At 43.2% G+C, this 57,671-nt stretch carries 40 protein-coding genes and 1 tRNA gene; 21 read left to right on the forward strand and 20 right to left on the reverse strand.

Annotated elements, in window-relative coordinates; all coding sequences use genetic code 11:
• The first annotated feature begins 213 nt into the window (after nt 1-213).
• Nucleotides 214-711, forward strand: a complete 498-nt coding sequence (rimI, locus tag JFC08_RS07985; protein WP_198330336.1) for a ribosomal protein S18-alanine N-acetyltransferase — start codon at nt 214-216, stop codon at nt 709-711.
• A 63-nt stretch (nt 712-774) separates the two neighbouring features.
• Here the strand turns inward: rimI and JFC08_RS07990 are convergent, their stop codons facing one another.
• The 3 genes from JFC08_RS07990 to trxB all read right to left on the reverse strand — a co-directional run bounded on the left by JFC08_RS07990 (nt 775) and on the right by trxB (nt 3,138).
• Entirely contained in the window at nt 775-1,209 is a 435-nt protein-coding gene (locus JFC08_RS07990) for a MerR family transcriptional regulator (RefSeq protein ID WP_045447676.1), read from the reverse strand.
• 96 nt (nt 1,210-1,305) lie between these two features.
• Nucleotides 1,306-2,115, reverse strand: a complete 810-nt coding sequence (gene aat, locus JFC08_RS07995; RefSeq protein ID WP_198330337.1) for a leucyl/phenylalanyl-tRNA--protein transferase — start codon at nt 2,113-2,115, stop codon at nt 1,306-1,308.
• On the reverse strand, nt 2,116-3,138 hold the full coding sequence (gene trxB / locus JFC08_RS08000) for a thioredoxin-disulfide reductase (protein WP_045456114.1): 1,023 nt from the start codon (nt 3,136-3,138) through the stop codon (nt 2,116-2,118).
• Between the two features lie 589 nt (nt 3,139-3,727).
• Here trxB and JFC08_RS08005 point away from each other — a divergent pair.
• Together JFC08_RS08005 and JFC08_RS08010 are read left to right on the forward strand one after the other, a co-directional pair.
• Entirely contained in the window at nt 3,728-7,099 is a 3,372-nt protein-coding gene (locus JFC08_RS08005) for a DNA translocase FtsK (RefSeq protein WP_198330338.1), read from the forward strand.
• Nucleotides 7,100-7,314: 215 nt separating this feature from the next.
• A complete protein-coding gene (locus JFC08_RS08010; RefSeq protein ID WP_198330339.1) occupies nt 7,315-8,808 on the forward strand; it encodes an amidase in 1,494 nt (497 codons plus the stop codon).
• Nucleotides 8,809-8,945: 137 nt separating this feature from the next.
• Here the strand turns inward: JFC08_RS08010 and JFC08_RS08015 are convergent, their stop codons facing one another.
• The 8 genes from JFC08_RS08015 to dapC form a co-directional block, all read right to left on the reverse strand.
• Nucleotides 8,946-9,761 carry a DODA-type extradiol aromatic ring-opening family dioxygenase gene (locus JFC08_RS08015; protein ID WP_244656514.1) on the reverse strand — a complete coding sequence of 272 codons (816 nt, stop codon included), beginning with the start codon at nt 9,759-9,761 and terminating at the stop codon, nt 8,946-8,948.
• Between the two features lie 206 nt (nt 9,762-9,967).
• A complete protein-coding gene (rlmH, locus tag JFC08_RS08020) occupies nt 9,968-10,456 on the reverse strand; it encodes a 23S rRNA (pseudouridine(1915)-N(3))-methyltransferase RlmH (RefSeq protein ID WP_198330341.1) in 489 nt (162 codons plus the stop codon).
• Nucleotides 10,457-10,585: 129 nt separating this feature from the next.
• Nucleotides 10,586-11,134 carry a DUF421 domain-containing protein gene (locus tag JFC08_RS08025; RefSeq protein ID WP_198330342.1) on the reverse strand — a complete coding sequence of 183 codons (549 nt, stop codon included), beginning with the start codon at nt 11,132-11,134 and terminating at the stop codon, nt 10,586-10,588.
• A 147-nt stretch (nt 11,135-11,281) separates the two neighbouring features.
• Nucleotides 11,282-11,797: an ABZJ_00895 family protein gene (locus tag JFC08_RS08030; RefSeq protein WP_198330343.1), complete on the reverse strand. Its 516-nt coding sequence runs from the start codon at nt 11,795-11,797 to the stop codon at nt 11,282-11,284.
• A gap of 43 nt (nt 11,798-11,840) precedes the next feature.
• Nucleotides 11,841-13,850 carry a D-alanyl-D-alanine carboxypeptidase/D-alanyl-D-alanine endopeptidase gene (gene dacB, locus JFC08_RS08035; protein WP_227697702.1) on the reverse strand — a complete coding sequence of 670 codons (2,010 nt, stop codon included), beginning with the start codon at nt 13,848-13,850 and terminating at the stop codon, nt 11,841-11,843.
• A gap of 119 nt (nt 13,851-13,969) precedes the next feature.
• The gene (locus JFC08_RS08040) at nt 13,970-14,575 is read right to left on the reverse strand and encodes a 3'-5' exonuclease (RefSeq protein ID WP_198330344.1); all 606 of its coding nucleotides are present in this window, start codon (nt 14,573-14,575) and stop codon (nt 13,970-13,972) included.
• 34 nt (nt 14,576-14,609) lie between these two features.
• A complete protein-coding gene (locus JFC08_RS08045; protein ID WP_198330345.1) occupies nt 14,610-16,550 on the reverse strand; it encodes a DUF294 nucleotidyltransferase-like domain-containing protein in 1,941 nt (646 codons plus the stop codon).
• A 157-nt stretch (nt 16,551-16,707) separates the two neighbouring features.
• Nucleotides 16,708-17,964 carry a succinyldiaminopimelate transaminase gene (dapC, locus tag JFC08_RS08050; protein ID WP_198330346.1) on the reverse strand — a complete coding sequence of 419 codons (1,257 nt, stop codon included), beginning with the start codon at nt 17,962-17,964 and terminating at the stop codon, nt 16,708-16,710.
• Nucleotides 17,965-18,221: 257 nt separating this feature from the next.
• Between dapC and JFC08_RS08055 the strand changes: the two genes are divergently transcribed.
• On the forward strand, nt 18,222-18,893 hold the full coding sequence (locus JFC08_RS08055; protein WP_198330347.1) for a hypothetical protein: 672 nt from the start codon (nt 18,222-18,224) through the stop codon (nt 18,891-18,893).
• A 108-nt stretch (nt 18,894-19,001) separates the two neighbouring features.
• On the opposite strand, the gene glnD is transcribed toward JFC08_RS08055, so the two are convergent.
• Both glnD and map read right to left on the reverse strand, forming a co-directional pair.
• Nucleotides 19,002-21,764, reverse strand: a complete 2,763-nt coding sequence (gene glnD / locus JFC08_RS08060) for a [protein-PII] uridylyltransferase (protein ID WP_198330348.1) — start codon at nt 21,762-21,764, stop codon at nt 19,002-19,004.
• A gap of 215 nt (nt 21,765-21,979) precedes the next feature.
• On the reverse strand, nt 21,980-22,771 hold the full coding sequence (gene map / locus JFC08_RS08065; protein ID WP_372815769.1) for a type I methionyl aminopeptidase: 792 nt from the start codon (nt 22,769-22,771) through the stop codon (nt 21,980-21,982).
• 298 nt (nt 22,772-23,069) lie between these two features.
• On the opposite strand from map, the gene JFC08_RS08070 reads away from it, so the two are divergent.
• The 9 genes from JFC08_RS08070 (at nt 23,070) to JFC08_RS08110 (ending at nt 37,554) form a co-directional block, all read left to right on the forward strand.
• A complete protein-coding gene (locus tag JFC08_RS08070) occupies nt 23,070-24,146 on the forward strand; it encodes an esterase/lipase family protein (protein WP_198330349.1) in 1,077 nt (358 codons plus the stop codon).
• 74 nt (nt 24,147-24,220) lie between these two features.
• The gene (locus JFC08_RS08075; protein WP_198330350.1) at nt 24,221-25,333 is read left to right on the forward strand and encodes a lipase secretion chaperone; all 1,113 of its coding nucleotides are present in this window, start codon (nt 24,221-24,223) and stop codon (nt 25,331-25,333) included.
• Nucleotides 25,334-25,645: 312 nt separating this feature from the next.
• Nucleotides 25,646-26,134 carry an META domain-containing protein gene (locus tag JFC08_RS08080; RefSeq protein WP_055125201.1) on the forward strand — a complete coding sequence of 163 codons (489 nt, stop codon included), beginning with the start codon at nt 25,646-25,648 and terminating at the stop codon, nt 26,132-26,134.
• A 270-nt stretch (nt 26,135-26,404) separates the two neighbouring features.
• The gene (locus tag JFC08_RS08085) at nt 26,405-27,409 is read left to right on the forward strand and encodes a PD40 domain-containing protein (RefSeq protein WP_198330351.1); all 1,005 of its coding nucleotides are present in this window, start codon (nt 26,405-26,407) and stop codon (nt 27,407-27,409) included.
• Between the two features lie 182 nt (nt 27,410-27,591).
• On the forward strand, nt 27,592-28,257 hold the full coding sequence (locus tag JFC08_RS08090; RefSeq protein WP_193007860.1) for a DUF1449 domain-containing protein: 666 nt from the start codon (nt 27,592-27,594) through the stop codon (nt 28,255-28,257).
• 217 nt (nt 28,258-28,474) lie between these two features.
• On the forward strand, nt 28,475-30,487 hold the full coding sequence (locus JFC08_RS08095; protein ID WP_198330352.1) for a flotillin family protein: 2,013 nt from the start codon (nt 28,475-28,477) through the stop codon (nt 30,485-30,487).
• A gap of 301 nt (nt 30,488-30,788) precedes the next feature.
• On the forward strand, nt 30,789-36,914 hold the full coding sequence (locus JFC08_RS08100) for a DNA repair ATPase (protein WP_198330353.1): 6,126 nt from the start codon (nt 30,789-30,791) through the stop codon (nt 36,912-36,914).
• 271 nt (nt 36,915-37,185) lie between these two features.
• Nucleotides 37,186-37,356, forward strand: coding sequence for a DUF2256 domain-containing protein (locus JFC08_RS08105; RefSeq protein ID WP_010196547.1), 171 nt, complete (start codon nt 37,186-37,188; stop codon nt 37,354-37,356).
• 51 nt (nt 37,357-37,407) lie between these two features.
• Complete coding sequence (locus JFC08_RS08110; protein ID WP_198330354.1) at nt 37,408-37,554, forward strand: DUF2256 domain-containing protein; 147 nt, start codon at nt 37,408-37,410, stop codon at nt 37,552-37,554.
• A 146-nt stretch (nt 37,555-37,700) separates the two neighbouring features.
• Here JFC08_RS08110 and JFC08_RS08115 read toward each other — a convergent pair whose 3' ends face one another.
• The 4 genes from JFC08_RS08115 to metH form a co-directional block, all read right to left on the reverse strand.
• Nucleotides 37,701-38,147 carry a hypothetical protein gene (locus JFC08_RS08115; RefSeq protein WP_198330355.1) on the reverse strand — a complete coding sequence of 149 codons (447 nt, stop codon included), beginning with the start codon at nt 38,145-38,147 and terminating at the stop codon, nt 37,701-37,703.
• Nucleotides 38,148-38,261: 114 nt separating this feature from the next.
• Nucleotides 38,262-40,262, reverse strand: coding sequence for a hypothetical protein (locus JFC08_RS08120; RefSeq protein ID WP_198330356.1), 2,001 nt, complete (start codon nt 40,260-40,262; stop codon nt 38,262-38,264).
• A 358-nt stretch (nt 40,263-40,620) separates the two neighbouring features.
• The gene (locus tag JFC08_RS08125) at nt 40,621-41,550 is read right to left on the reverse strand and encodes a bile acid:sodium symporter family protein (protein ID WP_198330357.1); all 930 of its coding nucleotides are present in this window, start codon (nt 41,548-41,550) and stop codon (nt 40,621-40,623) included.
• Nucleotides 41,551-41,758: 208 nt separating this feature from the next.
• The gene (gene metH, locus JFC08_RS08130) at nt 41,759-45,547 is read right to left on the reverse strand and encodes a methionine synthase (RefSeq protein WP_198330358.1); all 3,789 of its coding nucleotides are present in this window, start codon (nt 45,545-45,547) and stop codon (nt 41,759-41,761) included.
• 572 nt (nt 45,548-46,119) lie between these two features.
• On the opposite strand from metH, the gene JFC08_RS08135 reads away from it, so the two are divergent.
• From JFC08_RS08135 to JFC08_RS08145, 3 genes are all read left to right on the forward strand, one after another.
• Nucleotides 46,120-46,674 (forward strand): fasciclin domain-containing protein, encoded by a 555-nt coding sequence (locus JFC08_RS08135; protein WP_198330359.1) that lies wholly within the window; start codon nt 46,120-46,122, stop codon nt 46,672-46,674.
• A gap of 356 nt (nt 46,675-47,030) precedes the next feature.
• Entirely contained in the window at nt 47,031-47,981 is a 951-nt protein-coding gene (locus JFC08_RS08140) for a fasciclin domain-containing protein (RefSeq protein ID WP_198330360.1), read from the forward strand.
• Nucleotides 47,982-48,164: 183 nt separating this feature from the next.
• The gene (locus JFC08_RS08145) at nt 48,165-48,770 is read left to right on the forward strand and encodes a fasciclin domain-containing protein (RefSeq protein WP_087814347.1); all 606 of its coding nucleotides are present in this window, start codon (nt 48,165-48,167) and stop codon (nt 48,768-48,770) included.
• Nucleotides 48,771-49,128: 358 nt separating this feature from the next.
• On the opposite strand, the gene JFC08_RS08150 is transcribed toward JFC08_RS08145, so the two are convergent.
• Entirely contained in the window at nt 49,129-50,676 is a 1,548-nt protein-coding gene (locus JFC08_RS08150; RefSeq protein WP_055125213.1) for an alanine/glycine:cation symporter family protein, read from the reverse strand.
• Between the two features lie 1,199 nt (nt 50,677-51,875).
• Here JFC08_RS08150 and JFC08_RS08155 point away from each other — a divergent pair.
• The 4 genes from JFC08_RS08155 to JFC08_RS08170 all read left to right on the forward strand — a co-directional run bounded on the left by JFC08_RS08155 (nt 51,876) and on the right by JFC08_RS08170 (nt 55,726).
• Nucleotides 51,876-52,508: a LemA family protein gene (locus tag JFC08_RS08155; RefSeq protein ID WP_045456163.1), complete on the forward strand. Its 633-nt coding sequence runs from the start codon at nt 51,876-51,878 to the stop codon at nt 52,506-52,508.
• A 261-nt stretch (nt 52,509-52,769) separates the two neighbouring features.
• Entirely contained in the window at nt 52,770-53,930 is a 1,161-nt protein-coding gene (locus JFC08_RS08160; RefSeq protein ID WP_198330361.1) for a TPM domain-containing protein, read from the forward strand.
• Nucleotides 53,931-54,004: 74 nt separating this feature from the next.
• Complete coding sequence (locus JFC08_RS08165; RefSeq protein ID WP_045456157.1) at nt 54,005-54,529, forward strand: TPM domain-containing protein; 525 nt, start codon at nt 54,005-54,007, stop codon at nt 54,527-54,529.
• Between the two features lie 198 nt (nt 54,530-54,727).
• Entirely contained in the window at nt 54,728-55,726 is a 999-nt protein-coding gene (locus JFC08_RS08170; RefSeq protein ID WP_198330362.1) for an adenosine deaminase, read from the forward strand.
• Nucleotides 55,727-55,868: 142 nt separating this feature from the next.
• On the opposite strand, the gene JFC08_RS08175 is transcribed toward JFC08_RS08170, so the two are convergent.
• Nucleotides 55,869-56,669, reverse strand: a complete 801-nt coding sequence (locus JFC08_RS08175; protein WP_198330363.1) for an NAD-dependent deacylase — start codon at nt 56,667-56,669, stop codon at nt 55,869-55,871.
• 35 nt (nt 56,670-56,704) lie between these two features.
• Here JFC08_RS08175 and JFC08_RS08180 point away from each other — a divergent pair, with 35 nt between their 5' ends.
• Nucleotides 56,705-57,073, forward strand: coding sequence for a hypothetical protein (locus JFC08_RS08180; RefSeq protein ID WP_198330364.1), 369 nt, complete (start codon nt 56,705-56,707; stop codon nt 57,071-57,073).
• A 162-nt stretch (nt 57,074-57,235) separates the two neighbouring features.
• Here JFC08_RS08180 and JFC08_RS08185 read toward each other — a convergent pair.
• A tRNA-Arg gene (locus JFC08_RS08185) sits at nt 57,236-57,312 on the reverse strand.
• Between the last annotated feature and the right edge of the window lie 359 nt (nt 57,313-57,671).

The following is a 57,671-nucleotide window of genomic DNA, read 5'->3' on the forward strand; positions in this document are numbered from 1 at the left end:
AGGCGCTGGTGTTGTTGCTAACGTACTAAACTAATCTATCCGTCTCAGTAATGAGCTTGTAAGTTAGTCATAAAAAGCCATCCTTGTTTAAGGGTGGCTTTTTTTTAGCTATAAAAAGGTAATGGTATAATCAATATTATAATGATAAATATTTGAAATACAGTAAGTACTATGGTATTTGGGTTTGTATAAATAATAATAAGAGGATACATAATGTTGATGATAAAGGTTTTATCAACCCATAGTGCAGATTTTGAGCAAGTGCTGCAAGCAGTAGCGGATATTGAAGCCATCGTTCAACCGCAAGATGCTTGGGGCTATCAGACATTGGTGGAATCACTCAAACAAGATAGCATGCATCTGCTGATCGTTTATGAGCAAAAAGACAATATTATTATTAATACTACTGTGACAGGCTATTGTTTATATCAAGTGATTTTTGAACAAGCGGAGATTTTACGTATTGGCACTCATCCTGATTATCAACGCCAAGGTATTGCCTCACAAATTTTTGCCAGATTGAATACAGAATTGAGAACGCATCAGGTGGAGAGCCTTTTATTAGAGGTGCGCGCAGATAATACGCCTGCGATAGCCTTATATGAGCAGCAAGAATTTGCTCTAATTCATAAGCGTAAAGGGTATTACCAAACTCCTCATCAACCAGCTATGGATGCACTGATTATGCAGCGTCTTTACGTCCGAGAATAATGAATGGTATCGAATGGAACCAAATAAACCCACAAAATAGTAGATGGGTCGGCATTTTTATCATTATTGAGTGGGTATTTTCTTTTTGCAGATTTCAATATTGAGTTTATAGTCATTATCTACTTTCATACGCTCAAGAACATCGATACGTTCGCTTAATAGCTCTACCATGAGGCTGATATTGGCTTGCTGTTTCTGTATTTGCGCCAATTTTTGCTGAGTAAGCATCAGTTGTAAATCAACATCCAATTGACCGTCGTAATAATCATTCAAGCTGTCTCTGATTTCAGTGAGTGTAAAGCCAATCGCTTGCGCACTTTTGATTAGCTCAATACGTTCGATACATTCTGGATGAAACTCGGTATATAAACGCGAGCCTGCCTGACGCTTACGAGATTTTAGCAAGCCCAGTTGGTCATAATGACGCACGGTGTCTTTGGTTGTTTGAGCTTTTGTTGCCAGTGTTCCAATCAGTAAGAACGATGTGTCGGGTGCCATGATAACCTCGTCGGTAGGTAGCAGTTGATAAGGTACGAGTTAATAAAGTAGCGATTAACAAACAGACATAAGCCATCAATCACTTCGTCATCGTATTTATTTTAAGATAAGCTGCCAAGGTTCTATGGTATCAAGTAACGATACGGCGAGTGGTTTATGAGAGTTATTTTGCCATTTGACAATATTATTAGCCGTTAAGAGATCCAATTGAGTGAGAAATTCAGCACGCGGTAGCGTGGTTGCACCCAAGCTCATCAAATGCTCATTTGGTAGCTGACAGTCGACCAGCGCCACATGGCTTTGTTCACATAAGCGCATTAAACCCCAAAATGCGAACTTTGAGGCGTTAGAGGCGATATGAAACATCGATTCGCCAAAGTAAATGCTACCTATTTTTAGACCATAAAGCCCGCCAATGAGTTGCCCTTTATCATTCCAAACTTCAATGCTATGTGCAAATCCTTGTGCATGCAGTTCGGTATAAGCCTCAATCATTTCATCATGAATCCAAGTATGTTCGCCCTCGGGCTGTTCATTATTGAGGCGATCACTGCGCGGTAAACTACAGGCATGAATAACGTCATCAAAAGCTTGATTCAAGGTTAATTGCCAACGCTCGCGGATGGCTTGCTTACGCAGCGACTTGCTTGGCTTATAATTGGTTGGCACCATCACACAGCGCGGTTCAGGGCACCACCATGCAATTGGTTCATCTTCATTAAACCAAGGAAACAGACCCTGCGCGTAAGCAGAAATCAATGTTTCGGCTGCCAAATCTCCTCCGACAGCGACGATACCAATGCCGTCAGGATCAACCATCAAAGGGTCAGGAAAGTCATAACGCCCAAGACTTTTTAAGGTCTCAGGCGTGATGCGCTCATTGTTATATTGAGAGAAATTACCCATTTAGGCTTCTTTATCAGCAGTCAATGTTGACGCATAAGTATGGTCAGCGGCTGTAGCTTCGCCAATCGCATCCAAGTATTTTTCAGCATCTAGCGCGGCCATACAGCCCGTACCAGCAGAAGTGATTGCTTGACGATAGACATGATCTGCGACATCACCTGCGGCAAATACACCTTCGATGCTGGTTTGTGTGGCATTGCCGTCTAAGCCGCTTTTGACAATAAGATAGCCGTCTTTCATATCCAGCTGACCTTTAAATAAGTCTGTATTCGGCTTATGACCAATCGCGACAAACATGCCGAACACGTCTAATTGTTTAGTGCTGCCATCAATCATAGATTCGATGATTACGCCATTGACGCCCATGTCATCGCCGACGACTTCTTTGACTTTATGATTCCACTCGATTTTAATATTACCGTTTTTGACCTTTTCAAACAGTTTATCTTGGAGGATTTTTTCGGAGCGTAAGCTATCACGGCGATGCACCAAGGTCACTTCAGCGGCAATGTTAGATAAATATAGGGCTTCTTCAACAGCAGTATTACCACCACCGATGACAGCAACTTTTTGATCTTTATAAAAGAAACCATCACAAGTTGCACACGCTGATACGCCAAGACCGCGGAATTTGGTTTCTGACTCCAACCCCAAATACTGTGCTGATGCGCCAGTCGAGATAATAAGCGCATCACAAGTGTAGCTACCGTTATTACCCGTCAGCTCAAAAGGGCGCACGTTTAAATTGACTTCATTGATATGGTCATAAACCAGTTCAGTACCAAAGCGCTCGGCATGGGCTTTCATGCGATCCATCAATGCAGGACCTGTTAAGTCATGCGCATCGCCCGGCCAGTTATCGACTTCAGTGGTGGTAGTTAGCTGTCCACCTACTTCCATGCCCGTGACCATGACAGGTTTCAGGTTGGCACGTGCTGCATACACAGCCGCTGCATAACCAGCAGGGCCTGAGCCTAGGATAATGAGTTTTTCGTGACGTGGAGCGGTATTGTCAGTTGCCATAAGTTGTTCCTTGCTAAATATAAATGTTAAAAATACGAGTGAGCAATATAATAAAAAACAGTCTTCAAAATTGATGCTAATGGGATTTTCTAATCGCTGCGTGATAATAACATAAGGGCATTGGACGAAAAGTACAAGTTTGCTAAAACAAACACAGGTATGATTACAATCAAAGTATATTTTTCTTGAAATATTATGGTTAGAAACCGCTGGTATTTTATAGGGCTTACCTAATATGACTGTCCTTGTTCTGTTCGTTATATTTTGCAAGTGACATAGGTTTTTGCTTAAACCGTATGATTTTTATCTAAACCGTATACAGACTGATTTTATTGCACGCTTTCTTTGTAAGACGGTCGCCACTATCCCTATGTATTTGTTATTATAAGAAGTTATGCCAAGTGTGCTAAAGGCAAAAAGAAGGCTGTTGTATATCGCTTTTATAATAGACAATGTTCTCTGTACACTTCGCTAAGTGCGTTTGTATCAGCACTTTATATCCAACCCTTTATCAGCGCTTTATGTCAGCATGATTAGGCTTAGTCATGCATTGGCAACCATTTAGTATTAATAACAAGGCAGATCTTACGTGATATCAGCACCGCTTATTGAGTATTTAAAAAAGGGAATATTTACCCTCCTTGGGTTAATACTGGCCGTTTATCTATTTGTCATTTTGATGACATATACCAGTAACGATCCTAGTTGGTCGCATATCAGTAGCGATATGACCACGATTAATAATGTAGGCGGCGAATCGGGTGCTTGGTTATCTGACTTGCTTTATAGCTTCTTTGGTTTTGGTGCATGGTGGCTGCTGGCGTTTGTGGTTTATGAGTCTATCCTTATTTGGTGGGACAACAAGCCAACGTTTTGGCTGATGCGAGTGGTTGCTTATGTATTTTTATTATTAAGTGCCAGTGCTTTGTTTGCACAATTGGTGGCGTTAGTACAGCAATTGACCAATCCAGGAACGTTAGGACTGGAAAGCGTGGCTGGTGGCATTATTGGGTTTGAATTACAGGCGCGTTTGGCACAGCTTTTATCGCAGTGGGGGAGTGTGATTTTCTTGACGGCATTCGTCATTATTACCGCGACTTTTGCCTTTAATATTCATTGGCTAGCGATTTATGAGAAGGTTAAGGCGCTATCGTGGCTTGGCTCAGGGGTGAAGCGTCAGGGTAGAATGCATGATAGCGTGTCAACCACGCCAGAAAACATCAATGCCAAGCAAAATGATGAAAATATAGCCAACAGTAATGCGAAAAAAGACGCAGCCGATCACGAGCAGCTGCCACTTGAATTGCAAGTTGCTGGCAATGCTCAAGCCGTAGACAACAGCGGTCGGTTCAGCAATGTGTTGTCAGAGTTCTTGGCAACGTCAGGGTTGGCTGAGAGCGTTAAAGCTTCTGTAGTTGCCGCAACACAAGCGGCGATGCCTAATTCAGCTGCTAAATCTAGTCGTGAGAATAGTGAGCCTATTCCTGTCTCAGTAGAAACACCTCGCAGTACTGTTCAAAATCTAGCAAGTCATACGATTACATCGACGCCGTCAAGTCCTGCCATGACTGCTATCCGTAAAGTCGAGCCAAGCTTTGCTTGGAATGACGCCAATACTGTCGATGACTTGTTAGCCAGCGAGCAAATGGCTTATCACGCTAATAATATGAACATTTCTGATTCAGCCGCTACTACTTCTGTATCTGCTGATAGCAATACTGAATCGTTAGAGACAGCGGTGCTAGACTCTACAGCGACATCAGCCGCAGAGATGTCCGAAGCTCAATCAACAGAGAACTTGCCGTCAACAGCTCAGCCATCAATAAATGAGCTGGTATACGGTGAGACGGCTGACAAAACGGATAATGAGCTTGAATCGTTTGAGTTAGAGGATAAAGTGGAGGCCGTTGATATACTGGCCGATGCATGGTTGGCAGAGCATGCGGATGTCTTAACATCTACAGCTATGCAGTCTATAGAAACAGGGCAACCTTCAGAAACAGTACAAGCAGCCAATAGGACTGAGCTGCCCAGACAAGCAGCAGTCACCGCGCCTGCGACAGACTCATCTAATAGCGAAATGAATGACTTTACTGATAAATGGTTTGATGAAGAGCCTGAACTGTCAGAGGATTTCGAGACTTCTTCTATATCTAATGAAGCGAGTATCGCCAAAGCAGTAGACGTGGTTGAACCAGTTGCTGATATGACGCCGACCAATACGCCACCGTCTAATCCTAAACTGCCGCCTACGGTAGAAACCCGCGTCACAGCGTCAGCTATTGAACCAATAGTCGCGCCTAAACCAACGGTAAGTTTTGCGGTACCCGAGGGCGATAGTAGCAATCATATCACTGACATGATGCCAGAGGATGACAGCGCTGAGGATGTCAATGCACCCGTTATGCCAGATATTAGTGATGATGCCGCCTTCAGTCAAAAATCACGCTCGATGCAAACGGCTGCCTATCGCAGTAGCCTAACGCCTATTCCAGAGATTTCTATTTTGGATAAGCCAGACCCTGATCGTAAGCCCAGTTATACCGTCGCCGAGCTTGAGCAATTGTCAGAGCTATTAGAGATTAAATTACAAGAGTTTAATGTAAAGGCTAATGTGGTCAACGCCATTCCTGGTCCTGTTGTTACCCGCTTTGAAGTGGAGCTTGCTGCTGGCGTAAAAGCCAGTAAGGTTACCGGTATTTCACGTGATTTGGCGCGCTCGTTATCGATGGCGTCTTTACGTGTGGTTGAAGTCATTCCGGGTAAGCCATATATCGGTATCGAAGTACCCAATAAGCAGCGCGAAATGGTACGTTTGATTGAGCTATTGAATACCGAAAAATTCCAAGATCCTAAAGCCCAAATCAGCATGGCGATGGGTAAAGATATCGGTGGTAATGCCATCATTACTGACCTTGCCCGCGCGCCGCATATGTTGGTTGCTGGTACTACAGGGTCGGGTAAATCGGTATTGGTCAACTCAATGCTATTATCGATGCTACTCAAATATACACCAAATGAGCTGCGTCTCATTTTGATTGATCCAAAGCAGCTTGAGCTTGCTAACTATAATGATATTCCGCATCTATTAACACCAGTCGTTACCGATATGACCGAAGCGGCCAGTGCTTTGTCATGGTGCGTGGCAGAGATGGAGCGCCGTTATCAGCTGATGAGTTTGCTGAAAGTGCGTAAGCTTAATGAGTTTAATAAAAAGGTCATTGCTGCTGAAAAATCGGGCAATCCGATGCTTGATCCTTTGTGGCGACCTAATGACAGCGTGAGTATCAGCCAAGCACCGAAACTAAAAACTTTACCGATGATTGTCATTGTCGCGGATGAGTTTGCCGATATGATTATGCAGGTTGGTAAACAAGCCGAAGAGCTTATCACCCGTCTTGCACAAAAATCACGCGCAGCAGGTATTCATTTAATGCTTGCTACCCAGCGTCCATCGGTCGATGTAATTACTGGTTTGATTAAAGCCAATATTCCTGTACGTGCAGCGTTGAGAGTGAACTCAAAAGTAGATTCGCGGACGATTCTGGACAGTGGCGGTGCCGAAGACATGCTGGGTAATGGTGACATGCTATTTTTAGGACCTGGTCAAATTGAGCCAGACCGTGTGCATGGTGCGTATGTCAGCGATGAAGAGGTCAACCGTGTTTGTGATGCGTGGCGTGAACGCGGTGCGCCTGATTATATTGATAATATGGCAGGCAACTTTGAACTGTCTAGTCCTAGTGGCGGTGGTAGTACGGCGAATGCCTCTGGTGAGGACGATGACCTTTATAACGATGCTGTGGCCTTTATTATGGAGACGCGAAAAGTTTCTGCTTCTAGTATCCAGCGTAAATTTAGCATCGGCTATAACCGTGCCGCACGTATCGTAGATTCTATGGAGGACGCGGGATTGGTCAGCTCAATGGGCAAAAGCGGTAAGCGTGAGCTATTAATGTAGCGTTTAGATTATATTAGACAATAAAAAAGATGAGTCACGAAAGTGGTTCGTCTTTTTTATTGAAAAAATATGATAGCGCTCATGTCTGAGTGACCAATCAGTTTTTTTATCAATTATCAGCACTCGTTTTTTATACTAAACTGACCTTTGTTGATAGCATAAATATCACTCAATTTTCAGAAATTTTAGGTTCATTACTCAGCAAGGACGCTACTATGTTTAAAGAATATACCCAATATGATGCCATAGCATTGGCGGCACTGGTCAATTCAGGTGAAGTCAGCGCTAAAGAGGTGTTAGATGCTGCCGTCTATCAAGCCAATACACTCAATCCTAAATTAAACGCTATTATCCATCGTTTCGATGACCGTGCTTATCATGCTGCACAGGCGGGACTACCCTCAGGTATATTCAATGGTGTGCCTTATTTGCTCAAAGATTTGTCATTTAGCTTTGCCGATGAGCCAATCACGATGGGCAGTCGTAGTGTTAATATCATCTCTGAGAGCGACAGTGAAATCGTTAAGCGGATGAAAGCCACAGGTGTGAATACCTTTGGCAAGACCAATACGCCAGAATTTGGTTTAATCATTACCACTGAACCAAAAGCCCATGGTGCGACTCATAACCCTTTCAAAAAAGGTTACAGCTCTGGCGGTTCATCGGGCGGTAGTGCAGCATCAGTAGCGAGCGGTATCGTACCGATGGCGGGCGCGGGTGATGGTGGTGGCTCGATACGCTTCCCTGCTGCTTGGTGCGGCGCGTTTGGACTAAAACCCAGCCGTGGTCGTAACCCGATAGGCCCTAAATTTGGGGAAGGCTGGGAAGGTGCAGTCGCAGATCACGTGATTACCCGCAGCGTGCGTGACAGTGCCGCGATGCTCGACGCTACAAATGGCGCAGAGATTGGTGCGCCTTATGTCATCGCGCCACCTGATGGCACATTTTTGCAAGCTGCGATGCGCGCACCAAGGCAATTAACCATTGCCTTGCATCAACAGCCATTGATTGCCAATACTGTGGTGGATAAAGAAGTGTTAGCCGTATTAGAGCAAACGGCTAAGCAGCTAGAAGCCATGGGTCATCGCGTCATACCCGCTGAGCCGAATATCAATATCGAGCAGTTTTGGCATGACTTTATGGTGGTGGTCTGCACCCATACCGCTTTTACCATTGATAATATCGAGCGTGACTTTGGGGTAGAACATATCAAAAATCTAGAGCCGCAAACCTATAATATGGCATTGCTGGGTCGCTCATTATCAGCCGTTGATTTGGCGCATGCTAAGCATGGCTGGCATCACAGTCAGTATCAGACAGGCTTGCTACTTGAAACCTATGATATGATTTTATGTCCGACCGTGCCGACACCTGCAGTTAAGCATGGTGTACTGCCACCAAGTGTTATGGATGAAATGCTCATGCGTAGCGCAGGATTGCTCAATAAGGGCATCAATATGGGTAAGTATGCCTTTAGCTCAGGTATGATCGAAAAGCTTAGTCAGCCTGTGCTGGGCAAAATGGCCTTTACACTACTGGGTAATATCACAGGATTGCCAGCGATGTCATTACCGGTAGGAATGAGTAAAAAAGGTTTGCCAATTGGGATGCAGCTGATTGGGCGTATGAATGATGAAGCGACATTATTCAGTGTGGCAGGGGAGATGGAGCGAGCAGGGTTGTTTACCAAGGCAGCCTTTGAGAAGTAAGTTTGCATTCTATTGATTAAGTAATGATTACTTACGCCATTGCCAACATTTTGAATGGCAAAGAAAGCGCGTGCAAAGGTTACTTTAGTAGGACTCTCATATGTCAAGCTACTCAGATTTTTTGAAATCGATATTACTTAATCAAATCGATAAATATCCATGCCTAAGCTATGATGCGCCATACTTTGATGAACAACTGAGACACGCTGACCTGTACCTAGGGCAAAAAACAATGGCAACAGATGCTCGTCACTCGGATGAATATCTTTATAGTCAGGATATTGCTGCCAATCTAAAGCACTAGGAATGTCTGTTTTGAGCTGTTGTAGCAGCCATTGCTTAAATGCTTTAGCCGTTTGATCAACACTATCTGCTTGCCAGCGTAATGCTTGCAGATTATGGGTAATGTTACCTGAACCAATGATCAGTATTTGCTCTTCACGTAGGTGCGCTAGCTGCGCACCCAATTGATAACAGGCGATACTGTCATAATGCTGCGGTAGAGAAACCTGTACGATAGGTATCTCAGCCTCTGGATATAAGTGCCTGAGCGGCGCCCACACCCCATGATCGCAAGCCCGCACCGGATTAACACTACAAGTAATACCGCGTGCAGTGAGCTGCTGGGCAAGGGATTCAGCAAGTGCTGGCTGACCAGATGCAGGATATTGAAGCTCATATAGCTCAGGTGGAAAACCTGAAAAGTCGTGCCAAGTCTTGGGTTGCGGATTACTGCTCATTTCGAGTTTGGCGGATTGCCAATGCGCTGACATAATCAGGATGGCACGTGGCTTTGGTAAGTTTTGCCCGATACGACTCAGTGCACTGGTCGTGGCAGATTGTTCAATGGCAAGCGTGGGTGCGCCATGCGAGATAAACAATGCTGGTAGCTTAGCCACATTTGATTTTAAAATAGGCGCATCTGTCCAAACGCCAGTCGCCGTAATAGGCATTGGCGAATGAGAGTACGAGTCATCAGGCTGATGAATTGAATGAGGGGCGGTAGGTGTCGCATGTTTTGGATATTTCATGTAGCGTTTATTAGGGCGCGCCGCGATTTTTCAATCGCTTCTATCATTGATATTGTTGCCCATAAGCTATCAGCACAGAATATCGGCAAAAAATATTAGCACAGAGTATGGCAGTGTTTAACGACTGCTTAATTACCACGATGATAAGGATGATTGTTGTTGATACTCATCGCGCGATACAATTGTTCCATTAGTACAACACGTACCAACGGATGCGGTAATGTCAGCGCTGATAGTGACAATTTTACATCGGCTTTGGCTAATACTTCTGGCGATACGCCGTCTGCACCGCCGATCACCAGTGCAATATCATCGCCTTGCTGCATGCCATCAGCTAATTTATCAGCCAGTCCTTCTGTTGAAATCATTTTACCTTTGACATCCAATACCCATAGTTGCTCACGCCCTGAAGCATTATGAGCGGCTAATATTGCCTGTCCTTCTTGCTCACGGTATTGTGCCAAATTGGCATCAGAAGGGTTTTTTGCACGCTTTGCGGCAGCAATTTCCACGATTTCTGTACTGAGCATAGGCTGAATACGCTTAAAATACTCATCGAACCCCGCCTGTACCCATTTAGGCATTTTATTACCGACGGTTAAAATTCTTACTTTCATAGCCAGTACCACTTTAATTTTAGTCATTAGTCAAATGTAACAAAAAATTTTTACGCTTAAGTGAACGTAACAAACAAGATTTTACGAAGCTTTTTTTATGCTTTACTAATCTTCGATAAACAATAGGTCTTACATCAAAGGCTGTATGGTTTGTGAAACAGTATCTTCTGTATTTTGGTCATTATCGCTGGCATCAGTTGAGCTGGGTTTTGGAATAATAGTAAGCTTGGCATCAGACTCAAAAACGATGGCTTCAATATCATCGAAGCTATTCATGCCTTCAGAGCGCATCGCACATTCAATCTCTTGACGAGTCAGCCGCTCAGCGCGCATGGCATCTGGCAAAAACTGCCCTTGATAGAAAACAATACGCGGCTCTGACAAAATAAAACTGCTAAATTGCGGTGAGATAGAGGCGTATTTGGTGACTAAAAACTGCAATAAATAAAGTACTAAAATCGATGAAACCCCTTCGACAAAAGGAATGTCTTTGAGCAGAATAGTACTGGCACCAAGTGAACCGATCATCACGGTGACGATCCAATCAAAATTATTGAGCTGCGAGGTGGAGCGTTTACCTGAGATTTTGGTCACCAGTACGATCAACACATAAACCATGACAGTCGTCAAAACGATGCGTCCAAGCTTGTCTATATTGTCAAAAAAAACCATGTCCATGATAAATGCTCCTATTAAAATATAAAACCGTTAATCACCCAAAATCATCTAAAAGGTTACTCGTTAAAGTTAGCCTAACGGATTTTATGTATTAATAGGGAGAAAAATTTGTAGCACCTTGTAGAGATTTGGCTGAGGTTTCCTCGCTCACATAGTTTTGCGTTTAGGGTCAAGCAGGCGATTGATCGCCCAAAGACTGATGCGAGCACTGACCAGTGTCAGCACCAATATCATCACCAGCGATGAGACCAATGGCAATGGTTGCTGGACGGCCATCTCTAGTAGGACTTCGCGATTTACCGCATCAAACAACCAAAACCATATGGCTAAGAAGTAGATGACAGTCAGGAGCCAGACCACCGCGACGCCGCCAAACATTAAGCGATTGATTTCATCGCTATTCAATGCGCGCTGCTGATGTTTGACAAATTTATGAACCGCGATATAAGCGCCGATAATGATAGACAACACCGTTACCAGTTGCGAATTCACAGCAAGCTTGGTTTGAATCATCATAAATATTGCGCTGGCAAGCGTATAGCCAATCGCGAAATATCCTACATATTGTGCCAGTTTAGGCTGCGCTGACTCATGGTTTTTCGGCAGCGGCTCGCCACCTGAATGAGTCTTGGATTTATTGAGGTTGGTTGTCTTGCGTGACATAAGTGAACCTTTATAAAGGTGGAAAATAGGATGTGAAAAACACTTAATGCTGCGCCGTCCAATCAAGCATTGCATCTAGCACAGGTCTGGCTGTATAAGCGTTATGTGCTTGCTCACTATTGATGAGTCCAACCACGACATAATCCTGTCCCGACAATCCTTTGACATAGCCTGCCATCGAGGTGACGTTGTTTAAGGTACCTGTTTTTATCCACGCACGACCAATGGCTGCTGATTCTGGTAGGCGTTCACTATGAGCGGTAATGGTGCCACTGACGCCAGCGATACCTAACGAGTTGACGTAAGCGTTAAAACTTGGATGGCTATAAGCATAAGTTAATAGCTCGCTTAGGTTGGCAGCTGTGATGGTACAGTCGCGGCAGAGTCCTGAACCATTGGTCAAATGGGGCGGCGGTGTGCTTAGATTGGTCTGCCACCATTGATTAATAGTATGCAATGCGACAGGATAGCTCGTCGCAGTCGGCGTGCCAAATTGATACAAGCTATGTGAACCATTAATAGCTTTATCGAGTGTTTTATTATCAACTTTGTCATAAACACCAATCGATAACGCCACTTGCTCAGTCATCACATTGTTTGAAAAGTGATTGATATCGTAAATCTGCTGCGTCAAATTCAATGATGGGTAGCTGACAATAGGCAGCGGTGATATAGGAAGTGCTGCCAGACCATGCGTTGATTTGGTGTTTTTCATGGTAGTGTAAGGTGCTTCTTGAGTGATGACATTACCACTCAGCGTATTGCCTAGCTCTTGCCATTTTGCGGCAATAACGCGTGCTGCAAAATCTTTAGCGTCAGGATAAGCCACATAAAAAGCATGCTCTTGGCAGCTGTTTGGCAAATGAGTATTTAACACCAATTGTTTTGCTTGCCACTCGGGTGCGAGACTATAACGCGCTTGCCCACAGGCCGCCGAACGTGTATTTATGATGCTGGGCAAATCATAATTTGCTAATTTTGGTGTATAAGTCAGATTTGCTTGGTCATTGTTTAACGGATAGCTTTTGATACCGATGGTACTAAAATTTACCAAAAAACCATCGGGACTGGCGTTATAAGGACGCAGTGGCGAATTGTCAAAGGCGGCAGGGTCTTTACTGACATTTTTAAAGACGCCACTGTCAATGATAATATCACCGTCGATATGACGGATACCGGACGACTGTACTTTATAAAGGAGCTGTTTTAAACGCTCGTGAGTCATTTTTGGATCGCCGCTGCCTTGAATAATCAAATCGCCATGCAGACGGTCACCGATAACAAGACCTGTATGATAGACACGGGTATGCCAGACAAAATCAGCGCCTAGGGTGTCTAAAGCAATAAAGCTGGGAACGAGTTTCATGGTGCTGGCAGGCGTGCGAGCGATATCGGCTTGATGGTTCAGCAACGGCGAAAATGAAATTTTTATGGAGGCGTTATCAGTACTGATGTCATCAGTTTTATCATTATTAGCATTGTTGTTAATGACAGCTGTTTTTGCCTTGTCACCCAATATCGTGGGGATGCTTTCTAAGCTTTGATAAGTGTAAGGGTCATCGGTGTAAGCATGCAGTTTTTTCTCATGCTTTTCAATGGTACGCTGCTCAATAGTAATCAGCGTACTCTGTTGGCGCACATAGTTATTATTGTTTTTGTCATTATTATTTTGCGTGGTTTTTTGAGAGTTATTTTTTATATCAGTATTTATATTGGCAGTCGGTTTTGGCTGAAGAGCGGGGTTAGGTGAGCGGTGTGTGCTGCTGCTATCAATAACCTGAATGGGAGCGGGCAGGTGACTGGCATTTTTATCACCGACTGCTGTGACGATAATACTAATATCAGCTTCTGTTAAATCGGCTCGTGATAATGCTGCTTCGATGGCTTTTGGTAGTGCTGCTTGCGCATGGATGGGCAGTATTGTCGCCGTTGCTAATAACGCTATGATAGGTACGTATTTAGCAGGCGGCTTCGACGGTCGCAGATAACGATAAAGAGGGGATAATTTGGCAGTAAAAGCAGAGGAATGACAGAGTTTAGAGGTGGGTCGCATGAGCATCTTTCATCAGGTGGCAAAAACAGCCTATGGTAACATGAGTTGCCGTTTTCGCGTAGATGGCAGGCGTAGATGAAAACCTGTTTTTATCTGAATTTGCAGAATGCGAACGCACGCTAGCGCACATGTAAAAATGCCATGGCGGTCATGATGGCATCGTTATAAGCATCGTGAGCGCCTAGATCGGGTATATTATAGTGCGCTAAAATATTGGTCAGATGCTGCGCTTGGCTAGATAACCCTTGAGTTTGACCACTCATGCGCCGACTATATAAATGGCGTAAATCGATGACTTCGTTGGGCAGTGCTGTGCCCATATAGCGTTTGACCAGAGGGTTTAAAAACGCTGTGTCTAAACTCGTACAAAACCCCACAATTGGGCGATTACCTATAAACGGTAATAACAGCGCCAGCATCTCATCGTAGCTCATACCATGCTCAACGTCGGCAGTACGTAGACCGTGAATCACAATGGTGTCACGGTCTGGCATCACAGGTGGTCTGCATACGATATGCATACCATTGCCAGTGTCGATTGTATTGTCATTGATATGAATCGCGGCGACAGACAATAAATGGTGATTTTTTGGATTGAGTCCCGTCATTTCACAGTCAATCGCTACCCACTGCTTAGCCAAAGGCTTGGTAAACATCGATGCCAATTCTGGACGCTGTAGCTGCGTTTTTTGCCAAGCGCAGGATAACTGTGTTAGCCAACTCATAGTTGTCGCTCATCCATTTATGCGATTGTTGTACTTATGCGAGTTCTAATTGATAATGCTGACGTAGCTGGTTTTTAAAGCTTTTAACAACGGCCAAACACTCTTTTAATAAGTCGCGCTCAAGCGCGGTCAAGGTCATTGGGTTGACTTGCCGTGCATGTTTATCATCGGTTGATAGAGCGACTGATAGGCGCTGTGCCATAAAAAATTCCAAGGCTTCTAGTAAAGTATCTGCGCGCTCTTGGGTCAAGGCGCGCGTTTGTACCAAAGCTTTAAGACGATTTTTACTACTGGGCAGCTCTAAGATATCGTTTTCTAACGCCAAGGTACGAATGCCATGAACCAGTGGAAAGATACCGGCTTTCTTTAGATCAATGTCTTCTGACCCAGATTTACCACCGAGCAAAGGCACGAACTTTTGCCACCACTGATTGACATCACCGAACTGTAGCGCGGCGCGCGCGAACTGGCGTACAAACATAGGGTCTGACTGCCTGTGGGCAACCTTTAAATGTTGACGCACATGAGTCAATAATGACTCATCTCCGCAGACATATTCGCCATCGAGTATGGCGGACAAATAAATACCATGCATGGGATCCGTATTTCTAAACCATAAACCAATCTGGGCATTAAACTGTTTTAGCGGCTGTCGCCACATAGGGTTGGTCATCATGATATTACCATCGCACAGTGGATAACCGAGGTCTGCTAAATGCTGATTAAAAGTATCCGCAAATTGTGCCAGATCAGGGTGAGTATAGCCGTCACGTAAGATGAGCGCATTGTCTTGGTCAGTACGCATGATTTGCTCACCGCGCCCCTCGGAGCCCATCACGATCAGGCAGGTATTGTTCATGACCTCATCAGGCACGATAAGCTGCCAGAGCTTAGTAAATACCTGTGCATTCAAGGTCTGTACCATGCGGCTGATATTACCAATTTTGACACCGTTTTGATGTTGTGCGCGAATATAACGACCGATAAGCTCGACGGCAGTATCTAAGCTTGATAAGTCTTTTGCTTGCTCGATTTGGATACTAATGAGCTGTGAATGATGACCAATATGCGCAAGCATATCGCTTTGTCCCAATATACCGACGACATCCCCATTTTGATCCATCACTGGTAGCCGATGGATGCGATAGCGGGTCATGGTCAATAATGCATCGCCAATCTCATCACTGGCTTTGATGGTACGCAGGTTAAAATTAGCATAGCGCTGGCAGGGGGTAGTGGCTGGATCTTGCTGGTCACTTACGGCGCGGCAAATATCGGTATCGGTCAAAATGCCCAATAGATGACCAGTACCATATTGCATCTCTCCCTCGTTTTTTAGGTGGTCTAAGGGTTGCACCAGTACGTGTTTTAGCCCCGCTTTCGTCATGATAGACGCGGCTTCGTACAAGCTGTTACTGGCGTTGACGATATGGACTGGCAATAGATTGACATCAATGACGGGCTGCAACATGATTTGCTGCACTTCTTGTTGGTCATTGTAGCTAGCAGAGACTATGGATTTATTATTGCGGCGCTGCTGTAATGCCTTTAGCCGTTCGGGCAATTTGTCTGATAGCATTTGGCGTACTAGATGATTTTGGGCGCTGATTTTATCGACTGCGCTACCAGCGACTTGGAGCAGCAAGGTATCCTCAGCGGCTCGAAACTGATAGGTCTGCAGTGCTTCAGTATTAAGGCTATTTTCAGTCAATGATTCAGGCAGACGACGGCTGTCGAACCAGTCGTTATTATTGAGATGGTCGGAGTGATTACTACCCAAGTAAGAGGCAACAAACTCACCATCAAGCAATTGCTCAATCTGCCCTTTAATGACCACATACAGATATTGCAACTCTTCGGCAGTTAGATGCTCATTTTTGGCAAGGTAGCGGATTTGAGTGTTTTTTCTGATGCTTTGGCGTTCAGCCAGACTCAATACGTCAAAGGGCGGCTGGGTAAAATCAAGATGGGGCATGGCATCATCCTTGATGGCATATTGAGTAAAAGATAATTGATGATAAAATACACTTTACTATAGCATTATTAAAGCAAAAAACCTCTAATAACCACAGTAATATTGTGGCTATTAGAGGTTGCTGTTTTTTTGAAAATTTTACGTATAAAGCGACTGCTTATGCGCCTAGTAATTTCCGAATACGGTTTATTGCTTCGCGGCTCTCATCAACACTCGCAACAAGCGCAATGCGCACATAGCCTTGCCCAGGGTTTTTGCCATCAATATCACGTGACAGATAGCGCCCTGCTAGTGCGTGAATATTGGCCTGCTCATACAGTGCTTTGACAAACCGCTCATCATCCCCATTGAACGGCTCAGGGACCTTTATCCAAAAGTAAAATCCAGCCTCAGGCATTCGTAACTCTAGTAGTTCACCAAGCTCAGACATCCACAAGGCAAACTTTTCTTGATACAGAGCGCGATTGTGTGCCACATGCTTTTCATCTTGCCATGCAGCGATCGAGGCGAGCTGATGTGGTATCGGCATCGCACAGCCTTGATAAGTACGATATTGCAGGTAAGCTTGTAAAATATTGGCATCACCTGCCACAAACCCTGAGCGCAAACCAGGCAGATTTGAACGCTTAGATAAAGAGTGAAAGACAATACAGTTTTTGAAATCATGACGACCGAGGGCAGCGCAGGCTTGCAATAGTCCAATCGGCGCTGTATCAAAATACAGCTCGCTATAGCACTCGTCACTGGCAATAATAAAATCGTACTGATCTGACAGACGAATGAGATATTCCCAATCCTCCATCGTCATGACCGAGCCCGTCGGATTGTTCGGACTACAAACAAACAGCAACTGCGTGCGCGCCCAAACGTCTTTTGGTACGGCGCGATAGTTACCTTTAAAGTCATCGTCCAGTGTGCAAGGCACAAAATAAGGCTCGGCTTGCGCCAGTATCGCTGCACCCTCATATATTTGGTAAAAAGGGTTGGGCATGACTATTGTAGGAGCAGCCATAGGAGAAACGGCAGATAACTGGTCAGAGACAGACAGTGGACTACTCTCTGTATCGCTTACGTTATGATCCACGACTGCTTGTACCAGACTAAAAATAGCCTCGCGTGTGCCCATTACTGGCAATACTTGCGTATTGGCATCGACATGATTCAAAAAGAAGCGTTTTTCTAGCCAATGCGCGATGGTTTGGCGCAGCTCAAACATGCCATTAGTCGTTGGATAACGACTTATTTTGTCCAAATTTTCACGTAGTACGTCCAGCACGAACGCTGGTGGCTCATGTTTTGGTTCACCAATACCGAGCTTGATTTCACTGTAGTCATGGGCTGGCACACTGTTAGCAAGCAATGTTGCCATCTTTGCAAAAGGATAAGGATGCAGGTACGTTAAGTTGTGATTCATAAGTAGGGTAACTATAATAGACAATTAATAATAAAGTTATAAAGAAAAATTACATTTAAGCAGTGTAGCACTTCTCTTATTTTTTGTCTTTTACTTCTCATGCTCAAGCTGCTTAGCTATTTAACCATAAATTATAATAACTAATGAAGCCGTCACAGATTTAAAAATCCTAAAAAAAGCTTATCAATTGGTAACTTATAACAATACAAAAAACTGCTGTCAGCCCTAATGATAGATTATGGTGAGGATAATTTGATATGCCTAGTATCTCAAAAACTAATGATCTTAACGCGACAGACATTCAAGATGAAAATTTTGATGATGCGCAACAGCGAGCCAAATTCTACGAGCTATTAAAACAGCGGGAGCAAAGCTGGTGGCAAGCTCGCCAGCAATTAATTAGCCATAAAGAACGAAAAATGTTTTGGTACGGTGAAAACAGCTTGATGATGTGGTTACTGTGGCAACTGGTCAGTTATGTGATCGTTGCGATGGTGCTGATGTTGCTTAGCAATCAGCTCGGTATTTTACTGCCTTTATGGCAATATATTGCCTTATTTTTCTTACAGACAGTGATTTTTGTGGCCATGCTCGCGTCCAAAAGTCGAATGGCAGACAGCTTGCAACGTAAAATTGATAAAGATGAGTTGATGCGTGAAGAGGCACTGAATGAGATGATTATCTTAGCAGAGGACAGCCTTTATCCCGATGTGCACGCTAAATCGCCTATTTCTCTAAGACAAATCTATGAGTGTTTTGGCAGAGATTTTCATTTAGCAAGTTTACATTGTTTGCTACAAAAAGAGGTCAACGCTGGGCGTTTAATACTGACGCAAAAACAGATTGAAGCAGAGATTCTGCCACCAGATCTTGCGGATGATGAGCTCAATGAGCACGCTAGCGAAATGATATATAAAAGCACCTTATAAAAGGTGCTTTTGATATTAACGGGTTAAAAAATACAAAGCGTGCCATGAATGGGTGATACAGATACACGCCGAGTATTTATCTTAGACTTATCTTGTAAGCCCATTTGTTCAATCACATTTGCTGTAAGCAGCAGGCTGCTCTCTTTGCATACTGAGACTGGCCATCAAGGCGGATCGTAGTGCGTCAAGTCTAGCAGCAGATAGCGGTTCATCATTTTGATCGCTGATATAAAACATATCTTCTGCACGTTCGCCCAAAGTGGTGATACGCGCCGCATGCACCTCAATTTTCTCCTGCAAAAACACCTGTCCTACTCTTGCCAGTAGCCCCGGCTGATCAAGGGTTTCTAAGCTCATAATATGCTGATCAGAAGCCTCGTTAAACTCAAAATTAATCACCGTGGTTACTTCAAAATGTCTAAGCTGACGCGGTATGCGCTTATTGGTAAGTTTCAGTAATGTCGGGTCTTTAAAAGCATTGATTAAGCGCTGTTTGAGCTCTTGTTGACTGTCCTCATCGACCAATAGTGTGCCACTGGGATCGAGCAGTACATAGGAGTCCAAAGCAAAATCGCGGGTAGCAGTAATGATACGGGCGTCTAAAACATCCAAGTTCATTTGATCGAATACAGCCATGGTGACTGCAAACAGGTTCGTCTGATCTTGGGTATAAACAAAGACCTGTACCGCATCAAGGGCCAACTCACGATGCTCACGTAATACCACCAATGGCGGGCTATCTGCATTAGAAGCAAGACCAATCGGCGGATGGTTCAAAATGGCTTCGGTATGCCATAAGATGTCTTCAGGAATTTCTCTCAAGAAATATTCATCACCCAAATCATCCCATAGCCTCAAGACTTCATCGCGATTCATGTGTTGATTGTTGACACTATCGAGCATCACTAAGGCTTGGGTACGTGTGGCACGGATCATATCTTGGCGATTAGTAGGTGCATCGATATCAGCGCGCAAGATGCGCCGAGTTTGTGAGTATAACTGTTTCATTAATGTGGCACGCCAGCTGTTCCACAACTGTGGATTGGTCGCATTCATATCCGCAACAGTGAGCACATATAAATGATTGAGGTGGGTGACGTTACCGACTAAATTGGCAAAAATAGTGACCACTTCTGGATCTGAGATGTCTTTTTTCTGAGCAGTCATCGACATCAATAAGTGATAGCGAGTGAGCCAACCAACCAAGTTGGCATCTGCCAGACTCATACCATGCGCCAAACAAAATTCAGTCGACTCGGTTTGACCCAGCTCACTATGGTTGCCACCGCGACCTTTGGCAATATCATGAAACATGGCGGCCAGTACCAAGATTTCCTTGCGCTCGATACGTTGAAAGATAGAGCTAACCAGTGGAAAATCTTCATAAAATCGTGGGTCGGTGAATCGATGCAAAATCCGAATCAAAAATAAGGTATGCGCATCAACCGTATAACGGTGAAATAAATCATATTGCATCAGACCCGTCACTTGGGCGAACGCAGGAATGTAGCTGCCTAAGACGCCATAGCGATTCATGGCACGCAGGCGATGAAACAGATAATTCTGCTCTTTTAAATTGGCTAAAAAGAGCGCTTGGTGAGCGGGGTTATCACGGTAGACTTGATCGATGCCACGCGCGGCGATTTTTAGCGCACGCAACGTATGAGTGCGCACGTTTTTGATACCGTACTGACCCATCAGTAAAAACATCTCTAGGATAGAGTCAGGATGCTGAGCAAAAACCCGATGATGCGCCATGGCGATTTGGTCACCAACTTGGTTAAAGCGGGCATTGATTGGCTGTTTTTTTGGACGCTCATCATCAGGCAACTGCGGCTCTATAATCGTCTCGTAGTAGTGATTGGTCAGCATTTCAGACAGCGTCGATATCTGCATGGCACAGCGATAATAGTCGCGCATAAAACGCTCGACGGCGGCATTTGGCTGATCGTCTGGCTGCGTCTCATAACCCATCAATTGGGCAATTTCACGCTGATAATCAAACAGCAGCTTGTTTTCGTTGCGACCAGTCAATACATGCAGATAATGACGTATTTGCCATAAATAACCTTCTGCAAAGTTCAGCTCATCGAACTCTTTTTCAGTCAAAAAGTTTTGTTGTACTAAGTCATACAGCTTACCCACTCGAAAATAGCGTTTGGTCACCCAGCCGATGATATGAATGTCGCGTAGACCACCAGGGGCAGTTTTTATATTGGGTTCAAGGTTGTACTCAGTGGCATTGTGCTGTAAGTATCGCGCTTTAGCTTCTGCGATTTTTACTTCAAAAAACTCACGCGGCGACCACTGTTTATTGACAATTTGAACGGGCACATCCTGTAAAGCCTCATTACCAATTAATAGCCGAGCTTCTAGCTGGGCACTGGCAATGGTGTGATCGAGCGACGCCTCTAAAGCGTCATTAACACTACGTACCGAGAGAGCAGGCTCTAATCCTATATCCCACAATAGCGCCACCAACCGATCTATTTTCCCACTGGCATCAGCACCAATCTCATCAGGGGAGAGCAATAAAATGTCGATGTCTGAATAAAGCGACAGCTCGCCGCGACCATAACCGCCTGTGGCAAATAAAGCCAAATCTGTTTTATCCAGCTCAAACCAGTTAAACAAGGCAGTCAGCAATTCGTCGATCGCACCAGAGCGTGCCGCGACCAATTGACGAATATTGACACCGCGTTCAAGTGCACGGTTAATATCTTGATTAATTTGAGTCAACCAGTGAGGAATACCCAGTAGCGACTTTTCAGTGACAGGGGTGTCCGCTAGCAGTGATGCGTTTGTCGCTATATCCTTTGATAATAGAGGTAAAGGTGTCAGATCGATAGAAGCGACATCACAAGTAAACATGAGTGTTATCCCGTTAAGAGTTTTAAAATAAAACGTTTCAGCTGAAAAGCGTAGAATCACCAGTGTGCTGGTAGCTGACACAAGCCACAAATATAAGTTACCAATATAAGTTATTAAGTCATCAGAGTATAAAGATAAAAAGCGGGTGAGCACAATACTCAATACGACCTAATTATTGGCCAAAAAAAAGACCGCCTAGGCGATCTTTTTTGATATTACTGGGTCAAAAAACTCAAATCTTCTTCAGGGCGAGTGGTAAACACCTCACAGCCATTATCGGTCACGACCATCGTATGCTCCCACTGTGCTGACAGCTTACGGTCTTTAGTAATTGCCGTCCATTCATCAGGCAAAATCTTGGTTTGCCATGTACCTTGGTTAATCATCGGCTCGATGGTAAAGGTCATGCCTGTTTTTAGCTCAAAGCCTGTACCTTTTTTGCCATAATGCATGACTTGCGGCTCATGGTGAAACTCATTACTAATGCCGTGACCACAGAACTCGCGAACGATACTGAAACGTTCAGGCTCGACCACTGCTTGGATAGCAGCACCGACATCACCTAGACGCGCACCGTTTTTGACGACACTCATACCAGCATATAGGGCGTCTTGTGCCACTTTGCAGATACGTTGTGCCATGATAGAGCCGTTACCAACGATCCACATTTTTGAGGTATCGCCATAGTAGCCATCTTTTATCACGGTCACATCGATATTGATGATATCACCATCTTTGAGTAGCTTGTTTTCGGCTGGAATACCATGACAAACCACATGATTAATCGAGGTACAAATTGATTTTGGGAAGCCATTATAGTTAAGCGGTGCAGGAATAGCCTGTTGCACATTAACGATATAGTCATGGGCGATTTGGTTAAGTGCCTCGGTACTGATGCCAACTCGAACGTGCTCATCGAGCATGACAAGGACATCACTGGCAAGTTTACCGGCCACGCGCATTTTTTCTATGGCTTCTGGGGACTGGATAAGGGATTTTTTAGTCATCATTATATTACTTATAGTTATGGAATTAATGGCTTGAATTATAACATAAATGAAGACGCTACTGTTTTACGTTAAGTGATAGTGAACCTATCATTATTATTGATAATAATTGCTTTACAGCGAAGTAGGAGCAGTTGTGACCCTCTAGTCACGATAATATATTCATATTTTGACAATTTAGTTGAATGTTACAGAAGATATAAGTAATGTAATTTTGCATGCTAAAGGAATTAGCAGCAATCTTTGCCGATATTATGAGGTAAAGATAATCAAAATTAATGATAACAAGGACGTTATTATGACGCTAAAATCTTCTCTAGCTTCGGCTTTCACGCCCAGCGCATTTCTCCCCTCACTTGGTGCTATCGGTGCCGGTGTACTCTTAATGGCTCTACAAACCACCTCGGCTCAAGCTGCTGGTCAATACTATAATTGTGCCAATTCAACCGGATGCAAGCTGGTCAGCAACAAATACTGGACGTCAAATCATACTGATACAAAATACCCAATTGTTATGGCACATGGTCTTGGCGGCTTCACTAACTTATTTGGGATTATCGACTACTTCAATGGCATTCCTCAAGAGTTGATGAAAGGCGGCTCAGAGGTATATACCACCAAAACGTCAGCCGTCAATAACAGTGAGATTCGCGGAGAGCAGCTGCTGCAACAAGTCAAAACCATCACTGCCATTTCAGGTGAGCCTAAAGTCAATTTATTTGGACACAGTCAAGGCGGTATAGATATCCGCTATGTCGCTGGCGTCGCGCCAAAATATGTCGCATCAGTTACGGCAGTCTCAAGCCCAGAACAAGGGTCAAAAACGGCAGATTTTGTCAAAAATACCCTTGAGCCAAACAACACCACAGGTAATCCATCCAATGTCACAACACAGCTAGTCTCAGGCGTGTTCAATTTGATTGGTGGCTTTACAGACGTGGGTTCAGGTATCAGTTTTAAAGAGATACAAGAGCAAGATGGCTGGCAAGCGCTCGTGGCTCTATCAACGGATGGTGCTGCTAAGTTCAATGCCAAATTTCCTGCAGCAATGCCAAAAAATTATTGTGGTCAGCCGACCAGTACTGCCGTCAATGGCATTAAATACTATTCGTTCAGCGGGGTTGGGCAAATAACAAGCGCACTGGATCCTAGTGATTATTTATTGGCAGCAACGAGCGTGCCGTTTGCAGGCGAGTCTAATGATGGGTTGGTGTCTGCTTGCTCAAGTCGTCTTGGTTATGTGATTCGGGATAATTATAGAATGAACCATTTGGATTCAGCCGATCAAGTATTGGGTCTGACGGCATGGGGCGATTCTGAGCCAAAATCTATCTATCGTACTCAGGTCAATCGTCTTAAAAACGCTAACCTTTAATAATGTAAGCTTTTAAGAACATACGCTTTTAAAAACATAAGCCTTTAAGCTGACTTATAAAAGAACCCTCATTTATGTCGAATAATCGCCGCCCAGCCTATCTACCAATAGTTATAATCGCCGTGGTTAGCATAGCCATAACGGCGGCGGTGATTATGTGGTTCAAACCTGATAATACACGTATGGCTACAGCGCAACCAGTATCCAGTGCCCTCACTAATGAGGCTGATGCTACTCTATCAACTGCGCTGGATAATGGCCAAGTAGTGCAAACAACTGCCGCCCAAAACCAGTCTCTATTTGTCACTGGATTGGAGCATTTGCCGCGCTCATTACAAGGCACGCAAATTGACGGCGAAATCATCATTGACGAAAATAAGCAGTTGGTCGTCACTGAAGGTCTACGGCGTTTATTCGATTATTTTTTGTCGGCGCTGGGTGAAGAAGATGAAGCGGTTATTTATGCCCGTGTTGAAAGCTATATTCGTCACCACACGCCAGAGCCTGCCGCTAGTCAAACGGTCGCTATATTTGACCAATATATTACCTATCTTAAAGCCATTACTGAAATAGAACAACGTTACGGTAATCTGCAATTACAAGCGGCAAAAAGCGGTGAGCTGGATCTAAATGTCGTCGCTCAGCAAAAGCAAGATGTAGCCAAGTTGCGTCAGCAGTATTTTACTAAAGAAACCATTACCGCCTTCTTTGGTGCAGAAGAGGAGTATGATGATTATAGTATGGAGATGGTCAGAATTAACCAAAACCAGCAGCTAACGGATGTGGAAAAAGAGGCAACACGGCAGAACTATATAAGCCGTATGCCGGATAATGCGCTCAAAGCCGGTATCACCCAGCAAGCCAATCTGAACGAGCTGATGAATCGCACAAAACAGATGCAAGCAAAAGGGGCAACGGCTCAGGAATTGTATAACATGCGTCGTGATCTGGTAGGTGCTCCAGCCGCCGCACGCCTCGCGCGAGTTGATGCAGAAGATGCTAACTTTGCTCAACGTTTCGACCAATATCAAGCCCAAAAACAGCGCTTATTAAATCAAAGTGCAGATAAAACGCAAGCACAAACCCAAATCAATCAAATCGAACAGCAGCTATTTGGTGAGGCTGAGCGCAAACGTTTGGTAGGCTATGCTGCTTTGCAACAACAGAACAGCGCCAATCTAGAGTAATGCCTAGCATAAATGAGTAAAACGGTAATTTTAACGAGAAATTGTCGGTTTTTAGGGTATATTCGAGAAGTTATAGAAAAAGTGTTAGCAGTTAATGTACTGTCTAACAATAAAGGTTAGCAAAAAGACTATAGAGCGCAACAAATAACAGGGTAATCATACACTCAATCTATAATGACAGTTAAGCTGCAGTTGTGCATAATGACCGCATTATTGAGAGTAATGAATAAAACAGTAAATTAATCATAATAAAAACGAATGTTTAGGATAAGAGCTATTTTTTATTCTAAAAAAACCACTAGAGGAGTTTATATGAAAAACATGACTAAAATGATGATGGCAGCGACACTTGCGGTAGGTACATTGGCTGCTGGTTGCCAAACCACCCCTAGCGTAACAGCGCCAGTGACTCAACCAATTACTTCTAATACGCTACAAGCATATGATTGGCAGCTCGTTGACGCCAAACGCAGCAATGGCGACAAAGTTAGCCAGTTGTTCTTTGATCCAGCGAAGCCATTGACGCTAAAGTTCTTCAAAGACAGCGGCAGTGACCGTGTGACCTTTATGAACACCTGCAATAACATGGGCGCTGACTACAAGGTTGTGAATGGCAATGTCGTATTAGGCAACGTTTTATCTACTATGATGGCATGCCCTGAGCCACAAGCAAGTTTTGATACTGCGACTTTAGCGACCGTACAAGGTAAATATAGCATCAGTAAAAATGCCAATAACACGCCTATCTTGACCATTACCAATAGCAATCAAGTTGCTCATTTCAAAGCCGTTTCGAAATAATTCAATCATTACAGATGGTTTTTAAATAGTATTTGCGAAAAGCAATGTTGAATAAAAGCAGTGTTCTATAAAAGCCAGATGTAGTTTTAAAAATGCCTCACTATCTAGTGGGGTATTTTTTTGTCCAAAATTTGGCATGGTTTACGCTACACTGTCATTTGCTATTAAGTAAAGTCTTTAGGCTAGGATATTTTAATGCACTCAATCTTTTAGCCTTGATTGTCAAGATTCTCAGTACGCAATAATCAATACTTTATTGGACGTTATTTTATGTCAAAAATGCTTGTATCAAAATCATCCGTCAATATACGAACGATAAGTAATATCACCGCACTAACGACTTTTATTCTGTTGACGGGTTGTCAGACCTTGCCTAGTACGATGTCTAAAACGATGCAAGCACCTGCTAGTAATATAAGTGCGAGCAATCCACTAACGGCGCGAATGTCAGCGATAGATCGGCAAGGGCGTATTGCCTATGTCGAGGAGCAAGGAGTCGGAGCTGCAAAGATATCGACGCTTTATAGCATTCGTCCTGATGGTAGTGATCGTCAGTTAATCGATCAGCTAACTGGTTATATTTATGCGCCAGCGTGGTCAGCTGATGGGCAACTGCTGGGATATAGTAAACAAGCGCCGCGCCAGCATCCTAAGATTTATATCTATGATCGCAAAAGCAACATCCGCAACCTTGTGGTAAATGCTGAAGGCAGCAATATGTCAGCGTCGTTCTCACCTGATGGGCAAAAACTCCTCTATAGCTCGACGGTCGGCGGCAATGCTGATATCTATGAGATGCGTCTGAGCGACGGTAAGACCACACAGCTCACTACGTTACCGAGCACGGAAGTGCAGCCAAGCTACGCCAGTGATGGGCAAAGCTTTGTCTATACCAGTGATAAAGTCCGCGCTGGACGCCCACGTATCTATCGCTATAACTTCGAGACTGCTAGTGCCACGCCTGTGCCAACAAGTGGCTATGTCGCCAGTCCGCAACTGAGCTTGGACGGTCAGCGTATGGCATATCTCAATGGTCGTAAGGCTGCGGTGATGACGCTGAGTACTGGGCAAATCACCAATCTAGCAGAGACGGGACTTGATGAACCAGCACGTCTGTCACCATCTGCACAGTATGCTGTCTATCCGACAAAGCTTTCACAAGTGGGCGGTCAAAATGACGGCAGCTTGGTCATTCACTCATTATCTGGTAATACAAGTTATGCCATTGGCAGTAAGGTGGGCGGAGTCGTGCGCTCTCCAATATGGGGACGTTAAAGGCAAAACCTATGTATTATGTAATGGAATGTATATATAATCCTTGATAAAGCAACATAAGTTGATTTAAAAAATGTAAACTTGGCAGCATTAATTCGAGTGAGCATCATCCACATAATACCAATTTGCATAACCAAGTCATTGAGCTAATAGATTGGGTGAGCAAAAGGAGAATACGCGCAATGCAAGAAGCTTTTTTAGTCTTTATCACTAAAATCAGTTTATATCCCACGATTATTTTTACAGGGCTTGTGATGTTCGTCACTTTATATTGGATTGTGTCTTTACTCGGCATGGCAGATATGGATAGCGTAGACCTTGGTGAGTCAGGCGGTGATGCTGATGTCTCTACCTTATCATCGACTGGTTTTTTTACCGGTCTCATGCTCAAATTTGGTCTTTACGGTGTCCCTTTAATCATCATACTAAGCTTAATTAGCTTGATCGGTTGGTTGCTTAGCTATTTATATACCAGCTTTTTACACCAATATTTCGATTCTGGCGTTCTGTATTATTTATTCGGTACAGGGGCGCTCATTTTCGTATTGGTCGTCTCTATGTGGTTGACAGGTATTATTATTTCGCCGATTCGCAAAAATATCGCTAAAATTCCCAAACGTAATTCGTCTAATAATGTGGGTAAGATCGCTGTTGTGCGTACCCTTAGTGTCACAGATAAACATGGCGAAGCAGAGCTAAATGATGGCGGTGCAGGATTGATATTAAAGATTCGTTCAGACACCAATGATGGTTTGCTAAAACAAGGCGATAGAGTGATGTTGATAGAGTATTTAGACGAAGCCAATACCTACCGAGTTGCTGTCGTCGAAGATAAAAAAATATTGTAAAAGTATGAATAAAATTGTGCATTTTTAGAAGTAACATAAATATTTTTAAATTTGGTTATAGTCGGTTCAATGTAGTTCAGATATCAGAATGGTGCGTGACAGGGCTATAAAGCGTACATGTTATAAAAGGTGCTGTAAATTGTAGATTTAGCAGGCCTGATAGCGTATCTGATTTATATTGAATGGATTATGGAATGTTTTAATTAAAGGAATGGATATGGACACACTCATTATCGTCGGCGTGGTTGTAGTGCTGGCGTTTGTTTTTATGATGGTCGCACTACTGATGCTCAAGGCCTTCTACTTTAAGGTCGAGCAGGGCAAAGCACTCATTATCAACGGTGTGAGTAAAATTGCCGTACGTTTTGATGGTGGTTTTGTTTGGCCGGTCATCAACAAAAAAGAGTTGATGAGAATCTCGCTTATCACCTTAGAAGTGGACAGACGCGGTAAAGAAGGTTTGATTTGCGCAGACAACATGCGTGCTGATATCACCGTGGCATTTTATTTACGCGTCAATGAAACCGAAGAGGATGTATTAAAAGTTGCCAAATCGGTTGGGGTAGAGCGCGCATCAGATAAAGTCGCTGTCAACGAGCTGTTTAATGCTAAGTTCTCTGAAGCGCTAAAAACGGTTGGTAAGCAGATTGATTTCGTCAAACTGTTTGAAAACCGCAGCGAATTTCGTGACAGTATCGTTCAAGAAATTGGTAACGATCTGAATGGCTATGTCTTAGAAGATGTGGCGATTGATTACTTAGAGCAAACGCCAAAAGCGTCATTAGATTCAAGTAATATTTTAGATGCTGAAGGTATCAAAAAAATTACTCAGCTAACGGCTTTCCAAAACGTCATCACCAACGAGCTTGAGCGTGATGAAGAGTTGGCCGTTAAGAAAAAGAATGTCGAAACCAGAGAGGCGATGCTAGAGCTAGAGCGTCAGCAAGCCGATGCCGAAGCCAAACAGCAACGTGAAATCTCGTCAGTGATTGCGCGTGAAACGGCTGAAACTCGCAAGATTGAAGAAGAAGAGCGTAAAAAGTCTGAAACGGCCGTTATCTCGGTTGAGCAGGATTTGGCCATTCAGCGTGAGAATCAGCAGCGTGAAATCGAAGTAGCAGGTCAAAATCGTTTGCGTGCAGTCGTCATCGAAGAAGAAAAAGTGACGCGTGCCCGTGATTTAGAAATTGTCTCTCGTGAGCGTGAAGTTGACTTGCAACGTATCGAAGCGGAACGTGCGATTGAGCTTGAGAAAAAAGAAATCGCCAACGTCATTCGTGAACGTATCGCAGTGGACAAAACCGTTGCGCAAGAAGAAGAGCGTATCAAAGAAGTCCGCGAAATTAGCGAAGCTGAGCGTTCTAAGCAAACACGCGTCCTAGCAGCAGAAGCCGATGCCGAAGAAATCAAAGTACGTCAGGTGAAAAAAGCCGAAGCAGAAGAGCTGTCTGCCAAGCACAAAGCCGTCGAAATCACCACATTGGCTGCCGCGAATCTTGAAGCATCCGCCAAAGATGCAGAAGCCAAAATTAAAATGGCCGAAGGTACCAAAGCAGAAGAGTCAGCACATGGCTTCGCTGAAGCGGCTATCCAAGAAGTCAAAGCAGCGTCTTTGGAAAAAGAAGGCATTGCCAAAGCCAATGTTATCAAAGCAACTGGACAAGCTGAAGCGCAATCAGATCGTGAAAAAGGCATGGCAGACGCTGAGGTTATCGCGGCTCGCGGTGAGTCTACCGCCAGAGCTGAGCGTGAAAAAGGCATGGCAGATGCTCAAGTCATCGCGGCTCGCGGTGAGTCAAATGCTAAAGCAGAACGTGAAGTTGGATTGGCAAAAGCCGAAGTTACTCGTGCACATTTCCAAGCCGAAGCAGATGGTCTGGTCGAGAAATTCAATGCCATGGGTAGCATGAGCAAAGAGGCGCGTGAGCACGAAGAGTTCCGTATGAGTCTTGAAACAGCATTGCAAGAAGCGCTTGCTTCGATTGACGCTGGTAAAGAGATTGCGAAAGAAAATGCTGAAGTATTGGCTGTGGCGTTACAGAAAGCCAAAATTGATATTGTTGGCGGCGAAGCACATTTCTTTGATAACTTTGCCAAATCATTGTCTATCGGTAAAGCCATTGATGGCCTAGCAGGTAAGTCAGACACATTGAGCGGTATCATCAATGGTGTGATGGCCAGTCAAGCCATGAAATCAAACCAGAAAAGTGATGATAAAACGACTTATTAATAGGGTCTAAATGTCTAGTGTTATTGGGCAAGTATTAGTGGACAAGTTTTTGTCTAACAGTATGAATGAGTAATATTTTCTAAAGTAAAAAATCTGTCGTGTAGGCGGCAGATTTTTTTGCTAACTCAGGGTGATTTAGAACGACGAATCATGATGAGTTGGTTAATCTAAAAAAATAGCAGTGACCACTCGTTTTTTTAGATTAGCCAAGTGCTACTTTATCAAATGCCTTAATATTTCCTTATTTTCTCTATTGCCCAAAATTCTCTTATTATGTAAAAACAGAAACGGACGAGCAACGATGGCGGACACGCAAAACTCAACAAATTCAGACAGCAATGATAATGCTAATCAAGCCAACCAAACCGATCAGGCCGTTGCTTCAGGCAATGCTTATGAACTCATCAAAAAGCGTTTAACCGAACAAGGTAGCCGCTTAGAGCAGCAGACACAGACGCTAAATAATGCGCGTCTCGAAGAGTTTGGCAGTACCCAGATGCAAGTTATTGCCCGTACTCGTATTCGTACCGAGCACAACTGTGTGGCACAAGACATGGTGCAGGTTGGTGATTATCTGCTATTTGGCTATAACGTCTTTATGGGGCTCAAACGCGCGAGCAATATCAAGGATGTATTGTCGCTATATCGTCTGAACGAGCCAGCTGGTAATGAAGAAGAGTATCAGCTTGAAGAGGTTGACTTAAAAGGCACTTTTTTGGCTCAAGACGCCTTTGTCCAAGACTTTAATGAGCTGTATCGCTATTATAAGCAAACACGCCTGATTCAAATAACGGTGAAAGACAGCAAATTGCTGTTGGCGTTTCAGATTGGCGAGCGTATCACCGATATTCGAGTGTTCCGTTTTGCGCTAGATTTTAGCCAAGGCACACCAGAGTCGGCGCAAGTCGCTTATGTGGACAATCGAGGCGAGCGTGACATTGAACTGCCGCCTGCCTATGATTTTGACTGGATAGAAACCACACGCGATCAGATGATCAACGGCAAATATCCGCATATGAATATCTTGGATACGATATTTGTAGAGACGGTCGGTGGCGATTTGACCATCAAGATTGAGGACAATACGCAGTCAGGGCAAGGCATTTATAGTGAACCGGTCAATGACCGTACCCAGTCGCTTACCGATGCCGAGATTGCGTATGCCAAAGTGGGCAGTTTAATACTGCTCAAAATATTGCCTTATCGTGAAGATGACTACCGTTATTTCGTTTATAACACTTTGACCGAAGCGGTGCTGCGTTTGGATGCGATTGGACAGTCGTGTGTTCAGCTACCAGAAGACCACGGCATCATGTTTCCGGGTGGTTATTATCTACAGACAGGTGAGTATAAGCTGTTCGAGGCCAATAATGTTGGCGCTACTGACTTACGGTTTAAGCGTAAAATTGTCTCGCCAAATGGGGAAGATGTTCTATTCTTATTTTACGATAGAGACTTGGGTGTCACGGGGCTGTTCCCTTATAACTTGATTAAAAAGCAATTGGCAAACCCTATTTATTGCAACGGTATGGCTTTAGCAGAGAATGGCCGCTTGGTGCTGTTTAGTGACCAAAGTGAGCCGTCTCGCATTCATCCGATGCAGATATGGCACACGCCTTATGCCTCACACGAGTATGTAAGTGAGCTGCCAGAAAGCACGAGTTTTTATGGCAAGATTGGTAATAAAGAATTGGTGCGCGGTATCTCAGACCTTTATAGCATCACGCGCCTGATTGATAATCAAAGCGTGTCACAAAAACTCTATGAAGAGCTTACTAATAATACCAGCCGACTCTTTGACAGCTATTATTGGTTGTCTGAACCTGAGCTGAGCGAAGTCGCCAGTAGTATTAAAGAAGTGACGGCCACGGCTGAGCTAGTGATTGATGAGTTCGCTAAAGTACAAAGTATCCAAAAGCAAACCCAAACCGCGTTAGCCGATGCCGATACGCAGCAAAGTGAGATTTTGCGGCAGATACGCGTTACTAGTTTTGAGTCGGCCAGTGATTATGTCGATCAGTTGTCAGCGTTAAGACGCCAAAAAGGCCGTTTGGTCAGCTTGGAAGATTTGCGTTATCTAGATGCCGATAAACTACAAGCATTGCAGACGCAGCTAGAAGAAGCCGAAAGCGAGCTGGCTGAAAAGACTGTGCTGTTTTTAAGTGGCGAAGAGGCGCTCTCAAGTTACGAAGGCATATTAGTCGATGTCAGTGAGCGCTTAAACACCGCAGAAACCAATGCCGAGCTAAAACCTGTATTGGATAAAATCGACGAGACGGCGCAAGGGTTAGATCTGCTAACGGAGCTACTAGGCACATTAGATGTTGCCGATGCCACCGTACGTACGCAAATCATCGATGACATATCGACCATTTATGCGAGCTTGAACCAGAGCAAAGCCAAGCTCAATCATAAACGCAAAAATCTAGGCTCAGCGGAGGCCGTTGCACAATTTGGTGCGCAGTTTAAGCTATTCGGGCAATCGATTGCCAATGCGTTATCTATTGCCAATACCCCTGAGAAATCAGATGAGCAAATGGCTAAGCTATTGGTGCAGCTAGAAGAATTAGAAAGTCAGTTCGCTGATCCAGAGACCAACAGCGGCGATCAGTTTTTAGCCGATATCATCAGTAAACGTGAAGAGATTTACGAGACCTTTGAAAATCATAAACAGCAACTGCTCGATGCCCGAAATCGCAAAGCACAAAACTTAGGCGATGGTGCGCTGCGGATGCTTGAGAGTATCAAGAAGCGCACGCAAAGCACTGGCGTCACCGGCTTTACAGAGGAAGAGGCGTTAAATACGTATTTTGCGGCTGATGGTCTGGTACAAAAAGTCCGTAACATCGCAAAAGAGCTACAAGCGATGGGCTTTAGCGTCAAAGCCGATGACATCGACGCCCGTCTAAAAGCCATTCAAATCGAGAGTTATAAAAGCCTAAAAGATAAGTCGGATTTGTTTGAAGATGGTGGTCAGATCATTAAACTGGGCAAGCACCGTTTTTCGGTTAATACTCAGCCACTTGATTTGACTTTATTAAGCCGTCAGCAGTCAGATGGTAATCGTGTTTTAAATCTACATCTCACCGGCACAGACTATTATGAAGTGCTTAATAATACTGAACTGAACGCCCTGCGTCCGTATTGGGATATGAATATCGCCTCTGAGTCCGATGCCGTTTACCGCGCCGAGTATTTGGCATATAGCATTATCGAAAGTGCTAAGAACAGTAAAGATGGTTTGACTGAAGAACGTCTATATCAAGCATACGATGCGACTGTCATTACCCTTGATGTGAATGGTGATATTGATAATGACAGTCCGTTGTCCAAACTGGTCAAAGCTTACGCCACCCCTCGCTATCAGCTCGGCTATGACAAAGGTATTCACGACCATGATGCTACGTTATTACTGATGCAAATATTACCGACATTGCGTGAAGCAGGGCTACTGATTTATACCCCGCAAGTACGTGCCTTGGCGCAATTATTCTATTGGCAGTTAAATATCGTACAAGCGTTGGGCTTAGACAGTTTACGTCAATTTGGTTATGACACTTGGTTAAATGAGTCTGTGCTGACGCGTGCAAATAACTGGCCGGACAGAGCCGCTACCGCCGAGCAACTGCGCCGTGCACTGGGCAGTGATACGGCCAAATCTTTATTGGTCGAAGATATGAGCCAAGTGATGCGTGACTTTGTCGTCGCTCATAATGATGACAATATTGGTGGCGATACCAGTGCTAGCGTTGATAAAGATGGTAGCGTTGATAACGGTGCTAATATCTTCAAACCAAGCTATGTTCAGCTTGCTTGTGAATACTTGGTGAGCGTCATGGGGCAGTCAGCGGAATCAAGTGCAGGCGCGCATAGCACAATAAACTGGCAAACCAGCCAACAAGCGCAGCAGTTGTGTGAGCAGCTAAGCCAAACATTGAATAGTGCCTCAGGCAGCACGCAAAATACGGCCAGTTTTGACCAACTACAATCTTCTATCAGTAAGCTTGGCTTTCAACCCAAATCAGCCTATGAGCTACTAGCCACATGGTTTCATGCACTACTTGATAAGAATTATGGTGGTACTGAGTTGGCTAACGTATTAGCTGATGGCACGGATGAGGCAGGCGAGGCACTCAGTGAAGAGCAGCTTGCTGAGAGTAAGGAAAAAGATGCGCTACGCAAGCAACAGCTAGAGAGTGGCCGTCATTATGTACCCGAAGCCATTGCCGTCTTACTTACCCAGTTAAATGATGCTCAGCGTGAAGCTTTGGTGCAACGACTCATTGATTCAGATGCTAGCTTTGATAAAAGGGCTTTTAATAAAGGGCAAGGTAGTAAAAAAATAGATAATCAAGGTACAAGTGGCACATCATCGGCCTTGTCATTTTCTTCAATCACCTCATCAACGCCTTCATTGACCAGTATTAATAATCCGCTTAATCAAGTGCAAAGCTTTGAGCGTAGCACGGGTAAGGTCTCGCTTGAGAGTCAGGTTAATAATCTGCTAGGTGAGCATGCGCGTATTCATCAGCAGACGTTAACCTTTGCCGTCGATGATTTCTTAAATCGTCTGCATCATCATGATACCCAAGTCATTCCTGCCTACAGACGTTATTTGGCCATGCGCTCAGAGATATTGCATGACTCAAAAGAGACGTTGCGTCTGGACGAGTTTATGCCGCGTCCATTGTCTTCGTTTGTACGTAACCGTCTGATTAACGAGAGTTATCTGCCACTTATCGGTGACAATCTTGCCAAACAGATGGGCACGGTCGGTGAAGATAAGCGTACCGATTTGATGGGTATCCTCATGATGATATCGCCACCAGGTTATGGTAAAACGACTTTGATGGAATACGTGGCAAACCGTCTTGGCCTTATCTTTATGAAGATTAACTGTCCGTCACTCGGTCATGATGTGACGTCCTTAGATCCCGAAAAAGCACCCAATGCCACTGCGCGAGAAGAGCTGAATAAAATTAACTTAGCCTTTGAGATGGGCAATAATGTCATGCTTTATCTTGATGATATTCAGCATACACATGCGGAATTTTTGCAGAAGTTTATCTCGTTGGGCGATGGTACACGCCGTATCGATGGTGTCTGGCAAGGTAAGACTAAAACCTACGACATGCGTGGCAAAAAGTTCTGCGTGGTCATGGCAGGTAACCCGTACACCGAAAGTGGCGAGGCCTTCAAAGTCCCTGACATGCTCGCCAACCGTGCCGATATCTACAACTTAGGCGATATCATGAGCGGCATGGAAGAAGTGTTTGCACTCAGTTATATCGAAAACTCACTGACCTCTAATACCGTCCTCGCACCAATGGCCAACCGTGATTTAAGTGATGTCCATCGTTTGATTAAAATGGCAAAAACGGACAATGCCAACTTTGCTCAAACACAAAGCAGCGAGCTGACTTATCCGTATAGCACCTCAGAGATTAACGAGATTATCGCTATCTTGCGCCATATGTTTAGGGTGCAAAAAATCATTCTCGATGTCAACCAAGCTTATATTGCCTCCGCTTCGCAAGATGATAAATATCGTGTTGAGCCGATATTTAAACTGCAAGGCAGTTATCGCAATATGAATAAGATGACCGAAAAGCTGTCGGCGGTCATGAATGAAAATGAGCTGAACCAGCTGATAGATGATCACTATTTGGGCGAGTCACAGCTATTGACCCAAGGTGCAGAGAGCAACCTGCTCAAGCTTGGCGAGATGCGTGGCGTCTTGACCGAAGCAGAAACAGAGCGTTGGGCGCAAATCAAAGCCGACTTCTTACGTAACAAAGCCATGGGCGGTGAAGATGGCGATACGGGCGCGCGTATCGTTGCCCAGTTGGTCGACTTGGTTAGTGGCTTCAATGCCATCAGTAGCCAGTTTGAGACATACTTAACCAAAAATGACCCAGAGCAAATTGCTCGCTTACGAGAAGCAGGACAGCAAGCGCAACTCGATGCCCAGCTAAACGCTCAATTAGAGTCACAGAAAATCCTTGCCGATAGCGTGATCAACAATGCCAAAGTCGTCAGCGACAGTATCGATAATGGCTTTGAGAAAAGCGTGAGTCAATTGCTACAAATATATAAGCATGACCATAAAGCGGAAGGAGAATATCTCAAGCAAAACCAAGACGTGCAAAAAGCACTGATGGTGCAGCTGGTCAATGCCGTTGAGCAACTGGCGCAAAAAATGGCGGATAGCTTGGTTAGCAATAATGATAATCAAACAGCCGATAGTGATATCCCTGATATTCATCAGCAAACGGCACTGATGGCAACTGCCCTCAAGCAAGCGCTAGAGCCACTGACGATGCGAATGGATGAGAAGCTAGCGATTGATACCAGTACCGATCAATCTGGCAAGCTAATCGTTAATAGCCTCAATCGACTTAATAAAATCTTTGACGACTATGACTAGTCACTACTGATTAATAGCTGCCGATTAACAACTAATTATTAACGCTTATGAGCAATGCTGATGACTTGCACTTATGAACATCACTTATGAATAGCACTTATGAATAGCACTATAAATAGGGCTTATGATTAAGAGACAGTGGTAATATAGTCGGCAACAGCTACTTTGGATACAATGACAGCGAGTAAGCGTGCTATAAACAGTAGGTTAAGCAAAACTGACACCGTATCCGATGGTAGTGAATCGACTATATCAAACCAATGAGAAAATTATGGCGCACAAAAAGAAGAACGTCCGCAAAAAACTTTGCCCTGTTTGCGAGCGTGAGTTTAGCTGGACTAAAAAGTTGGATAAAAACTGGGAGAGCATGGTCTATTGCTCCGACCAATGCCGACGGGTGAAAAAGTATGAAGGGCTAGATCATCAAAAAGAAGATAAATAGGCAGTAAACATTAACCATAGATATTAGATATACGGCACAAGGGGGCAGATGATGGCACATAAAAAAGTAAACCTACCGCAAAAAACCTGCCCCGTCTGTCAGCGTCCGTTTACGTGGCGTAAGAAATGGGAGAAGGATTGGGAGCAGATAATTTATTGTTCTGAGCGGTGTCGGCGGGGTAAAGGTAAATCAGATTGATTTTAAACTAGTACGAAATGAGTAGACAGCTAATCCTGCTTTTCGCTCGTATCAACTTTATATTGAAATGACTATAGTATCCAACTAGTCATTCGAAAACTTAACCTTAAAGGTATCAAAAAACTATAGTCATTAGAATTTTATTACTATAGTTGTTTGCGAACTACTTTGAGCTGCTCGTAAAACGATTTTTCGGATTGATCAATAATTCTATTGTAAGGTACCCAAAGTATAGCAAGTGCTATCAACATAACTGTGAAACTATCATCGCTATAACCATAACCAAATATCAGAGCACTTAGCGTAACGGCACTCCATTCAATGAGTAATGAGTTAAACATAAAGCTAAAATTGGTTTTTGGCATTAGATGATATACTGGGTTTGTATATGAGTTATTTTTCCTAGAAAAATATTTGTGCATCCAGTAATAGAATAGTGACGTCATAAATGTGACAGAAAGTACTATTAATGCGCCAATAATAAATTTGATAGTTGGTGTTGCTGTTTCAGCAGCTTTCATTATATACCAAGGTAAACCTAAACTAAAAAACGCATATAAAATATAAATAAATAGTTTAATTACATTGTTCATAAAATTATTTAGCCCATTTTGGTATATAGGGTACCAAGTTTACGAGGTAGATTTGAATTTAGAGTTCAGTAGTGTACGAATGTATTTTCTAAATGTCTAATAAACATTCTATAGTTAAATCACATTGATGTGTTTACATGAGTAAAGTACAGTACGACTATCAGGCTCAAAAAATATACTAATATTGCCAACTTGATAATACTTTGAAAATACTTCCTTATTGATAGTGGTAATATGATACATGGGCTTATCTTCTATCGTAATCATAATCTTATCGACCGAACAGTAAAAACTTGGTGGTACTATCGTAAATAGGTAAGGCGGTTCACCACCAAGCTCAATATAGTCTTCAACAGGCTCGAATGTGTCCTGTTGATTTCTATATCTTGTTTTGAACAACTCATTTTGTTCGCAGTACAGTTGTTGTCTTAACTGGATATCGTGTCGATGTTCAATAATGCGATCAGTATCTTCGTGATTAGTGAAATAGAAGTAAGACTCTTTGCCTAAAAACTCATATTGATTATCAGTATTGAGCTTAAATGAGTACCAGCCATTGCCAAGATAATCGTTGTGATGAGCGCTAGTTTTCTCTCCTATAGTATAAATAGCTATCTCATCAGGTTCGTACGCCAGACAAATAGGCAGAGTGATGCCATGCCACTCCTTTTTTAATAAACCTAAATCAATCTTTGCTACTGGCATAAAGTGTTTAATAAGCCATGGCTGATCAGATATAAATACTGTGCTTGGTTGAGGATATAACTCAATACCGCTACCAACATCCTGTTTATCTACTTTAACTTGTGGTAATAAGTGTGGTTTATGTATTGCATGGATAAAAGGTTTTAGAGAGGCAACGACTTCTTTACTATTATCAAAGTAACAACTATCAACAGAATTAATTGGCTTAGAGTTATGATAATCCATTTCAGATACAGCTAAAAATTGTCCAAACGCTTTGATAACAGATTGTTCTGTACCAAGCGCCAATTTATAACACTCACCGAGCAACATTTTTGCGCGCTTCCACTCTGAATGTAGCAAGAGCGCTTGAGATATTTTTTCAAATGCTCGCTTTTCGAGCTGAGGTAGAATAGCTTCAAATGTATAGTCAGGCTGATAAGGTATGGCGCTGATTTTATCACCGTCTCCTCCCGTAAACGCCTCTTTGGGCAACTTGATATCTAAATCTAACTCCATGATTTGTCTAATGATATCAAGCCTCTCAATAATCTCTGGTTTACTCTGTTGCTTGTAGAACTGATCAAAAGCTAGCCGATTGTAAGCCTCCACCGCATTCATAAAGCTGGCAGAAGCATGCGCTTCACGTTTATTAGTGATATTGAATTTTCCTGAATCGTCTTGATGCCAGCAAAAATACTCAGTCGCCCATCTTTCACCATTCATAAATTCATGATGCAATTTACCTAATGCATACTCGTTTTCATCAACCAACTGCATGATAATGTCAGGTGCTTGCTGATCTTCACGTGTATTTAATCTTAAAATAGCAATACCGTGTCCTAGCTTTGCAAGCTCTTGTAAGAGTGAGTAAGACGAACTGTGTACATTCGATGTGGTTAGCAAAGCAATGGCATCGGCCATGGGACTAAGTAGACCAGAGCTGGTGTTAGTCCAACGGTTTCCTGAGTTTTTAAGACCTTTTTCAGTACAAAACTGATCTTCTGCACCTTTTTTGTCTTGTTTATATGCTTTAAGATAATGACCAACATAAGACCGATATATTTTCTGAGATTTAGTGTAATCGTTTTTAAAGTACTCTAAATAGAGGGCTCGATTAATTTCATTATCAAGACGAGTAAAGGGTAGTTGTGCCATACCGATAGTGTAGCCTAACCATTTTATATTCTGTTTTATTCGTTTTGTGATAGAGAATTGCTTGGATATTTCAGCAGTGTCCATTAGTTGGGCAGTATAATATGCTGAAGAGACAAAAACTCTGAGGAGTTGATTGTTTTTAACTTTGTTAGAATCTAATAGTTGCTTGATTTGTTCAAGAGTATGAGTGGCTCTCAAATGTGATGATATCCTAAAACCAATACCGCTGTCTGAAATTTTATAAGTGAGTTGATACGCTTTGCTGTTATCCATTCTAATTCCTATAGGGTTTAACATATCCACAAACAATACTACTTAAAGTTGAGTGTGGCTCATTAAACTGAATCAGTTTTCTTAATACCTAAGTATAGCTTAGATATACGTAAGTCAGATGCGACTATATTTTTCAATAAATATAAATAAATGTAAGATATGATTTGTTGCATACATCCTGTCTTTAAAAAAATAAATCAATATCTCGATGTCTAAAAATTTACATATTCTATTCTGATATTAGTCCTGCTGTTTCGCTATTTAATCGAGTATATGTATTATGGTATGTTATTTAGACTTTATTATAATGGAGAAAAGAAGCAAAAATCGGCTCTAGAAATTCCGATTTAAACATTACTTATTTAGCATCTCTCTTAGCAAAAATATTTGCAACCAGTGCGCCACTAAAGTTATGCCATACACTAAATATTGCACTAGGTAAGGCAGCGACAGGATTGAAATAAGTTGCCGCAAGGGCAGCGCCCAGACCAGAGTTTTGCATGCCCACTTCTATCATAATCGCGCGGCGTTGTTTTTCCGTAAAGCCAGACAAGCGAGCGATTACATATCCCAAGGTATAACCCGTCATATTGTGTAAGGCAACCACGATAAAGACGATAGCACCGCTATCTAGAATAGTTGCTTTAGACACGGCAACCACTGCCGCTATGATGATGGAAATACCCAATACCGATACCATCGGTAATACCTCGGTGACGAACTCGATCTTTTTACCCAAAAACTTATGAAAGATAACACCCAGTAATATGGGCAAGATGACGATTTTGGTAATGGTTATCATCATACTGGCCAAATCGATATCAATCAGCTGCCCCGCAAAAACACTGAGTAGAATAGGGGTCAGAAAAGGCGCAAGTAGGGTAGAGATAGAGGTAATCGCCACACTCAATGCCACATCACCTTTGGCTAAGAACGTAATTACGTTACTCGACGTGCCGCCAGGACAACAACCAACCAAAATAACACCGACTGCTATTAAAGGATCAAGGTTGAAAATGACCGTCAATAGGTAAGCAATCAATGGCATGAGCGTAAATTGTGCTAATAGCCCTACCAATACAGGTTTGGGGCGTTTGACGATTTCTAGGAAATCTTCTGTTTTGAGCGTCATGCCCATCCCAAACATAATGATGCCAAGTATGGGAACGATTAAAAAAGCCAACGAGGCAAAAAACTCAGGAAAAATAAATCCCAAAACAGCACTGACCAATGCCCAGATTGCAAAGGTTTTGCCAATCCAACTAGAAAGTAATGCAATCTGATTCATAGCCTATCTCACAAAGATAAAAATAATAGAATAGACAATAATCTAGCATGGTTATTGTTAGTAAATGATGAAAGTATTTTGCTATGAACGTAGCGATAAGTTTGCTGATGGTGGGAAAAATAGACTGCCATAAAAAATGGCTTACCCATGTTAAATGAGTAAGCCAAAGAATAACTATTAGGTTTCTATCACTTGATTAGCCAATCGACTATAAATTCGGATTTAACCACTTCTCAGCCGTCTTCATATCCCAGCCTTTACGCTCAGCATAGCTCTCTAACTGATCACGGCTTATTTTGCCGACGTTGAAGTATTCACTATCAGGATGCGAGTAATAGAATCCGCTGACCGAGGACGCAGGCCACATTGCATAGCTCTCAGTTAGTGTTGTACCAATCGCATCTACCGTACCCAGCCAATCAAATAATTTGCCTTTTTCCGTATGCTCAGGGCAGGCAGGGTAGCCAGGTGCTGGACGGATACCAACGTATTTTTCTTTAATCATCTCATCATTGGTGAGTGATTCAGTCGGTTGATAGCCCCAATACTCTTTACGGATGAGCTCGTGCAAATGCTCGGCAAACGCTTCTGCTAAGCGATCAGACAATGCCTGCACCATAATGGCATTATAGTCATCGCCTGCTGCTTTATACTTTTCAGCCAGTGCTTCTGTACCCACGATAGAAACGGTAAAGCCGCCCAAGTGATCGGTATGCGTCTCTGATGGCGAGATGAAATCCGCCAAGCTAAAGTTTGGTTTGCCACTGGCTTTGTCGCTTTGCTGACGTAAGTGCTCGAATTGATATTCTGCTGCGCCGCCTTCACTAGCATGATCATAGACAGTAACGGTATCGGCACCCGTACGGCGCGCAGGCATGAGTTTAAACACCCCTTTGGCGACGATTAATTTTTCATCAATCATCTTTTGCATCAGCTCATTGGCATTATCAAATAAATCTCGTGCCGCTTCGCCGACCACATCATCTTGCAATATCTTCGGGTATTTACCTGTCAGACCCCAAGAGATAAAGAACGGCGTCCAATCAATATATGGCAGTAGGTTGGTGATAGGGTAATCATCCAATATCACTTGGCCTAACTTATTAGGCACTGGTGGCACATAGTTTTCCCAATCATACTGAAAGCCAATTTTGACCGATTCGGCATACGTGACCTTCGCCGCTTTTGGTTGACGCTTGGCAAGGCGTTCACGTACTTTGACATACTCTTCGCGGGTTTCATCGATCAGCGCTTGACGGTGTTCTTTGGAGAGCAGTTTGGTGACTACACCGACTGAGCGTGAGGCATCAGATACATAGATGACGGCATCATTTTGGTATTGTGGCTCGACTTTGACCGCGGTATGCGCTTTGGAGGTCGTTGCACCGCCAATCATCAAGGGTAACGTCATGCCGCGCTCTTGCATTTGCTTGGCGACATAGACCATCTCATCGAGACTTGGGGTAATCAGACCTGATAAGCCAATGATATCGACTTCTTCAGCGATAGCGGTATCGAGGATTTTTTCACACGGCACCATGACACCCAGATCAACGATATCATAGCCATTACAGCCCAGCACCACGCCGACGATGTTTTTACCGATATCGTGGACGTCGCCTTTGACCGTTGCCATGAGGATTTTGCCTTTCTTTTCACCCTCGACTTTTTCTGCTTCGATATACGGATTGAGCCACGCAACGGACTGTTTCATCACGCGAGCTGATTTGACCACTTGTGGTAAGAACATTTTACCGGCACCAAATAAGTCACCGACGATATTCATCCCGTCCATGAGTGGGCCTTCGATGACTTCTAGCGGCTTGGGATATTTCTCCCATGCTTCTTTGGTATCAGCTTCGATAAAGGTAGTGATGCCTTTGACCAGTGCATGGGCGATGCGTTCTTCTACCGTGCCTTCGCGCCAGCTCATATCAACGGTGCTGTCTTTTTTCTTACCACCGTTTTGGTAGTTCTCAGCCACAGTCATCAGACGTTCGGTGGCGTCTTGACCGCTCTCACCTTGGTTGCGGTTGAGCATCACATCTTCGATGGCGTCGCGTGCTTCCTTTGGAATATCATCGTACAGTTCAAGCATGGCAGGGTTGACGATACCCATTGTCAGACCATTCTGAATCGCATGATAGAGGAATACGGAGTTTATGGCTTCACGGATAGGGTTACCACGGAAACTAAACGAGACGTTAGAGACACCACCCGATACCATCGCATTGGGCAAGTTATCGGTAATCCATTTGGTGGCATTAATAAAGTCCGCACCATAATTATTGTGCTCAGTGATACCAGTGGCAACGGCAAAAATGTTTGGGTCAAAAATAATGTCTTCTGATGGGAAACCAACTTCATTAACCAATACATCATAACTGCGTTGACAAATCTGAATCTTACGCTCGTAAGTATCGGCTTGACCGTCTTCATCAAATGCCATGACGATAACGGCGGCACCGTAGCGCATACAAAGCTTGGCACGCTCAACGAACTCAGCATGACCTTCTTTTAATGAGATAGAGTTGACGACGGACTTGCCTTGGATACGCTTAAGACCTTCTTCGATGATGTCCCATTTAGACGAGTCAATCATCAGCGGTACACGGCTGATATCAGGCTCACCAGACACGAGGTTGACGAAATGAATCATCGCTTGCTTGGAGTCGAGCATGCCTTCGTCCATATTGATATCGACGATTTGCGCACCGCCTTCGACCTGATCTCGCGCCACATCGAGTGCTTCGGTGTAGGCTTCGGTTTTAATCAAGCGTAAAAACTTTTTAGAGCCTGTCACGTTGGTACGTTCACCCACGTTGACGAATAGGCTGTCGGCATTGATGGTAAATGGCTCAAGACCCGATAAACGGCAGGCAGGTGGGATATCTGGAATGACGCGCGGTGGATAATTTGCCACCATTTTAGCGATTTGACGGATATGCTCAGGCGTCGTACCACAACAGCCACCAACGATGTTTAAAATACCCGCTTTGGCAAAACCTTCGAGTAGGGCGGCTGTTTGTTCGGCTGTTTCATCATATTCACCAAACTCGTTGGGTAAACCCGCGTTTGGATGCGCTGACACATAGGTATTAGCAATGTTCGACAGCGTTTGGATATGCGGACGCAGTGCATCAGCGCCTAATGCGCAGTTAAAGCCAACCGATAATGGCTTGGCATGGCGGATTGAATTATAAAAGGCTTCAGCGGTTTGACCTGATAGCGTTCGACCTGAGGCATCGGTAATGGTGCCCGAAATCATAATTGGTAATTCAAAACCAATGTCATTAAACACGCCCGTAATAGCAAAGATGGCTGCTTTAGCATTGAGCGTATCAAATATTGTTTCGATGAGGATGAGGTCGACACCGCCTTCTATCAGGCATAAGGTCGCTTCACGGTAATTTAGTACCAATTCGTCAAAGGTAATGTTACGAAAGGCTGGGTCATTGACGTCCGGTGATAGCGAGCACGTGCGTGAAGTTGGCCCTACGACACCCGCGACAAAACGCGGTTTCTCAGGTGTTTTTGCCGTAAATTCATCCGCTGCTTCGCGGGCAATCTTGGCTGCTGTCTTATTCAGCTCAGGCACTAGATACTGCATATCGTAGTCAGCCATCGACAGACGCGTACCGTTAAAGGTATTGGTCTCGATGATATCGGCACCAGCTAGCAGATGATCGTGATGAATGTCTTTAATCATGTGCGGCTGTGTCAGTACCAATAAATCATTGTTACCGCGTACGTCTTGATTGATATCGGCAAAACGCTCACCACGATAATCTGCTTCTTCTAATTTATAGGTCTGAATCTGTGTACCCATCGCCCCATCTAACATCAAGATGCGTGATGCCATTTGCTCGGTGATACGTGCACGTGCCGTCAGTTGCTGCTCTTTATAAGGAAACACGGCAGGTGGCGTTAAAATAAAGTCATCAGCGGATGATGGACTAGAAGTAGGATCAGATTGAGAAGTCATCGTTTGAGTCATAGGAGCGCTGCTTATATCGTCAATGTTATAAAAGGGGAAGTAATAAGAATAAGAATAAGAATAATAAATAGCGTGCAACATTTATAAAAGGCGTGGGCAAATCCGCATTATTCTAGCATGAAAATCATACCTCACGTGGGACAGTACTTATTCCTCTTTGGCAATATGCTAGACAAAAAATCTGCCTGTTGATTGAGTGAGCATGATGTTCAAAGTTTATGGCATTAAGCGATTAGGAACAAATGAATATCATTTCGCTTAAAGATTACATAAAGCTTTGTTTCTATAAATGAAAGCACAACGATTGTGCTTAAAAGTCAGACAGTGTTTACACCTGTACTACAAAAAGTTGCGTAAAGAGGAATTGATAAAGCTTTGTTATATGTTAATTTAATTTCAGAAGGATTGATGTTTCATAAGCAATACTTACTAGTAAATGTTAATAGTTGTATTAGTGACATCTAACATTTACCACTATTATTAGCGCTAGTATTTGCTATAAGGGAAGACGATCTAATCTGCAAGACAGTTATAGAACAGTCAATAAATACTCAATCATTAAGGATAATGTTATGAAGCTTACTAAAATTGCTACCATCGGTACATTAGCACTCTCAATCGCTGGTTTAAGCGCTTGTAATAATATGATGCCAAGCAAAAGCGCAGCGATGAAAGCGCCTATGCACAGTCAATCTATGGCAAAAATGAACGTGGTACAAGTTGCCCAAAGTAATCCTGACTTCTCGCTACTGGTCGAAGCCGTCGTAGCGGCAGATTTGGCGGGTGCTTTGTCTAACCCGAATGCAAACTATACAATATTTGCGCCGACCAATGCCGAATTTGTACAAGTCCTGCAAGAAACAGGCATGAGCAAAGCACAATTATTTGCTAACAAGCCACTATTGACTAAGATTTTAGGCTATCACGTGATTAACGGTGCGGCGCCAGTATATGCGAAAGACGTTAAACCGGGCAATATTACTATGTTCAGTAAAGATACTCTGATGGTCACCAATCAGGGCAAATTGATGGACGAAAATGGTCGTACTACCAATATTATAAAAACCGATATTGCTGCTAATAACGGCGTAGTACATGTTATCGATAGAGTATTATTGCCCAAATAAGATAGATTTCAAAATTACAGTTAAAGAATTATATCCCTATTACTTTGTATGATGAAGCTGGTATGAGTACCAGCTACCGTCTTTGATGACATGATTGTTAAATACACGCTATTTTAATTGCCAATTGTTTTAGATGAAGCTCCTTTAGATGACACTGCTGGCATTTAGAATATTTGAGATATTTTTTGAGCATGTCATCATTATTGTTTAACACTACGACAATAAACGACAGTCATCTTTGTTTCTTGTTGAAAGCTTTGATTATTTAACAGTTTCAATCATCCGACTTCAATCATTCGACGGATGCTACTGACAAAGTAGATGGTTCATCTGAACTCATACATAAGGGTATAATCATGCTAAAAAGAACCCTATTATCTCTGGCGCTTGCCATGACCGTTTTGCCGCTAGCCGCTTGTAATGACGATGACAATGATTTTTCAGTTGTTGTAGAAGCGCCAACACAAAATATTGCAGAAATTGCTGCTGAAAATAAAGATCTAACCATTCTTAATGCTGCGTTAAAGGCATCTGGACTTGATAAAGTTTTGATGTCATCAGAGGACGAATTTACTGTATTTGCACCTACTGATGCTGCATTTGCTGAATTATTGGAAGAGCTTGATGTGACATCAGAAGAGTTATTGGCTGACAAAGAGCTATTAACCATGGTCTTAACTTATCATGTTATCCCCAATATGACAGTCAAAGCTGCTGATATTCCTTATGGCGACAGTATCGAAACAGTCAATGGTCAAACGTTCTCTATTAGTGATGCCAATGTCATTATGGATGCAAGTGGGGATACCTCTAAAATTATCAAAACAGATGTATTAGCCACTAATGGCGTCATTCACCTCATTGACGATGTACTGTTACCTACTGACAAGTCTATAGTGGATCTAGCCGTTGCCACAGAGGATCTCAGTATCCTCAAAGAAGCGGTGGTAGCAGCAGGATTGGCTGATGCCCTGGCTGATGAAGATGCTGACCTTACCGTCTTTGCACCAAACAATGCCGCTTTTGCTAAATTATTAGCTGAACTTAATATAAGTAAAGAACAGCTATTACAAGATAAGCCGCTGTTGACGAAAGTGCTCACCTATCATGTGATTGAAGACGATCGCGTCTTTGCCTCTGAAATTATGGCAGGCAGTCAAGAGATGCTAGAAGGCGGCAGCATCACATTTGACGATAAAAAACAAATTACCGATGGGAGAGATCGTACCTCTAATATCGTGACCGCGAATATACAAGCGAACAATGGAGTTGTACACGTGATCGATACAGTGTTGCTACCTAAGTAAGCATTAATCCGAAATTAATCAGTTAAAATTATAGTTATTGGTATAGCAGAGGCGACATTATTACTATTGTTTAGTTGCTATCATTTGCAACAGATAAGTGGTTCGCTGTTATATACATTAACTGGGTTAAGTTATTTGTCAAACAAGTCACTTAACAGACCATCCCTTTATAAGGAAATACTTATGTTGAAGAAAAACTTACTTTCTATTGCTGTCGTTACAGCTGCTATGTCATTAGCCGCTTGTAATGATAAAGAAGCAGTTACTGATCCTGTTGAGCCTGAAGTGACTACTGAAGAAGTGGTTGTAGAGCCCGTTGCCGAAGTTGAGCCAATGACTGAAGCCGATCCAATGGCCGATACTGCTGCGACGCAAAGCATTGCTGAAATAGCAGCTGGCAACGAAAATCTAACGATTCTAACGGCTGCATTACAAGCTGCTGGCTTAGATACAATGATGATGGATGCTGGGACTTATACGGTATTTGCACCAACTGATGATGCATTTGCTCCTGTGTTAGAGAAGCTAGGCGTTACTAAAGAAGAGCTATTAGCCGATACAGATCTACTGAAAAAAGTACTTCCGTATCACGTAGTACCTATGGTCGTTATGGCAGCTGACATTCCTTATGGTACTGATGTTGCTACTGTAAATGGTGCTACTATCAATATTAGTGATGCTAATGTCATCACTGATGCGACTGGTAACACGGCTAATATTACTGGTACAGATATCATGGCAACGAACGGTGTGGTTCACACTATCGATGCAGTATTGATGCCTGAGTAAGTTGTTTCTATAGCCTCTTTATTTATGATTAATTAATTATTTAAATAATGACGTCGAAGAAGCCTAGCTATTGAGCTGGGCTTTTTTGCGTTTGGGGGATACCTAATTTTTACCATAGCATTGATATAAGTTAGTCGCATGAAAACGGTTCAATGTAGTGGAGAGTAAGATAAATGAGCCTTTCATTGGTTCACACTAATGCAAGTTTAAAGAGTAATGATGACTTATGTAAGATATCTATTGAAGGTTTATGAATGCAAAGGTTTGAAACAAAAAGCCCGAAACGATTGTTTCGGGCTTTTGCTTTGGAGGTTTGAATAACAATTATGTTAAAGAATGATAGCTACGTTATAGAATATTACTTATGCTCTTTACGTAGTGGATCCGCTGCCATTCTTTGTTGCTCTTTTAGATGACGCTCTTCCCAATAAGGGGCGTTTTTGATGCCGAATTTTGCAGGATCAAAACTGTAGCGCTCAACACCTGCTTTACGCTGTGCTTCATAGTCTTTTAGCATAGTAAGCGTTGGACGAGCCACAATGAAGATGACCAAGATACCAACGATGTTCAACCAAGCCATAAGCCCAACACCAATATCACCAATAGCCCAAATGTAGCCAGCTGAGTTTAGGCCGCCGTAAGCAACCATCACCATGATTAAGATTTTGACTAAGAATAGACCAGTCTTGTTGGCACTGCGACCGACAAAGCGCGTTAGATAAGCAACGTTCACTTCAGCGATGTAGTAGTAAGCCAAGATAGTGGTAAAGGCAAAGAAGAAGACAGCAATAGCGATAAAGGTGTTACCAAAACCACCATAAACAGATTCCATCGCCATTTGCGTGAATGCAGGGGCGTTGATTTCAGTGGTAGCAGCGACATTCTGTACGATGAACTGACCGTCTGGTAATGTCCCTTGAATGTTGTAAGTACCCATGGTTAGGATCATGAAGGCAGTAGCAGAACATACTAATAGGGTATCGACATATACTGAGAATGCCTGAACCAAACCCTGCTGTGATGGATGCTCAACTTCAGCAGCAGCAGCAGCATGAGGACCTGTACCTTGACCTGCTTCATTTGAGTAAATACCACGTTTTACGCCCCAACCAATCGCTGCACCAAAACCTGCTTGAGCAGTAAATGCATCGCTAACGATTAGACCGAATACTTGTGGAATCATATCAAAGTTAGTAAACATGATGATCAGTGCAAGAACGATATAGCCCAGTGCCATAAAAGGAACGGCATACTCGGTAAACGTTGCGATACGCTTGATACCACCAAAAATGATAATACCTAATACCACAAGGATAATGGCTAAGGCTACTAGACGCATTGAGCCAACTTCTAAGGCGCCAATGCTCATAACAGACCCTTCGCCCATTACCTGTGCGAAAGCATTGATAACGCCGTTTGCCTGTACACCTGGTAAAAATATACCACAAGCGAGGATAGATGAGATTGCAAAGAGGATGCCATACCATTTTTGGCCAAGTGCGCGTTCAAAATAGTAAGCTGGGCCACCGCGATATTCGCCAGTGATGACATCTTTTTCTTTATAAATCTGTGCGAGCGTAGACTCAACATAAGCAGTAGATGCGCCTAAGAAGGCCACGACCCACATCCAAAATACGGCACCTGGGCCACCGAAGCCGATAGCCGCAGCTACCCCAGCGATATTACCCATACCCACGCGTCCTGCGAGTGATACGGCAAGTGCCTGAAATGATGAAATACCTTGATCACTAGATTTACCAGTAAAGAGTAACTTGATCATTTCACCGAACAGACGCACTTGTACGAAGCGCGTCATAATGGAATAAAATAGGCCCGCGCCCAAGCACAGATAGATCAGTGCGGGGCTCCAGATAATTCCGTTTACTAAGTTAACTAAACCTTCCATATGTATATTCCTAGTACTGTCTCAAAGTGGCTCTGTATGCTAGGAGTAAGCTAACTGGTTAACTTACTTATTTAAGTTAAGCAGTTAAATTATCTACATTGACTCATGTATATCCGTTAAGTCTCATACGCGCTTAGCCACTAAGAATGGACTGTAGTTGTCTGTAGTTATCCGCTTGGTTTATCAGTAATATTGACAGTTTGCTTATGCTTATTACCGACGATATGCGTATCAGCATAGTTGCAAGGCGTAAGCTGTCTCAATTACTGCGACATTTATCTTATCACTTCACTTAATATCTGAGATGAATGTTCAGTAGACCGGTGGATAAAACAGGCGGTTATAATATTAAATACTTATCATGCCGATAGCATTCAACTTTTTGTGAGCAGTATCGATTGACTACAGGGTTGGTGTGGCTGATTGAAACGATTAAGCGAATCTCTAATAATTGAGTAATATTTTACATAGAAATCAACAACTCGCTAATACTAATCAAGCCATAAGTCCACTACCAAATGTATTCAAACCGTACGGCTACGTAACTGCAATTTGCCATATTTTTGTCGTAATTACTAGAATTTTCTTTGTACAGAAGCATATATATTCATATTGAGTCAGGAAGATATGACTACAAATAACGATAAAATATCGCATGTTTTGACCGTTGTTAGATGTCGAATCAATAGATAAAGCCACATCGACTACACAAAAACAGAGCGGTCATTCAGCGCTTATCTGTCACTCCTCTATACTGGACAAGGTATGGAGTAAAGATAATGCCAGTGGTTCGATGATATTTGTGAGGTAGATGTTATCAATGACAGGTAATAAAAACGAGCAATAGTCATGGGATAGCAGTGTGGTTTTGCGGTTGTGTTTTGGTAACGGCTAATTGTAAAAATACCGAGATAGCGCCATCATTGTGTAAGATATCTTATCCTGTAGGTTCGTTTCGTTGATAAGACGAGAGCATAGGGCGGTACACGATTGCTATCGTACTCACTAACTGCTGTTTTTATGTTTAGTGTGGCTTTAATACAAGTGATGTGCCTTTATTATAAAAAATATACGGCTTCAATATAAATAGACATACATTTGCATGAACTCATTTATCAGCTTCAAAATACAAGCTTTAAAAAATTATTAAAAAAGTGTTACTGGCTATTTGTTATTTACCATTATTAGGAGAAACAATGATGACGCGTCAATCAATTGTAAAACCCATATTGCTCGCAGCCGTGTTAGCGACGTCTACCGTTGGTCTAAGCGGTTGTGGCTACAACAACCTGCAGGCTCAAGATGAGCAAGTTACCGCGTCGTGGTCAGAAGTGGTGAACCAATATCAACGCCGCGCTGATTTGGTGCCAAACTTAGTCAAAGTCGTGCAGCAGTATGCTGAGCAAGAACAAGAAGTGTTTACTCAAGTAGCTGAGGCACGCTCTCGTGCTGGTAGCATTACTGTGACGCCAGAAGTACTGAATGATCCAGAAGCGATGGAGCGTTATGCAGCTGCACAGGAACAGATGACAGGTGCATTATCACGTTTGATGGCTGTCTCTGAACGTTATCCTGAGTTAAAGTCAGATGCTTTGTTCCAAGACTTACAAGCCCAGCTCGAAGGCACTGAAAACCGTATTGCCGTCGCTCGTAACCGTTATATTCAAGAAGTGCAAAGCTATAATACGACGGTGCGCCAATTCCCAACCAACATTACAGCAAAAGTATTTGGTATGAATGCCAAGCCAAACTTTAGCGTGGCGAATGAAGACGCTATTTCAACCGCACCAAGTGTTGACTTCGGTGATGACAAGTCAGCGACAGCTGAGTAGTGGTGATTAAATAGAGATGAAAACAGAGCGGGATTTGCCGCTCTGTTTGTTTACATTTTTATCGTTTAGCTCAGTTAGCCACTAGTTTGCTTAGCCACATTTTTAAAGGTATTGATGGATATGAATGCCTATTAAATGAATACCAAATCCAAAAAGTACGATTAGCTGTGTCAAATTTGGTTTCTTTGCTATGCTAGTTTTTGTGAATGGTATCACGTAGATTCACTCAGTACAGATGTCACTTGAGGTGGTATAGATTAGATGAACAATTTAAAAGCAATCCTATCAGTATTACTGTTCACACTCAGCGTCAGTAGTGCGTCTGTGTTGTATGCTGCGCCTAATGAAGCCATTGATAGCACCTCAGACATGCAAAGTCGTAGTGTTGAGGATTTGGTAGCGATTGCCAAAGCGGGCGAGTCTAATGAAGCGATCAATGACGCTGTATTGGGTAATGATGCAATCAATGATGCCATTTTAGATAATGAGGCGATTAACCCTAATGTGGCTAATAATGAGGCAACAGTTGGGTCAACAGCCGAAAATCCTTCTCCTATACAGTCAAATGCACCCAGTGTCGATGCCGCTAAGCTCATATTAAATAATCCTGTCGTTGATCAGGCTAATATTCTAAATCCGCAAGAAAAACAGCGTCTAGAGGCGCAGCTTAGAAATATTTATCAGCAAGGTCTTGCCCAAGCGGCGGTGGTTATCGTGCCTACAACCAATGGCGTCCCTATATTTGACTATGCTCTACAAGTAGCTGAGAAGTGGCAGCTGGGCAATAAAGACGTCGATGATGGCTTACTCATGGTAGTCGCCGTCAATGACCGTGATATGTACATTTTGACGGGTTATGGACTAGAGGGTGTCTTACCAGATGCTGCCGTCAATCGTATTATTCGTGAAGATATCACGCCGTTATCTAAGCAAAATAACTATGGCGCTGGGATAATAGCTGGCGTTGACGCACTCAAAACGCGGCTGACTGCTGATCCTGAGGTATTGGCTCGTGCTGATGCGCAAGCAGCCGAGCGTAGTGCACAACAAGGTTCAGACGAGCTACCATCGCCCATATTTTTATTCATTATGGCAATGATATTTGGAAGCTTTATTACCAGTATTTTTGGTCGTGTATTTGGTTCTATTATTACTGCTGGTGGGTTTTTTGCGGGATCGTTAGCCTTAGGCGGTGGTTTTTTTATGACCGTTATCATGGCTATATTCTTATGGCTATTTTTGATTTCACGTGGCGGCGGTGGTGGTAAAGGTGGGTCTGGCGGCGGTCGTAGAGGCGGCGGCATGATATTCCTACCTGGTATGGGCGGTGGCGGTGGCTCTGGAGGTGGCGGCTTCGGCGGCGGCGGCTTCGGTGGTGGAGGCGGCGGTTTTGGCGGCGGCGGTGCTGGTGGCTCGTGGTAGACGCTTGGTAGATGCTTAAGTAAAAACAGATACTAAACGACCGTCAGCAATGACGTATTTGAGGAAATAGTAAAATGTCAGAAAACAACGCGTCAAATCCCAGTTTTGCCCGCTGGTGGCGTCAAGTCTTATTTATTCCTATATTGCATAGTAAATGGTTAACAGCAGCAGCCAAAGCACGTTTAACAGACGAGGTGACCCGTGCAGAGCGAGGGCATCGGGGTGAGGTGTTTTTGATTGTAGAAAACCATCTGCCGATTCAAGAGGCGTATTATATTGGCTGTCGCGAACGTGCGATTGAGCTGTTTAGTGAGTATCGAGTTTGGGATACTGAGGAGAATACGGGCGTCTTGGTGTATGTCAATATTTGCGAGCACCAGTTAGAGATCGTAGCTGATCGTGGTATCAGTGCTCATGTCAGCCCCACCGTTTGGCGGGCGATGTGTGATAAGGCTGTGTCAGGTATTGCCAATCAAAAAACCGAAGAAAGCCTTGCTGAATTGTTAGATGAAGTTGGGCAAGTGCTGCGTCAGTATTATCATTTGGAGCAGGATCCAGCGGGTAACGAGTTGTCTGATACTGTGGTGTTTTTGAAGTAACGTAGATGAGGGAATCTGATGGGTTGTTATTTTGCTAGCATCGTGTTCTTTTATAGGGTTTCGACCTCAATTACAATATAATAGCGCCTCTAGAAATCGAGGGTGACTGATATATTGCTCAAGCGTCTATACAGGCTTTGCATTTATAAAGGCACTTCTCAAAAGCACTCTACTACAAAAAGCCGTCACTGGAATCCTATGATTGATTTAATAAAGAAATTACCAAAAGCTGAGCTGCATTTACATATTGAAGGCTCACTAGAACCTGAGCTGATGTTTAGATTGGCCAAAAAGAACCAGATAGAGATTCCTTATAAAAATATAGAAGATGTGCGCAACGCCTACAACTTCACCAACTTGCAAACCTTTTTAGATATCTACTATGCAGGCGCAAATGTCCTGATCACTAAAGACGATTTTTATGATTTAACGTGGGAATATATACTTAAGTGTGTTGAAGATAACGTCATTCACACAGAGATATTTTTTGACCCGCAGACGCATACTGAACGAGGCATACCTTTTGAAGTGGTGATAACGGGCATCAAAGAAGCGCTTGCAGATGCCAAAGAAAAATATGGTATCACCTCTTGTATTATCATGTGTTTCCTAAGGCATTTATCACAAGAAGAAGCGTTTGAGACCTTAGAGCAAGCACTGGTATTCAAAGATGACATCATCGGTGTCGGTCTTGATTCGTCAGAGCTGGGCAATCCACCATCGAAATTCAAAGATGTCTTCAAAAAAGCTAAAGAAGCAGGTTTTAAGCTGGTCGCCCATGCTGGTGAAGAAGCAGATTTTTCGTACATTTACGAAGCGCTGGACTTATTAAATATCAATAGAATCGATCATGGTGTGCAATCGATAAAAAGCCCAGAGTTGATGCAAAGACTTAAAGATGAGCAAATGCCGCTGACCGTTTGCCCGAACTCAAATATTGAGCTGAAAGTCTTTGATAATTACAAAGAACACAATATCAAAGAGCTGCTAGATTATGGTCTAAATATCACCATAAACTCAGACGACCCAGCCTATTTCAAAGGTTATATGAATCAGAACTTTATAAATATATGCGAAAATTTACCGCTAACAGAAGACGATGTTGTTACTTTGGTAAAGAACTCCTTTAATGCCTCATTTATTAGTGATGAATTAAAAGCAGCATATTTGGCGAAAGTTGATCTGGCACTAAAATAAACCAATTATGATTAGGTTTTAGATCCGAGGCTTAACGGTTGATATCAATCGTTAAGCCTTTTCTTTTTTACACGGTATGCTTTTTAGGTTCAACTGACTTAGGTTTAAGCGACTTAGGTGCAAGTGACTTAGGTTCAGGCGACTAGAGCGCAGTGATTTTCTGGATTAATAACGGCATAATCACACCAGCTTTTTCTGCTAAGGTGATATCCACAATAGTATTCGGCGTTGGATTGGGATTTATCTCAATAATTTTGGCACCATTTTGCTTCGCTAACTGTGCGAGTCCAGCGGCAGGATAGACGAGACTGGAGGTGCCAATACTGATAAATACCTCGCAGTTCGCCGCCGCATCTTCTGCCGTTTGCCATGCTTGTACTGGTAATGCTTCGCCAAACCAAACGATATCTGGTCTGATATAGCCATCGCAATGGCGACAGGTCATCAGTGTGTCATCAAAATTGATTGTATCCTCGCTATGATACGAACCCCTCGATTGACTTTGGCAGACTGTCTCGCATTGACTACAGCGGTTATGCCACAGATTGCCATGCAAATGAGTTACCGTACTGCCAGCTTGCTCATGTAAATCATCAACATTTTGAGTGATAAGTGTTAATGATTGATTGGACGACTGAGTATGGTATTGCCACTGCGCTAAGGCAACATGTGCAGGGTTCGGTTTTTTATCTGCGACCAATTGCCTGCGCCATTGATACCATGACCACACCAGTTTTGGATCACGAGTGAAAGCCTCAGGTGTCGCCAAGTCTTCCACACCATAGTTTTCCCACAAGCCTGTTTGCTTATCTCGGAAAGTTGGAATGCCACTTTCTGCTGAAATCCCTGCACCCGTTAAGATGCAAATATGCTGTTTGGATGTCAATAATTTAGCAGCAAGTTCTACTTCTGCTATTAACGCTGGTGATAATTCTGCTAACATGAGCCAACCCTTGCTAATAATGGATATCTCTTCTAATGATAGATGGAATTTGGTGGCTTGTCATATTGTTTACCGTTATTGCCGCTTTATGGTTGTTGGCAAAGTCGCGCGGCGTAAAAGTGGGTGAGACAATTCATAATAAATCGTCTAAAAGCGTGAAAAAACCTATTAATGACGACTTGCAAAAAACATCCGTACTGATTAAACAGTATTTTCCTGATTATCGAGTCACACGCAAGACCAATCATCTATTGCTCAGTAAACAAGATAAAAAAATTGCAATGATTACGATGGATAAGAAAATTGCTTCAGGTCAGCGCCTGTTGGGTAACGTGCCCGTGATTAATTATCATCGTGTGCCTAACCGTGCCCAGCTAGCAGCTAATTTGCAGCAAGCAGAATAGGCGAGTGTTATAAGAAAAATGCCTATCATATAAGAGAACTGTTCATCAATAGGCGAGTATGCACAGTGAAATCCGCAAATATTTTGAGCACGGAGTTGATAGATATTCAAGATTTAGGGTAATGCTAAGGAAGGATGACACAAATATTGTAGATACAATGATTGGTGCGCTCGGCGGGAATCGAACCCACGACCCTCGGCTTCGGAGACCGATACTCTATCCAACTGAGCTACGAGCGCATAATAACAACGGCGTACGGTATTATCAACATCATGCCTAAACGAGCGTTATGAGCAGTAAATATGTCGAAAAATAAAGACCGCTTAGTCTAACAAATAAAATCCATAAAGCCAATGAATGAAGACAGTGATTGATGTTTTTTAAGAAAAAACAGGATAGTCATTAAACAAGCATGGCAATCTACCTGCCTTTTCCCTTATAATGACAGGGAGAATTCATATTTATAATCACCGATTACAAGTGTGCTAGTACGCGGGATGGCTGTTTGCTATTGATAACTATTTGGTTGTCAAAGGAGGACAAGCAGAATGTCTGAGCCGTATAAGCCTTTGTATATGTAATAAGAGAACGTGACGAA

Source organism: Psychrobacter cibarius, from assembly GCF_016107535.1.
GTDB lineage: Bacteria > Pseudomonadota > Gammaproteobacteria > Pseudomonadales > Moraxellaceae > Psychrobacter > Psychrobacter cibarius.

Excerpts from the sequence above, each read along its gene's own strand:
- rimI (WP_198330336.1), top strand. The coding sequence starts at position 214 with ATGTTGATGATAAAGGTTTTATCAACCCATAGTGCAGATTTTGAGCAA.
- JFC08_RS07990 (WP_045447676.1), bottom strand. The coding sequence starts at position 1,209 with ATGGCACCCGACACATCGTTCTTACTGATTGGAACACTGGCAACAAAA.
- aat (WP_198330337.1), bottom strand. The coding sequence starts at position 2,115 with ATGGGTAATTTCTCTCAATATAACAATGAGCGCATCACGCCTGAGACC.
- trxB (WP_045456114.1), bottom strand. The coding sequence starts at position 3,138 with ATGGCAACTGACAATACCGCTCCACGTCACGAAAAACTCATTATCCTA.
- JFC08_RS08010 (WP_198330339.1), top strand. The coding sequence starts at position 7,315 with ATGTTTAAAGAATATACCCAATATGATGCCATAGCATTGGCGGCACTG.
- JFC08_RS08015 (WP_244656514.1), bottom strand. The coding sequence starts at position 9,761 with ATGCCTATTACGGCGACTGGCGTTTGGACAGATGCGCCTATTTTAAAA.
- rlmH (WP_198330341.1), bottom strand. The coding sequence starts at position 10,456 with ATGAAAGTAAGAATTTTAACCGTCGGTAATAAAATGCCTAAATGGGTA.
- JFC08_RS08025 (WP_198330342.1), bottom strand. The coding sequence starts at position 11,134 with ATGGACATGGTTTTTTTTGACAATATAGACAAGCTTGGACGCATCGTT.
- JFC08_RS08030 (WP_198330343.1), bottom strand. The coding sequence starts at position 11,797 with ATGTCACGCAAGACAACCAACCTCAATAAATCCAAGACTCATTCAGGT.
- dacB (WP_227697702.1), bottom strand. The coding sequence starts at position 13,850 with ATGCGACCCACCTCTAAACTCTGTCATTCCTCTGCTTTTACTGCCAAA.
- JFC08_RS08040 (WP_198330344.1), bottom strand. The coding sequence starts at position 14,575 with ATGAGTTGGCTAACACAGTTATCCTGCGCTTGGCAAAAAACGCAGCTA.
- JFC08_RS08045 (WP_198330345.1), bottom strand. The coding sequence starts at position 16,550 with ATGCCCCATCTTGATTTTACCCAGCCGCCCTTTGACGTATTGAGTCTG.
- dapC (WP_198330346.1), bottom strand. The coding sequence starts at position 17,964 with ATGAATCACAACTTAACGTACCTGCATCCTTATCCTTTTGCAAAGATG.
- JFC08_RS08055 (WP_198330347.1), top strand. The coding sequence starts at position 18,222 with ATGCCTAGTATCTCAAAAACTAATGATCTTAACGCGACAGACATTCAA.
- glnD (WP_198330348.1), bottom strand. The coding sequence starts at position 21,764 with ATGTTTACTTGTGATGTCGCTTCTATCGATCTGACACCTTTACCTCTA.
- map (WP_372815769.1), bottom strand. The coding sequence starts at position 22,771 with ATGACTAAAAAATCCCTTATCCAGTCCCCAGAAGCCATAGAAAAAATG.
- JFC08_RS08070 (WP_198330349.1), top strand. The coding sequence starts at position 23,070 with ATGACGCTAAAATCTTCTCTAGCTTCGGCTTTCACGCCCAGCGCATTT.
- JFC08_RS08075 (WP_198330350.1), top strand. The coding sequence starts at position 24,221 with ATGTCGAATAATCGCCGCCCAGCCTATCTACCAATAGTTATAATCGCC.
- JFC08_RS08080 (WP_055125201.1), top strand. The coding sequence starts at position 25,646 with ATGAAAAACATGACTAAAATGATGATGGCAGCGACACTTGCGGTAGGT.
- JFC08_RS08085 (WP_198330351.1), top strand. The coding sequence starts at position 26,405 with ATGTCAAAAATGCTTGTATCAAAATCATCCGTCAATATACGAACGATA.
- JFC08_RS08090 (WP_193007860.1), top strand. The coding sequence starts at position 27,592 with ATGCAAGAAGCTTTTTTAGTCTTTATCACTAAAATCAGTTTATATCCC.
- JFC08_RS08095 (WP_198330352.1), top strand. The coding sequence starts at position 28,475 with ATGGACACACTCATTATCGTCGGCGTGGTTGTAGTGCTGGCGTTTGTT.
- JFC08_RS08100 (WP_198330353.1), top strand. The coding sequence starts at position 30,789 with ATGGCGGACACGCAAAACTCAACAAATTCAGACAGCAATGATAATGCT.
- JFC08_RS08105 (WP_010196547.1), top strand. The coding sequence starts at position 37,186 with ATGGCGCACAAAAAGAAGAACGTCCGCAAAAAACTTTGCCCTGTTTGC.
- JFC08_RS08110 (WP_198330354.1), top strand. The coding sequence starts at position 37,408 with ATGGCACATAAAAAAGTAAACCTACCGCAAAAAACCTGCCCCGTCTGT.
- JFC08_RS08115 (WP_198330355.1), bottom strand. The coding sequence starts at position 38,147 with ATGAACAATGTAATTAAACTATTTATTTATATTTTATATGCGTTTTTT.
- JFC08_RS08120 (WP_198330356.1), bottom strand. The coding sequence starts at position 40,262 with ATGGATAACAGCAAAGCGTATCAACTCACTTATAAAATTTCAGACAGC.
- JFC08_RS08125 (WP_198330357.1), bottom strand. The coding sequence starts at position 41,550 with ATGAATCAGATTGCATTACTTTCTAGTTGGATTGGCAAAACCTTTGCA.
- metH (WP_198330358.1), bottom strand. The coding sequence starts at position 45,547 with ATGACTCAAACGATGACTTCTCAATCTGATCCTACTTCTAGTCCATCA.
- JFC08_RS08135 (WP_198330359.1), top strand. The coding sequence starts at position 46,120 with ATGAAGCTTACTAAAATTGCTACCATCGGTACATTAGCACTCTCAATC.
- JFC08_RS08140 (WP_198330360.1), top strand. The coding sequence starts at position 47,031 with ATGCTAAAAAGAACCCTATTATCTCTGGCGCTTGCCATGACCGTTTTG.
- JFC08_RS08145 (WP_087814347.1), top strand. The coding sequence starts at position 48,165 with ATGTTGAAGAAAAACTTACTTTCTATTGCTGTCGTTACAGCTGCTATG.
- JFC08_RS08150 (WP_055125213.1), bottom strand. The coding sequence starts at position 50,676 with ATGGAAGGTTTAGTTAACTTAGTAAACGGAATTATCTGGAGCCCCGCA.
- JFC08_RS08155 (WP_045456163.1), top strand. The coding sequence starts at position 51,876 with ATGACGCGTCAATCAATTGTAAAACCCATATTGCTCGCAGCCGTGTTA.
- JFC08_RS08160 (WP_198330361.1), top strand. The coding sequence starts at position 52,770 with ATGAACAATTTAAAAGCAATCCTATCAGTATTACTGTTCACACTCAGC.
- JFC08_RS08165 (WP_045456157.1), top strand. The coding sequence starts at position 54,005 with ATGTCAGAAAACAACGCGTCAAATCCCAGTTTTGCCCGCTGGTGGCGT.
- JFC08_RS08170 (WP_198330362.1), top strand. The coding sequence starts at position 54,728 with ATGATTGATTTAATAAAGAAATTACCAAAAGCTGAGCTGCATTTACAT.
- JFC08_RS08175 (WP_198330363.1), bottom strand. The coding sequence starts at position 56,669 with ATGTTAGCAGAATTATCACCAGCGTTAATAGCAGAAGTAGAACTTGCT.
- JFC08_RS08180 (WP_198330364.1), top strand. The coding sequence starts at position 56,705 with ATGATAGATGGAATTTGGTGGCTTGTCATATTGTTTACCGTTATTGCC.